Genomic DNA, 57,671 nt, shown 5'->3' on the forward strand with positions numbered 1-57,671 from the left:
GGCGAAACCGAGACTGTTCACGTCGACGAGGTCGTCGTGGGCGACCACGGACACCGTCACCGACGCCGTCACCGCGGGATCGAGGTCGATGTGTCCGTCGCGGGGGAGCTTCCGGATCTGCCGCCCGGTGCCGAGGTCGACCCCCACCGTCGTGGGTCGGGCGGGGTAGCGGCCCTCCGGCACGGTGACGGTCAACCCGGTGACGCGGCGCGCGGTGGGCAGGGTGATGCGGACCGACGGTGTCGCGGCACCCGGGCGTGTCGACTCGTCGGGCGCGACCCAGGTGGTGCCGGGATCACCGTCGACGACGGCCGACGCCGACGCCCGCGGATCGGTGATCGACGCCGAGCCCGTCGCGCTGACGTACCGGGGGTCGCGCACGAGGTCGTCGAGGGCGGTACCCGGTGTGGAGCGCAGCCACACCCGCGGGACGACCGTCGTCGCCGTCGGCACCGAGATCACCCGGTCGAACAGGCCGGGTTCCTCCGGGGCGAGGCCGAGACCCTCCGAACACCGGGTGATGTCGGGCCCGACAGCGCAGTCGGTGCGGGACCCGTCCTGGCCGAGCGACCACCCCGAGACCGGTTGTCCGGCATCGAGTTCGGGCAGGACGGTGCGGTGGCTGATGGAGAGATCGCGGCCGACGTCGTTGTCGCGGACACGGAGTTCGGCGATCGCGAACTGGCTGCCGGCCCGACCGGTCGCGGTCGAGATGGCGCGCACCTGCAGGTACGTGGTGGGCCCGCTCGGCGCGACGACCGTGACCGGCTGTCCCGGCGTGATCCCCTGCGCGACGGTCGTCCCCGCCGCGGTCGAGACCAGCAGCCCGGTGACCGCCGGACCGAGGGACCGGCCGGGGGTCACGGTCACCGCGAGATCGCTGCGGGGCCGGGCGAAGTCGACCTGGAGCCACTGGCCCACCGCCGCGTCGAGATCGCGGCTGATCCAGGAGGTGTTCGGGTCACCGTCGAAGGCCGCGGCAGGGGAGTTCGACGGGGACGTCTGACCCAACTGCGTCGCGTCGGAGGCCGATCCCGACGCCGACACCGACACCTCGTCGGGTCGGCCGTCGAGCAGCCACTGACCGCGGACCAGCCCGGCACCATCGACGGGGTAGTCGGGGACGGCGTTCTGAGTCGAGCGCCGATCGTCGGGCGCGCGCACGGCCGAGCTGTGGTCGTCGACGCGACCGAAGTCGGTCTCGCGGTCGACGGGGGTGTCGGTGACGACGGCGGGACGCTCGGGCAGACCGGCCCGGCGGGCGTCGGTGTCGAGCAGGGTGGGTCCGAGCGGGGGTGCCCCCGCACGGGCGGCCTGGTCCTGCAGGCGCGCCACCGCCTCGGGTCCGCCGATCACCCGGGGCATGGCGTTCAGGTCGACCAGCGACGGCCCGGTCCCGTCGAAGCGCCCGGCGCCGCTCGGTGGTGTGACGGCGTAGATCTCGATGGCCCGCATGCGCGGTGCGAGGCCGTCGTCGCCGACGACCCCCCGGATGTCGCGCGGGCCGACCTCCGGTCCGAACTGCGCCACCTCGCGCAGTCCCGGGGATCCGGTGAGCGCCTGTCGGGCCACGATCGGGCGCGCCGAGCGCGACGTCGTCGGGGCCAGGTCGGACCGCAGCACGACGTAGTCGATCCCCTGTCCGGCGAGCGTCGCCGCGAGGCCGGGAGACGGCCTGCCCGAGGCGATCTGGCGTTGTACCGAGTCCATCGCCCGGATGGCGCCGGGTGGGACGAGGGGGATGGCGTCGCGGACGGCCCAGGGCGTGTCGGCGAGGGGTTGCAGCGGCTCGTCGCGGGTGAAACCCCATGTCTGATAGGCGAAGGGAGCTCCGGGCACCACCAGGGCGCGTGACGGGGTCGACGACGGCCCGGCGTGATCGCGCAGCCATGTCGCCGCGGCGGGCCAGTACCCGGGGATGGACGAGAACGCCCCCCGTGGTGCCAGTGCGCCGGTCCAGACGACCGACCCCGCGCCGACGAGGACGACGAGGAACGCGATGGTCGCCGACACCGCCCGCGACCGTTCGGGACGGGAGAACGCGCGCCCGGCCGATCGCAGATCGACGGTGCCCGGCAACGGCATCCGCGCCAGCAGGTGGGCGATGCCCAGCACCAGCGGCAGCCGGATCATCGGGTCGAACTTGTGGATGTTGCGCAGGGGGGCGCCGGGGCCGTCGAGGAAGCCGCGGACCTGCTCGGCGACAGGCGAACCGATCTGGCCCTCGAACCCGGCGCAGAGCACGATGATGCCGACGGCCGCGACGGCGACCAGGCGACCCCGCGCGGGCATCGAGCGCATCGCGAGACCGGCCAGCCCGGCAGCCGCCACCGCGCCGGTGACGAGCACGGCGACGGGTGACGAGACGAGGACCGCGCCGGCCACGCGGTCGGGGGAGACGAACGGGGTCCACGAGCTGGTCCCGCGGATCACCTCGACCAGGGAGGTCCAGCGCGTGGTTACCCGGGAGGACTCGATGAAGTCCAGGAACGGAGGGCTCACCCGCGACAGGATCATCAGCGGGACGACCCACCAGGTGCACGCCAGCACGGCGCCGAGCGCCCACCACGCGGTGAACCGCCGCCACCGCGACGCACCGGGACCGCGGATCGTCGTGTGACACAACCACCAGACGACCGCCGCGGCGCACGCCGCCGCGGTCGCGACCGCGTTGACCGCACCCATCAGGGCGACGGCACAGGCGGATCCGAGAGCCAACCGGCGGACCGAGTGCGGTGGGTCGTCGCGGTTCAGGGCGAGGACCACCGGCAGGAGCACCCACGGCGCCAGCATCATCGGCAGCGTCTCCGAGGAGATGGATCCCAGGGTGGTGAGGACGCGGGGACTGATGACGAAGGCGATCGCGGCGACGATGCGTGACCCGGGGGATCCGATCCGTAGCGCCTCGGCGAGGCGCACCACCCCGACCACGCCGACGGTGACCAGCACCGCCCACCACAGCCGCTGTGTCACCCAGGCGGGCAGCCCGACGAGGTCACCGGCGAGGAAGAACGCGCCGTGGGGGAAGAAGTAGCCGTACGCCTGGTTCTGGACCTGACCCATCGGGGCCTGCGTCGACCAGAGATGCAGGGCACGGGAGAGGAATCCGCTCGGATCGATCGCGAGGTCGAGCTTGGTGTCGGCGGCGATGCGGCCCGGCGCCTGCAGCAGACACAGGACGACCGAGATGATCGCGATGAGGCCGATCCCGCGGCGGGAGAGGCGTGATGCGGTGGCGCGCGCCACCGGCGTGTCGGTCGAGCGTTCCGCCACCGAGGTGGCAGAGGTCAGTTCCGCACTCCGGCGTTGTCGCGGGTGCCGTAGTCGACCGAGCCCTTCACGAATCCGTTGTCGGCGTTGAAGCTGTTGACCGAGGTCGACGGGGTGTCGTCGGAGGCGAGGAACCCGCCCAGGAAGACGACGGCGATGGCGACGATGACGCCCATGATCCCGGCGACGGCTCCGGCGATGAGGCGGTTGTCGGTCATGGGGTCAAGCTACCATCCGCGCCTGCGTCGACCGGCCGTCGTCGCTCGGCGCATCGGGCGGGTACCACCAGCACCGGTCGGCTGCAGTGACGCAGGACGGCCTCGGCGACACTGCTGTGCAGCAGTGCCCGGATCCCCGACGCGCCGCGGGTGCCCGTGACGAGGACGTCGACGTCGAGATCGTCGGCGGCCTCGACCAGTGCGCCCCACACGGTGCCGGTCACCTCGACCAGATGGGGGATCGCGTCCAGGCCGCCGCTGCGGGCGCGGGCGACCCCGGCCTCCGCGATGGAGTGGGCCTCCTCGCGGAGCAGGTCGTCGACCTGGGTGTCGACGCCGGGGGTGAACAGCGGCTGCATCCCGGCTGCGCTCGACAGCCGCGCCGACTGGTGGGTCCCGGTCTCCCACGCGGTGACGACCGCGGCGCGGCGACCGGCGAGGTAGCGGGCGGCGTGATCGATGGCGCGGTCGGCGTTCTCCGACCCGTCGTAGGCGATCATGATCAGGTCCGACGTGGGATCGACGCTGCTGGTCATGGCGGCAACTCCTCTCGACCCCCGCGCGCCAGGATAGTCCGGTTCGCCCCGCGTACAGGCGGTTGCGCGACGGCGCGTGGAAGACTCCCCGGCATGTTCTCGGGGACCCGTTCGCGTGCCGGCACCGTCCTGCTCGCCGTCGTGGCGATCGGCGCCACCGCCTGTTCGACGACGCAGCCCGCAGGGGTCGAGGCGACCCCTTCCGCGGTCGGGACCTCCTCCGCGGTCGTCCCGGTGTCCTCGGCGCCGTCGTCGTCGGCCGCCGTCCCCGGGTTCACGGGTCGATGCGCGTCGACGATCGCGGCGATGTCGTTGCGCGACAAGCTCGCCTCGTTGCTCGTCGTCGGCGTGACCGGCCCCGCGGACGCGCAGCGCGTCATCCGCGACCAGCATGTCGGGGGCATCTTCCTGCAGAGCACCACCGACGCGTCGATCTACGAGGGGGGCCGGCTGCGGTCGATCGCACGGTCGGGTCCCCGCCCGGTGCTGGTCACCATCGACCAGGAGGGCGGGCGGGTCTCGCGCCTGGCGTCCCTCGGCATCGACAACCCGTCGGCGCGCGAACTGGCACGCACGTCCACGCCGGCGCAGGTGCGGGCCGTCGCCCGCCGCACGGGGGAGGGCATGGCGAAGCTGGGCATCACCGTGGACTTCGCCCCGGACGCCGACGTCAGCGACGAGTCCGACGACGAGGTGATCGGTGACCGGTCGTTCTCCGACGACTCCGCGACGGTCGCGCGGTACGCGGGGGCGTTCGCCGACGGACTGCGCGACGCCGGGATCATGCCGGTGTTCAAGCACTTCCCGGGTCACGGGCACGGTTCCGGTGACTCCCACACGGGCACGGTGCGCACGCCACCGCTGTCGCAGCTGCGCACCGACGACCTCGTCCCCTACCGCACCCTGCTGCCGGGCCCGTCGGGACCGCCGGCGACCGGGGTCATGGTCGGCCACCTCATCGTCCCGGGGCTCACCGGCGACGAGCTGCCGGCAAGCATCTCGCCCGCGGCGATGCGGTTGCTGCGCACGGGAACCGGGTACGGCGGCAGGCCGTTCGACGGGCCGGTGTTCACCGACGACCTGAGCGGGATGGCCGCGATCTCCGCGCGCTACGGCATCACCGAGGCGGTGGTGCGGGCGATCGAGGCGGGCGCGGACCTGGCGCTGTGGTTGTCGACATCGGCGGTGCCGGAGGTCATCACGGCCCTGACCACCGCCGTCCGGACCGGACGGTTGAGCAGCGATCGGATCGACGAGTCGGTGCAGCGAGTGCTGCGTGCGAGCGGCGGGTGCTGATGCCCGCGCAGGCGTGGCCCGCGCGGGCACTACGCGATGTGCAGCAATCTCCGTGCTGCCCGACGAACGGCATACCCCACGTAAAAACCGTTCGTCAGTCGCGTAGTGCCCGCGTCTGTGCGGGCGCCAGATCGAAAGGCAGAGGCCAGTCGATCTGGTCTCCCGCGACGTCGGGATCCCCCCCCGGGTCCCGAAGTCGCGAGATGACGAGGAGCGTGATCGCACTGATGGACGTCAACACCGCGATCGTCACGATGATCAACACCCACAGCACGGCCTCACCCATCGGACTCCCCCATCCGATCGAGGGCGCAGCGCCCCCCGAGACAGGTGACCCCCCGCGCTGCTACTCTCGTCCTCATGCCGCGTTACGTTACAGTCTGTAATGTTTGATGGTCAACACCGGCAGGCCACGAGATTCGTCGATCGACGACGCAATCCTCGACGAGGCGGCACGGATGGTCGTCGAGAACGGCTATGGGGCCACCACCATCGACGCGGTCGCACGAGCGGCGGGCACCACCCGACCTGCGGTGTACCGGCGATATGCATCTCTGGCACAGATCGTCTCCGCGGCGATGAGTTCGCGGCTCGTGTTCGACCCGCTGCTCGATTCCGGCCATCTGCCGACGGATCTCACCCGCATCCAGCAGGCGCAGGTCGCCTTCTTCACCGACCCGCTGGTGGTCAAGGCGATGCCGGGCCTCATCGAGGAGAGTTCTCGTAACGAGACCCTGCGCAACCGACTCCTCGACGACGTCATGGCGCCGCGGCGGGCGGCGGTGCGTGTCGCGCTCGAGCAGGCGATCACCCGCGGTGACATCGAGGTGGGCCACGACGTCGAGCAGATCGCCGATCTCCTGACCGGTCCTCTTCTTCTCCGCACCCTGCTGCCGGCGCTCGGGGACGTGAGCGACGCTCTGGTGGCGTCGACGGTCGCGGCCGCGCTGAACGCCGTGCACTTCGGCGACGCCGGTCTCGCGCGCGACGCCGGGGTCACCTCGAACGACTGACGGCCCGGGCGGCAACGTCGGACGCCGCCGTAACTTACTGCCTGGTAAGTTGTAGGCCACGACCCGGTGTGCAGGGTCGATGATCTGCGGAGGGCGGTGGGACGATGCCGGGTGGGACCAAACGGCTACCCCGGGCCGTGCGCGAGCAACAGATGATCGACGCGGCGGTGAAGGTGTTCGCGGAGAAGGGTTTCCGCGAGACGTCGATGGACGCGATCGCGGCCGCGGCCGACATCAGCAAGCCGATGCTCTACCTTTATCACGGGTCGAAGGACGAACTCTTCGCCGCATGTCTCAACCGCGAGGGTGCCCGGTTCATCGAGGCGATGACGACCGGCTTCGACCCTCGGCTGCGTCAGCGTGATCAGGCGCGCACCGTCATCTACGAGTTCCTGCGGTTCGTCGACGCCAACCGTGACTCGTGGCGCGTGCTGTACCGCGTCGCCACCGGTCAGGCTGCGTTCGCCGGGCTGGTCGACGCCAGTCGTGCGCGACTCATCGAGATGATCGCCGACCTGCTGCGGCGGGGAACGACCGTCGAACGCGCCACCGACCGCGAGTTCGAGCTGATGGCCGTCGCCCTCGTCGGCGCCGGCGAGGCTGTCGCCGACCGCATCTCCGAGGGCGACATCGACCTCGACACCGCGGCCGACCTCATGGTGCAGATGGGGTGGCACGGTCTGGCCGGCGGCAAGCGGATCGACGAGCACGTCTTCGACTGATGTCGCGGCGGGTCAGAGGTCGGGCAGGCCCATGTCCATGTTCGGCTTGATCAGTCCGCCGTCGATCTCCAGGATCTTGCCGGTCGAGTAGGCGCCGGCGTCGGACGCGAGATACAGCGCGGCCGCGGCGATCTCGTCGGGGTCACCGATGCGGCCGAGCGGGGTGGCACCCTCGAGCGCGGTCCGCATGGCGTCGTCGCCGGTGACGATCTCCAAGGCTGACGTCGCGATGGACCCCGGCGCGATCGCGTTGACCCGGATCCGTGGGGACAGGTCCTCCGCGGCGAGCCGCGTGTAGTGCGCGAGAGCGGCCTTCGCCGTGCCGTAGGCGACGAACCCCCGGCCGGGGAGGCGACCCATCGTGGACGTGATGTTGATGATCGAGCCGCCGGTGTCGTTGCGCAGCATCAGCGGGACCGCCGCGCAGGTGAGGGCATGGGCGGTGGCCACGTTGAACCGGAACGCCTTCTCCAGCGAGGACACCGACGTGTCGAGCAGGGCGTTCGGGAAGGTGCCGCCGACGTTGTTCACCACGACGTCGAGCCGACCGAACTCGGCCTCGGCGGTGGCGGCGAGTCCCGCGGTCACATCCGGGTCGCTGAGGTCGGCGGCGACCGTGACGGCTCGTCGCCCCGTGGCGCGGATCTGCTCGGCGACCTCGTCGAGCTGCTCGGCCGTGCGGGAGGAGATGACGACGTCGGCACCGGCGTCGGCGAACGCCACCGCGATCGCCGCACCGAGACCACGGCCGGCGCCGGTCACCACCGCCACCTTCCCGTCGAGCCGGAAGCGGTCAAGGATGGTAGAACGTGTTCTCGTTTCGCTCATGGGCGTCAGCGTAGCGAGGCGCGCTCCCGCGGGGGAGCGGGCCACCAGATCCGTTCACCGACGAGCGTGAACACCGCCGGGACCATGACGGTCCGGACGAGGAACGTGTCGAGGAGGATGCCCAGCCCGACGATGATGCCGAGCTGCGTGAGCGTGATGAGCGGCAGCACGCCGAGGACGGCGAACACCGCCGCGAGCACGATCCCGGCGCTGGTGATGACCCCGCCGGTCGCCGAGACGGCCCTCGTCATCGCCTCCGGCACCCGATGCTGTGCGCTCTCCTCCCGGGCTCGGGTGACCAGGAAGATCGTGTAGTCGACGCCGAGCGCGACGAGGAAGAGGACCGAGAACAGCACAGTGTTGTTGTCGAGCGCGGGGAACCCGAAGACGTGCACGCCGACGAAGGTCCCCAGGCCGATCGCCGCCACGGTGGACAGGACGGTCGCGAGGACCAGCAGGATCGGCGCCAGGGCCGATCGGAGCAGCGCGAACAGCACCAGCAGCACCACCGCCAGGATCAGCGGGATGACGAGCAACCGGTCGTCGGCGGCGGCGTCCCGCGTGTCGAGGGCCCGGGCGTCACTCCCGCCCACCAGTGCCTCGGCCCGGGGTGTGTCGGCGAGGCGGTCGCGCATGGCGGAGATCGAGTCGAAGGCACCGCTCGACGCCGGTGCCGAGGTGAGGACGACGCTGAAGCGGCTCAGCCCGTCGGGTGAGGTGCCCGTCTGTGTCACCGCCTGCACGCCGGGTGTGCCGCGCAGCGCCGACTCGACCTGACCTGCGGCGGCCGAGCGCGCCACCACGGTCGTCGGGTCCGACTGACCGGCGGGGAAGTGTTCGTCGACGACGTCGAACCCGGTCACCGAGTCCGCGGTCACGCGGAACTGCTGGGTCTGGCTCAGGCCGATCGAGGTGCCGAGAAAGCCGAGGGCGCAGACGACGAGGACGACGACCGCCGTCGACAGCGAGCGCGTCGGGTGGGCGACGACCGCGGACGCGACACGATGCCACGCCCCGGTGGCGTGGAGGTCGGCGTCGTCGGCGGTCAACGACTCGTCGACGCGGGGGACGAACGGCCAGAACAACTTCCGTCCGAACAGGCTCAGAGCCGGGGGGAGGACCAGCAGTGCGAACACCATCGCCAGCAGCAGGCCCGACGCGGCCGCGGCACCCAGGCTCCGGGTGCTCGGCAGCGCCGCGAACAGCAGGGTGAGCAGAGCGAGCACCACGGTGACGTTGCTCGCGAGCACCGCGGGTCCGGCGCGACGGACCGCATGACGCAGCGCCTCGCGGTGGTCGGTGCGACGACGCAGTTCCTCGCGGTAGCGGGAGATGACCAGCAGCGCGTAGTTCGTGCCGGTGCCGAAGACCAGCACGCTGGTGATGCCCGACGTCGACCCGTCGAACGCGAGGCCGGTCGCCTCGGCCACTGCGCCGCCCACCGTCGACGCCACGCGGTCGGCGACCGCCACGACGATCAGCGGCACCAGCCACAGCACGGGCGAGCGATAGGTCGCGATCAACAGCAGCGCCACGACCAGCGCGGTCACGGCCAGCAGGGTCACGTTCGCGCCGGAGAACGAGTTCGCGATGTCGGCGGCGAACGCCGGCCCGCCGGTGACGTGGGCTGTGAGATCGGCGGGCAGTCCGGAGTCCGCGGCGGTGCGCAGTGCGTCGACGGTGTCGCGCAGGGTGAACCCGCTGATCTCCGACGACACCGGGACGGTCGCGATCGCCGCCTTGCCGTCGGGCGAGACGACGAGGGGCGGGCCCGACGCGTCGGCCTGCGTCGCGCGGTCGGTGGCCAGCATCCGCTCGCGGGCCTGCGTCACGGCCGCGCGATCGGACTCGGTGAGGGACGTGCCGTCGGTGCGGTCCACGACCAGGATCGCTGCGGCCACCTTCGCGTCGGGGAAGCGTGCCAGGTAGTCGTCGATGCGCGCCGACTGCGCGGAGTCCGGCAGGGAGTTCGGGGAGTCGTCGGATGACGAGCCGCTCCCCAGACCGGTCATGACGCCGATGCCGACCAGGAGGACGACGAGCCCGACGATCCATGAACGTCGTCCGGTGACGAGCGCGGCGAAACGGTCCCATGCGGCAGCCATGACACCGACAATCTCAGAAATTGAACCTTTCAGCAACTGAGATATCTGCTCCGGCGACGTAAGCTGATCGTCGTGGACAGGGCGGAGCTGGAGTCGGCGATGGCGTCGGACATGCGCGCCCTCTCGGCGGCGTCGGAGCAGATCGGTCGGGCGTTCGCGGCACGGCACGACCTGTCGGCCAACGACTTCCAGGCGTTGCTGCGCATCATGGTCGCCGACGTCGACGGCGAGCCGCTCACCGTCGGTCGGCTCGGCGCGTCGCTCGGGATGTCGTCCGCGGCCATGACCTACCTCGTGGAGCGCATGATCGCGTCGGGCCACATCCGTCGCGAGCCCGATCCCGACGACCGTCGGAGGGTGATCCTGCGCTACGACGAGCACGGCATGGAGGTTGCCCGCGGGTTCTTCGGTCCGCTGGTGTCGCTCACGCGGTCGGCGCTCACCGACATCGCCGACGACGACCTCGCGACGGCGCATCGTGTCTTCTCCGTGCTCATCGACGCGATCCGTGCCTACGGGACCGAGCTCGCCGCGAAGTAGGACACCGGCCGGGCTCCCGGGCGGTCAGACGGTGGATGCCGCCGAGATGCGCACGGTGGTCCCGGACGGGTCGCGGAACGCGCAGTCGCGCGGGCCCCAGGGTTGATCCATCGGTTCCTGCAGGACCTCCGCGCCCGAGGCGACGACGCGATCGAAGAGGCCGTCGAGATCGTTAGTGCTGAGGCCGATCATGGGCAGCGACCCCTTGGCCAGCAGGTCCTCCAGCGCGGCGGCGTCGTCGGCTCCGCGACCGGACTGCGGTGTGGACAACACGATCGCGACACCGGGCTGGGCGTCCGACGCGATGGTGACCCACCGACCGCCTCCTCCGGAGACGTCGTTGTGGACCGTCAGGCCGAGGGCGTCCCGGTAGAACGACAGCGCGGCGTCGACGTCGTGGACGGTGAGGTGTGTGAAGGCGAGAGTGACTGTCATGCAGGAGAAGCTACGGAACTCCTCACCCGCGCACTTCTCCGAAGCTGCTCGACGCGGAGACCGCGGGGCGGCGCGTCGGTGACGGGCGGCTCGCGAGTCGCACGATGCACCCGGGCATCGCGGCCAGCGCGGAGTGGTCGCGGGCGCGGTAGGCGCTCGGCGTCTCCCCGGTGAGGGCGTGGAATCGGGTGCTGAAGGAACCGAGCGACGTGCAGCCCACCGCCATGCAGGTGTCCGTCACGCTCCACCCGGCTCGCAGCAGCGCCATCGCACGCTCGATGCGTCGCGTCATGAGATAGCTGTAGGGCGTCTCGCCGTAGGCGGCCGCGAAACGACGGGAGAAGTGCGCCGGCGACATGTACGCGTGGGCCGCCACCGTCGCCACGTCGAGGGGCTGTGCGTAGTCCCTGTCCATCGCGTCACGCGCTCGACGCAGGAGCGTCAGGGTGCGCACATCGTCGGTCATGACCACAGATCATGCCCGTCCGGGAGCGCAGCGGCGACCCCATCGAGGTCAGCGCGAGCCGTACCACCCGTCGAGGCGCTTGCCGAGTCCGCCGGCGGTGACCCGCAGCGAGATGCGTTCGGGCAGGGGGAAGCTCGCCGCCGCCTCCGCAGTGCGCCGGATGACCTCACGCGCATCGTCGACCTGGGCCGGTGTCGCCCCCGGGCCGCAGAGGGCCGGATAGGCGTCGAGTTCGGATCCGAGCACCTGCGCGCAGAGCGCACGGTGGACGGCGCCGGTCGCCGAGTCGACCCGGAGCGCCGCCTTCCAGTCCTCCTGGGCGGACATCTGACCCGGCGATCGTCGGTACAGGACGCCGGGCACCGACTGTCGTCGCATCCGTACCCCGCGCAGTGCGAGGCGCAGGAACAGATCCCAGTCCTCCGCGGGAACCGCGCGATACCCGCCGACCTCGATCAGTGCTTCACGCCGTGCCGCCAGCGTGGACTGGATGAACGGACAGTTCAGCAGGAGCTCGTGGGCAGTCGAACCGGGATCGGCGGAGAGCAGGGGGATGGGCTCGACGGCGAACCGGGACGGTCCGTAGAACCAGGCCCCGGTGAACACGACGTCGGTGTCGCCGCGATGGAGCGCACGGAGCTGGCGGGAGAGACGCCACGGGAGGGAGACGTCGTCGGCGTCGATGCGTGCGACCCACCGGGTGTCGACCTGCTCGAGCAGGGTGTTCGCGGCCATGGCCACGCCCAGCGGCGCATCGGAGTTGGTGATGACCCGCACCCGGGGGTCGCGGCGTGCCTCGGCGCGCAGGACATCAGCGGTGCCGTCGGTGCTCGCGTCGTCGAGGACGACGATGCGTCCGTCGTCGGGAAGTGAACGGGCCGTGGACCGGATCGCGGTGGCGACGGTCCCCTCGGCGTTGTGCGCGGGGATCGTCACCGTCAATGTGTCGTCCATCGTTACCCGACCTTAGGACCAAGGACGGCCGACCGCAGGACGACTGTGCCCGGTCACCGCGCGAGCGCGCGACGACCGGGCACAGGTGGTGTCGGAATCAGCTGGTGTCAGCGACGACGCGCGACCACGATCGCGATGACCGCGACGATCGCCGCGACGACGGCACCGATCACGGCGGGGTTCTGCGCCGCCTTCTGCACGTCGCGCGAGTCGATGTCCTCGACGGTGCTGCGGATCTGGGAGACCGTCTGCTTCGCCTCCTCCTTGGCGCCCTCGGCGACGTCCTTCGCCTGCTCCTTGGCGTCGGCGACGGCGCCCTTGGTCGTGTCCGCGACCTCCTTGGCCTGGTCGGCGAGGGATCCCGCGGCCTCCTTGGCCTGGTCGACGACCTCGTCGGCGGCGTCGGCAGCCTTGCCGGCCGCCTGCTTCGCCTCGGACTTCGCCTTGTCGGCGGACCCCTCCGCCTTGAGCTCGGAGTCACCGGTCGCCTCGCCGGCGGCCTTCTTGGCCGACCCGGCGGCGCTGTCGGCCTTGTCCTTCGCGGTGTCCGCGACGTCCTGCGCCGTGTCCTTGGCGGTGTCGGCGGCGTCCGAGACGGCATCCTTCGCCTTGTCCACCAGGTTCTCGGCCTTGTCGGCAGCGTCTGCCATGGCGTTCTCCTCTCGCCTCGAGACGAGTCGATCTCGCCTCCGGTGTCGTCCTGTGTAGTCGATACGGACGGGCGGGTTGCACGGGTTCCGGGGGGTGACGCACATCACTGTCCCGACAACGACATCGGCCGCCCCGCTCGCGAGGAGCGGGACGGCCGATGTGGTCGTGCGTCGGATCAGGCGCCGCGCAGCGTCCCCGTCAGATGCGGGTAACCCTTGGTGCGGTTGAGGACCGAGACGTCCCACCCCCCGTCGACCGTGTCGACGTAGGCGTTGACCTTGGCGGGCAGCAGGATCGGCTTGCCGAACTTCGCCACGTAGGTGACGTCGTCGGGCAGATGCGGCTCGACGTTCGCGAGCGCCGCGGCCGCGGTCCACATCCCGTGCGCGATGGCGCGGGGGAACCCGAACGCCTTCGCGGTCAGGTTGGCCATGTGGATCGGGTTCCGATCGCCGCTGGCGGCCGCGTAGGCGCGGATCCGGCCGAGATCGACCGCGAGGGTCGCGTCGGGCGCGGGCGGACGGTGGTCGCGCGGCGGGGCCGACTTCGGCCCGCCCGACAGGCTGGTCCGCTGCTGCTTGAGCAGCGTCGCCGTCTGCTCCGTCACCAGCTCGCCGCCCACCCGGATCTCGCTGACGATGTCCACGAGGATCCCCTTGCGGTGCTCGCGGAGGTTCTCCGGTCGCGTCGCGATCGACAGCGGCTCACCGAGCTCGATCGGCCGGACCCGGTGGATCCGGTTCTCGAGGTGGACCGAGCCGACGGCGCCGAACGGGAACGCGCGGGCGACCATCGTCTGCATCATCAGCGGGAACTGCGCGACGAACGGGAACGTCACCGGCAGGTACCGCCCGAACTGCATCCCGGTGGCGAGGCAGTACTCGCGCACCTTCTCGGGATCGGGGCGCAGGTTCGACACCGTGTAGGTGGTGTCGGGCAGTCGCGCATCCGCGGACACCGACCCCGCCTTGCCGATCCCGGGGAGCATCCCGATGACGGCACTGCGGTAGACGTCGGTCGTCGCGGGCAGCGACTTCAGTGCGACGGTGGCCACGTCACGCCCCCAGCATGGCCTGGCCGCACACGCGGACCACGTTGCCGGTGACCGCGGACGACGCGGGTTTGGCGAAGTAGGCGACGGTCTCGGCGACGTCCACCGTCTGCCCGCCCTGCTGCAGCGTGCTCAGCAGGCGGCCGCCCTCACGGGTGGCGAGCGGGATCGCGGCGGTCATCTGCGTCTCGATGAAACCGGGCGCCACCGCGTTGATGGTGATGCCCTTCTCGCCGAGGATCGGTGCGTACGTGTCGACGAGGCCGATGACGCCGGCCTTCGAGGCGCCGTAGTTGGTCTGGCCGCGGTTGCCCGCGATGCCCGCGATCGACGACACGTCGATGACCGCGCCACCCGACCTGAGGGCGTCGGCCGCGACGAGGTCGTCGACGAGCTTCTGCGGCGCGATCAGGTTCACGGCGATCACCGAGTTCCAGCGCCCCGCGTCCATGTTCGCGAGCAGCTTGTCGCGGGTGATGCCGGCGTTGTTGACGATGATGTCGAGTCCGCCGTGACGCTCCTTGACGTGCTCGGCGAGCTTGGTGCCGGCGTCGGGCGCGGTCACGTCGATCGGGAACGCGGTGCCGTTGACCTTGTTGGCCGTGGCGGACAGTGCCTCGCCGGCGGCCGGGATGTCGGCCACGATCACGTGGGCCCCGTCGCGGGCCAGCACCTCGGCGATGGTGGCGCCGATGCCGCGGGCGGCACCGGTCACGACGGCGACCTTGCCCTCGAGCGGCTTGTCCCAGTTCGCGGGGGCGGTGGCGTCACCGGTCCCGACGCGGATCACCTGTGCGTCGACGAACGCGGACTTGGCCGAGAGGACGAAGCGCACCGTCGACTCGAGCCCGGCCAGGCCGGTCGGGGCGTCCGGGGCGACGTAGACGAGCTGTGCCGTTGCGCCACGCTGGGCCTCCTTGGCCAGCGAGCGCGTGAAGCCCTCCAGGGCGCGCTGCGCGACGTGCTCGCACGGGTCCTTCACCAGCTCCGGGGTGGTGCCGATGACGAGGAACCGGGCGCTCGGCGCGACCGACCGCATGACCGGGTTGAAGAACTCGAACAGCTGCTCCAGTTCCGCCGGCTCGGTGATGCCGGTGGCGTCGAAGACGATGCCACCGAGCTTGTCGGCGCCACGGCCGGTGGTGTTGTTGGCGATCAGCTCGTAGTCGGGCGTCGAGAGGATCTCGCGGAGGGGCTCGACGAGACGGCCCTTACCGCCGAGCAGCACCGGACCGGGCAGCGGGGGCTCGGACGGCTTGTAGCGACGGAGGGTGGGCGGTACGGGCAGTCCGGCCTGCTTGGCGATGAACGAGCCGGGCAGAGAGTGGACGAACTGCGAGTACAGACCTGCATTGGCTGACACGGGAGGTGCTCCTTTACCGGATTGACCCGCACCGGAGGTTCGCGCATGGCACCGAGTGCGAGGCGTACGAGGTTCGACAAGTAACTTACTCGTGAGTAAGAATACTCCATACGGTCCGAACGACTCCTGGGGAGATCCGCAGTGGCAACCACATCCAACGCCCGTTCCACGACCACCGCGTCGAAGTCGCGCTCGTCGGCGTCGACGGCATCCGCGAAAGGATCGGCGAAGTCGCTGCGCCCGGTCGCGATCGTCGGTGGCAATCGAATCCCGTTCGCGCGCCAGGACAAGGCGTATGCGAAGGCCAGCAACCAGGACATGTTCACCGCCGCGCTCGACGGGCTGGTGAGCCGGTTCGGGCTGCAGGACGAGCGGCTCGGCCTCGTCGCCGGCGGTGCCGTCCTCAAGCACTCGCGGGACTTCAACCTGATCCGTGAGTCGGTCCTCGGCTCGGCGCTCTCGCCCTACACCCCGGCCATCGACATCCAGCACGCCTGTGGCACCGGCCTGTCGGCCGTGTCGCTCGTGGCCGACGGCATCGCCACCGGCAAGTTCGACGCCGGCATCGGCGGCGGCGTCGACACCACCTCCGACGCCCCCATCGGTGTCTCCGAGCCGCTGCGTCGCGCGCTGCTCGAGGTGAACCGCGCCAAGTCGACCGCGGACCGCGTCAAGGGTGTCCTCGCCCTGCTGCCCAAGCTCGGCATCGACATCCCCAAGAACGGCGAGCCGCGCACCGGCATGTCGATGGGTGAGCACGCCGCCATCACCGCCAAGGAGTTCGGGATCGCCCGCGCTGACCAGGACGCCCTGGCCGCCGCGAGCCACCAGAACATGGCCAAGGCCTACGACGAGGGCTTCTTCGACGACCTCATCACCCCGTTCCTCGGTCTGACCCGCGACGAGAACCTGCGTCCGGACAGCTCGGTGGAGAAGCTGGCCAAGCTCAAGCCCGTCTTCGGTGTGGGTCTCGGCGACGCCACCATGACCGCCGGCAACTCGACACCGCTCACCGACGGTGCGTCGACCGTGCTGCTCGCGAGCGACGAGTGGGCCGCCGAGAAGAAGCTGCCGGTCCTCGCGCATCTCGTCGACGTCGAGACCGCCGCGGTCGACTACGTCAACGGGCCCGACGGCCTGCTGATGGCGCCGACCTACGCGATCCCGCGTCTGCTGGAGCGCAACGGCCTGTCGCTGCAGGACTTCGACTTCTACGAGATCCACGAGGCGTTCGCGTCCGTCGTGCTGTGCACGCTGGCGGCGTTCGAGTCCGAGGACTACTGCAAGGGCCGCCTCGGCCTCGACTCCGCGCTGGGGTCGATCGACCGCAGCAAGCTGAACGTGAAGGGGTCGTCACTCGCGGCGGGCCACCCGTTCGCCGCCACCGGTGGTCGGATCGTCGCGCAGACCGCGAAGCTCCTCCACGAGAACGGCGGCGGCCGCGCACTGGTCTCGATCTGCGCGGCCGGTGGCCAGGGCGTCACCGCGATCATCGAGGCGTGACCCCTCGGGGGCGCATCGGTGCAGGTGGAGGACTCGCGAAATTGTTTGTCCACTGCATGTAACGCCTGACGCGCCCCCGGCGATATCCCGTATGGCTCCGGCCGAACTGCCAGACCCCCGACCCGGCAGTTCGGCCGGAGTCACTTCTCGTGGCCCGCCCACCTCTCCGGCTTCGGTTTGGTTAGGGTAGCCTTCGTTCACATGGGAACCGTGTTCGGCGCCGTGGTCGCCGTGACCGATCTGTCCCCGCGTCTGCGCCGCATCGTCTTCGACGTCCCGAAGATCGACGAACTGCACCTGCCTGATCGTGGAGACGACGCCGTCGGCATCTACTTCCCGGACGAGCCGCACACCGCTCCGCGCGCGATGGACCAGCGCGACGGTGTCTGGGCCTACCACGACCCCGACACGATGCCCGTCGGCCGCAACTACACCGTGCGGATGCGGGGCCCGGGCCCCCGACAGATCACCGTCGACTTCGTCCTGCACGACCACGGCCCCGCGACCATCTGGGCCCGCGACGTCCGCATCGGCGACCAGGTCGTGCTGGCACACGCCCGCAGTTGGTATCGGCCGGACCCCGGGACCGAGTGGCACCTGCTCGTGGCGGACCTCGCCGGACTCCCCGCCCTCGCCCGCATCGTCGAGGAACTGCCCGTGGGTGCCCGGGCGACGGCCATCGTCGAGGTCCTGCACCCCGGGGATCTCGACTGCCTCCCCGCCCGCGACGACGTCGTCGTCGTCCCGGTCGTCGGATCGGGGAACGGGCGCTGTGCGAGCGAACTGCCCCGGCGGGTCCGCGCGTTCCACCATCCCGACGGCAGGGGCTACTGCTGGTACGCGGGCGAGTGCGGCGCGACGCGGGAGGTCCGCAAGCACCTCCGCGCCGACCACGGGTTCACCGCGGCGCAGTTCGACATCGTCGGTTATTGGCGCGTCGACTCCGAGAGCTGGGACCGGCGGTTCGCCGAGATCGGCGAGGAACTCGTCGCCGTCTACACCCAGGCGTTGGCCGACGGGAAGGGCGACAAGATCGCCTCGGAGGAGTTCGACCTCGCGCTCGAGCGCGCCGGACTGTAGCCCCCGCCGTGACCCTGTCCGCACCGCCGCCGGAGGTGGCCGACGCCGAGGCGCCGTGGCGCCCGACCGACGCCACGACCCGCGCTCGCCGTCGACGCGCACTCGGTGCCGTCGTGCTGGCGGTGGCCCTCGTCGCGGTGACGGTAGCCAGTCTCGCCGTCGGCACGCAGAGCGTGGGAGTGACGACGGTGTGGCGTGCCCTGGTCGACCACACCGGCACCGGCGATCAGTGGATCGTCACCGACCTGCGGGTCCCGCGGACCCTGCTGGGCCTCGTCGTCGGTGTCGCGCTGGGACTGTGCGGCGCGGTGATCCAGGGGCTCACCCGGAACCCGTTGGCGGACACACAGATCCTGGGCGTGAACTCCGGTGCCGGTCTGTTCGTGGTGTCGGCCGTGGCGTTCGGAGGTGTCCGATCGGTGACGGGCTACATCTGGTTCGCGTTCGCCGGCGCACTGGTCGCGATGGTGGTGGTGCACTTCGTCGGGATGTCGGGACGCTCGGCGGCCACGCCGGTGCGACTGCTCCTCGCCGGGGTCGCCATCGGTGCTGTTCTCGACGGCGTCGGCTACGTGGTCCGGCTGCGCAACCCGCGGGCCTTCGACTCGATGCGGTTCTGGGACGCGGGCGCGCTGGACGGACGCGACCTCGAGGTGGTCGCGACCATCACCCCGTTCGTGATCGTCGGCGCCGCACTGTGTGTCTGGGTCGGGCGGTCGTTGAACGCCGTCGCCCTCGGCGACGACCTCGCCGCCGCGATGGGACAGGACGTCGGGCGGACGCGGCTCGTCGGGCTTGTCGCCGTCACCCTGCTGGCCGGGTCGGCTGTCGCGGCGGCCGGGCCCATCGGCTTCGTCGGTCTGATGGTCCCGCACGCGGTCCGGTGGTTCACCGGTCCGGACTGGCGGTGGATCTGCGGGTACAGCGCGCTGGCGGCGCCCGTGTTGCTGCTCGCCGCCGACGTGGTCGGTCGCGTCGTGATCGCCCCGGCCGAACTGCCCGCCGGCATCGTCACGGCCTTCCTCGGTGCGCCGGTGCTCATCTGGCTGATCCGTCGCGTCGGGACGGCGCGGTGATGACCGTCCTCGACCGCGCACGCTCGCTGGGGTCGTCACCGGCGGAGCGCCCGGTGGACGGTCCCCGCACGCTCGTCGTGCGACACGGCACGTGGCTGTCGATGCGGGTGCGGTCGCGCACGGTCGTCGTGGTCGCCGTCCTCGGTGTGCTCGCCGTCGTGTCGGCGGTGTTCGCCCTCGGTGTGGGGGAGTACCGCGTCGACCCCGCGACGGTCGTGTCCGTACTGACCGGGCAGAACACGGGATTCGACTCCGTCGTGGTCCTCGAGTGGCGGATGCCGCGGATCCTGCTCGCACTGGTCATCGGTGCGGTGCTGGGGATCTCGGGTGCGATCTTCCAGGCGTTGACGCGGAATCCGTTGGGCAGCCCCGACATCATCGGGTTCGGGATCGGCGCCTACACCGGTGCCCTGATCGCCCTCGCCGCGTTCGGCGGCGGGTACTACCTCATGGCCGGTGGTGCGATCGTGGGTGGCCTCGTCGCGGCCGTCGCCGTGTACGCCCTCGCGTACCGGTCGGGCGTGGCCGGGTTCCGGCTCATCGTCGTCGGCATCGCGGTGAGCGCGGTGCTCAACTCGATCAACCAGTGGATCGTCATCAAGATCGACCTGAAGCAGGCCATCACCGCGTCGGTCTGGTCGCAGGGGACCCTCTCGGGTGTCGAGTGGGCGCAGCTCGTCCCGGTCGCCGTGTGCAGCGCGGTCGCGATCGCGGCGGTGTGCGCCCTCGGCCGGCAGCTCGGGGTCCTGCAGATGGGCGACGACGCCGCCGGCGCGCTCGGTGTCCGGGTGGAGCGGGTGCGGCTGGCCTATCTGGTGGTCGGCGTCGTGCTCGTCGCGGTGGCGACCGCCGCCGCGGGTCCCATCTCGTTCGTCGCCCTGGCCGCACCGCAACTGGCACGGCGACTGTCGGGGGCGGCAGGGGTGGGCCTGGTCGGGTCGGCGGCGATGGGTGCGGTCCTGCTCCTGGTGAGCGACCTCGTCGCGCAGACGGTCTTCGCGCCGACGCAACTGCCCGTCGGTGCCGTGACGGTCTGCGTCGGGGGCGTCTATCTGGTGTATCTCCTGGTCACCCAGGTGCGGAAGGGGCGAGGATGACCGACGGGACGCTTGAGCTCGGGGCGCGCGATCTGCGTCTCGGCTACGGGGGACGGGTGATCGTCGACGGCCTGTCCGTGGACATCGCGCCCGGCGCGGTCACCGCCGTCGTGGGACCGAACGCCTGCGGCAAGTCGACTCTGCTGCGCGGACTGTCGCGGCTGCTGTCGCCGACGCACGGCCAGGTCGTCCTCGACGGCCGTGACATCTCGGCGATGAGGACCAAGGACGTCGCGCGCAGGCTGGGACTGCTGCCGCAGACGTCCATCGCCCCCGAGGGGATCACCGTCGCGGACCTGGTCGCGCGCGGGCGCTTCCCGCACCAGCGGGTGCTCCGGCAGTTCTCCCGCGACGACGAGCGTGCGGTCACCGACGCCATGGCCGCGACCGGCGTCGACGCCCTGGCGGGACGGCCGGTCGACGAGCTGTCGGGCGGTCAGCGACAACGGGTCTGGGTCGCGATGGTGCTGGCCCAGCAGACGCCCGTGATCCTCCTGGACGAACCGACCACGTTCCTCGACATCGCCCACCAGATCGAGCTCCTCGACCTCTTCACGCGGCTGAACCGGACGCAGGGGTCGACGATCGTGGCCGTCCTGCACGACCTGAACCACGCGTGCCGGTTCGCCGACGTCGTCATCGCGATGCGGGACGGCGCGATCGTCGCGCAGGGCGCCCCCGCCGAGGTGATCACCGCAGAACTCGTCGAGGACGTGTACGGGTTGCCGTGCCGCATCATCGACGATCCCGAGAGCCACACCCCGCTGGTGATCCCCCGCGTCTCCCGCTGATGTCGTGGGCGCGCAGTACGGTGCGCCGATGGATTCCGAGATCGTGCGCGGGTGGCTCGTCGCCGAGCGCGACGAGGCGACACGACTCATCACGTCGATGCGCGCGCGGCTGACCGCGGTGGTCGACGCCGCGGTCGACGAACACGCCGACGACGAACACGACCCGGAGGGGTCGACCCTCGCGTTCGAGCGGGGGCAGCTCGTCTCCCAGATCGAGCGGTCGTCGGAGCGCATCGGTGAGGTCGACGCGGCCCTCGCCCGTCTCGACGACGGGACCTACGGACGGTGCCTGAGCTGTGGGGGCGAGATCTCGGAGGTGAGGCTCGAGGCGCTCCCGGCGACCGCGGTCTGCATCACCTGCGCCGGCCGACGCCACCGAGCGCGATGGTGACGTGGCACGTCCCCCGCTGATGTCACACTTCCGGTGACGTGTCTCGTCCTCCCTGTGTAGGTGAGAACACCGCGTAGGTGGACGAGACGACGAGATGAGGATCGACATGCGGATCGCAGTCGCCGGTGGGACCGGGCTGATCGGACGGATGGTGTGCGACGAGGTCGCCGCGGCAAGGGACGAGGCGGTGGTGCTCGCGCGGTCCGTCGGGGTCGACGTCGTGACCGGGGACGGCCTCGACGCGGCGTTGGCCGGGGTCGGCGCGGTGATCGACGTGACCAACGTGACGACGCTCAAGCGGTCGGAGTCCCTCGCGTTCTTCGAGACGGCGACGACGAATCTGCTCGCCGCCGAGCAGCGTGCCGGTGTGGCACACCATGTCCTGCTGTCGATCGTCGGCGTCGACCGCGTGGACTGGGGCTACTACGCCGGCAAGGTGCGCCAGGAGGAGCTGTGCGCCGCGTCGGACGTGCCGACGACCGTTCTGCGCGCGACGCAGTTCCACGAGTTCGCCGACCAGATGCTCGCGCGCGGAGGGCCTGTCGCGCTCGTGCCCCGGATGCGGAGTCAGCCCGTGGCGGCACGGGAGGTCGCCGCGGAACTGGTGCGACTGGCCCACGGGGAGGCCCGGGGTCTCGTCCCCGAGATGGCCGGCCCCGACGTCCTCGAGATGCCGGACATGGTCCGTCGTCTCCTGCGCGCCCGTGGCCGCCGCACCCCCGTCATCGGCCTGCGTCTTCCCGGCGCCGCCGGCAGCGGCATGGCCAACGGCGGTCTGCTCCCGCAGGAAGACGGGCCGCGGGGTCGGGAGACGTTCGCGCAGTGGCTGACCGCCGCGGCACGGTGACCGACCGTCAGCAGGAACTCGCGTCGGTCTACGACGCCGTCCGGCCGCGCCTGATCCGGATCGCCTACGCGATCCTCGGCAGCCACGCCGAGGCGGAGGACGTCGTGGCGGACTGCTGGATCCGACTGGTCGCCGCCGACGACCGCGACCCCGTCGCCGACGTCGAGGCATGGTCGACCGTCGTGGTGTCCCGAGCGGCGTTGGACGCGTTGCGTTCTGCCCGCAGTCGCCGGGAACAGTACGTCGGCCCGTGGTTGCCGGAGCCGGTGGTCGGCCCCGCCGCAGAGGCCGACCCGGCGGACCGGGTGACCCTCGACGACCAGGTGAGCTACGCGCTGCTCGTCGTGCTCGAGACGCTCACCCCGGCCGAGCGGACCGTGTGGGTGCTGCACGACCTGTTCGGGATGCCGTTCACCGAGATCGCCGAGACGGTCGGGCGGACACCTGCCGCCGTGCGGCAACTCGCGTCGCGTGCCCGCGCGCATGTCGCGGCGGGCGCGCCCCGTGTCACGGTCACCCCCGCCCAGCACGACTCCGCGGTCCGCGGGTTCCTCGCCGCGGCGCTCGACGGGGACATGCAGGCATGTCTCGCAGCGCTCGACCCGGACGTGGTGCTGACCAGCGACGGTGGCGGCAAGGTCAGTGCCGCCCGCCGGCCGGTCGTCGGTGCGGACAAGGTCGTGCGGTTCCTGTTCGGGATCCTCGCGACGCGGGTCGCCGCGGCGGAACTGACACCGATCTCGGTGAACGGGCGGCTCGCTGTCGCCGCGGTGCGCGACGGCCGGGTCGACAGCGTGATCGCGCTGACGCTCGACGGCGAGCGCATCACCCGCGTCGACATCGTCCGGACGCCCGACAAACTGCCCGCGCCGTGACCCTCGGTCACTCGGTCAGCGCAGGCTCCGCGGCCGGGGCCGAGGCGGCGCCGACCTTGTTCACGCGGATGAGCGCCAACGATGCGATCAGGGCCAGGGCGGTCACCACAATCGCCGCCTGGAACGCGTGTTGCTGTCCGGCGACGAATATCTCGGCCTGGCCGGCTGCCGTGCGTGCGGCGGGGCCCAGGTCGGCGCCGCGAGATGCCGCGGCGTGCGCGAAGACGGTCCCGAACACGGCGAGGCCGATCGCACCGCCGACCTGTTGGCCGGTGTTGAGCAGTGCCGAGGCCAGGCCGGTCTCGTGCGGGGCGACGCCGTTGACCGCGGTCATGGTCAGCGGGACGAAGCTGCAGCCCATGCCCACGCCGAGCAGCAGCAGGCAGCCGAGGAACGGCCAGTAGCTGCTGTTCACGCCGAGTTGGGTGAAGGAGACCATCGCGGCGATGGCCAGGATCGGCCCGATCGTCAGGAACGGACGGACGCCGATGCGGGGGATGAGCCGTCGCACCACCACGATCGACATGAACATGATCGTCGACGGCATGGGCAGGAACCCGAGCCCGGTCTCGAACGGGGTCCACCCGTGCACGTTCTGCAGATACTGCGCCATGAAGTAGAACGTCGTGAACAACGCCGACGCGAGGAACAGCATGATGAGGTACGACCCCGTGCGGTTCCGGTCGGCGAAGATGTGGAACGGCATCAGCGGGTGACTCGTCCGGTGCTCGACGAGGACGAAGGTCGCGAGCAGCGCCGCGGCGATCACGAGGGTGACGACGGTGGTCGTCGATCCCCAGCCGTCGTCGGCGGCCTTGGTCAGGCCGTAGACGAGGATCGACATCCCGGCGGTGACCGAGATCGCCCCGGGCAGATCGAGTTTCGTCCCCGAACCCTGTGACTCGGCGAGCACTCGCGGCGCCAGGACGAGCACGAGCAGACCGATCGGTGCGTTGATGAACAGTGCCCATCGCCAGCTGGCGTAGTCGGTCAACACGCCGCCGAGCAGCAGGCCGAGAGCGCCGCCGGATGCGGCCATGGCCGCGAACACCCCGAACGCGCGTGCGCGCGCCTGCGGTTCGGTGAACGTGGTGGCGAGAAGCGCGAGCGCGGTGGGTGCCGCGATGGCGCCGCCGGCACCCTGGGCCGCGCGGGCGATGATCAGCATGGCCTCGCCGGTGGCGAACCCGCCCACGAGCGATGCGCCCGCGAAGAGCCCGACGCCGATCATGAACATCTTCCGGCGCCCGTAGAGGTCGCCGATGCGGCCGCCGAAGAGCAGCAGTCCGCCGAACGCCAGTGAGTAGGCGGTCACGACCCAGGTGAGGTTCGCTGTCGAGAAGTTCAGGTCGTCGCGAATCCGCGGCAACGCGACGTTGACCACGGTGGCGTCGAGCACCACCATCAGTTGCGCGACGCAGATGACGGCGAGGGCGACCCCGCCGTTCCTGCTCGAAGAGGTGTCTGTCGGCTCAGTCATCGGTGTCTTTCGGGTGTGGGGTCGAGGGGCGCGCGGGGAGTCCGAGCACCGGTCGCAGGACGGTGGTGACGATCTGTTCGGCGTAGGCGCGGCCGGCGGGTCGTCCGGTCGTGAGCGCGCGGTGCAGCATCAGCGACGGCAGCAGGCTCGCCGCCATGGCCACGTCGATGTGGGGGTCGAGTTCGCCCCGGCGTCGGGCCCGCTCGAGGATCTCGGTCAGGCGCGCGATGCGGGGCTCGGTGAACCGGGTGCGGAACGCCTCGAGCAGATCGGGCTCGCGGGACAGCGCGGAGCACACGCTGGCCATCACCTGGAGCAGCCGTTGCGACTGCGGGCTGCAGGACAGGGCCGCCATCTGCTCGATGTCCTCGTCGAGACTGCCGGTGTCGATGGTGCCGCCGACGGGCTTGAGCGTCGCCATCGCGTCGATGACGAGTTCGGCCTTGCTGGCCCACCGGCGATAGACGGTCGCCTTCCCGACGCCTGCCTCGGCGGCGACACCTTCGATGGTCAGACGGTCGTAGCCGGTCTGGATGAGGAGTTCGATCGCCGCATCCGTGATCGCCGCATCGCGGCTCGGATCCCGGGGGCGGCCTCGTGGGAGTTCCGTCGAGGCGGGGGAGATGGGTGGCACGTGAGGACAGTACATGAAACGAGACGGGCTCGTATCGAATGTGGTCGCCGCGCGGTGGGACGCCGTGTGCGACGAACCGACCGCCCCGTGCCACCGCGGTTAGCGTGGAGGGCGTGCCGTATCTGGGTCTGATCACCGTCCTCGTGATGATCGTCGCGCTGGTGGACATCGTCGGCGGTGACGAGTCCGCGATCCGTGGCCTCCCGAGGTCGGCGTGGATCCTGCTGGTCGTCGCGGTCCCGCTCGTCGGGTCCGTGGTGTGGGTGATCGCCGGGCGCCCTCGCGCGGCGTTCTCGGGCCGCGTCGGGGGAGGCGTCGCCGATCATCCGGCCACCGAGAAGTCCGACGGCCCGGACCCGGTGGACGAGGCCGAGTTCCGGCGTCAGGTCCGCGAGCGGGCCGAGGAACAGCGTCGCCGCGCCGAGACCGACCGGCGCGACCAGGAGTCCTGAGCCGGACGATCAGGCCTCGTCCGCTCGGACTGCGCCGGCCATCCGGTCCCACGGCCGAACGCTCCGGCCCCAGGGCACACCCCGTGTGGACGCTCCACTTGTTCGAGGACGCTCCGCCTGCAGGCGGAGCGTCCTCGAAAACTGGAGCGGGAACCCTGGGACCGGAGCGGGAACACCGGAACTGGAGCGGGCGGCGATGTCGTCGAATCGACGACGGGGTGACCCATTCTCGTACGCATGAACAACGACCGGGTTATCCTTTCCGTCGCATTCGTCCGACTGAGGGGAACCCGTGCCGTACTTCGGTCTCATCGTCCTGGTCATCATGATCGCTGCGCTCGTCGACATCGTGAGCAGCGACGACGCGCTCGTCCGCGGCCTCCCGCGGTGGGTGTGGCTCCTGTTGGTGATCGTGCTCCCGCTCGTCGGGTCGATCGTGTGGTTCGTCGCGGGTCGACCCGTCGCCGCGTTCTCCGGTCGGGTCGGCCGCGACCGTCCCGGTCAGGCGTCGGCGATGGGGTTCCCGGAGTACGACCACCCCGGTCGTTTCGTGCCGCAGGACCCCGAGGCGGACGCGGCGTTCCTGCGCCAGGTGCGCGAACGCGCCGAGGAGCAACGCAAGCAGGGTGAGATCGAGCGTCGACGCCGCGAACAGGGGCAGTGATCGCGCGAGCCGCATGGGGCGTCCTCTCGCTGGTCGGCGCGGTCCTCGTCGTCGAGGCGTCGATGGCCACGGTCGGGTCCACGAACCTGTCGTGCTCGAAGACGGGCAGCACCGGGTTCGACGAGTACTCGTGTTCGGACCCGATCACGACCCAGACCGGGGTGTGGCCGTTCGTCGTGATGGCGTGCGCTCTCGCCGGTCCATCCCTCGTCGCAGGTGTCGCCGGGAGGACATGGGTGTCCTGGTCGGCCACGGCCGTCCTCGCGGCGGTCGGTGTGTGGGGCGTCGGTCAATGGGCGTCGGAGTGGGTGACGCTGATCCTCGGCATCCCGCTCGCGATCGTGGGCGTTGTCATCGCCGCCGTGCAGTGGGTCCGTGGCCGTCAGGGCGTGGCGGTCAGGTAGCCGCCGCCGCGGCCGAACCACTCGAGCGCCTTGTGTTCCTGGCCGTCGTCGGTGCGGATGACGTCGAGGACGAGACCGGGAGAGGTTCCGCGGTAGGCGTCCGCTCCGGCGACGATCACCATCCCCCCGTCCTCGGCGATGAACACACGGCCCGGTGTCCCGCCGTAGACGCTGCGGGACACGTGGGCCTCGACGATGCGGAGCCGCTCACCGCGAAAGAACGTGTAGGCGTTCGGGTACGGGTCCTGCAGCGCCCGCACCAGGCGTTCGATCTCCTCGGCGGGCAGTCGCCAGTCGACGAGGCCGTCCTCCTCGGAACGCTTGTGGAAGAAGGTGCGCGCGGCCAGGTCCTGCGGAGTCGGTGACGCGGAACCCGACTCGAGTCGGTCGAGGGCGTCGAGCAGGACCTCGGGGATGAGATCGATGGTCGCCCGCACGAGCTCGGGGCCGGTCGACGTCGCGGTGATCGGTACGGCGCGCTGGGAGATGATCCCGCCGGTGTCGAGGTCGTCGTCCATCATGTGCGCGGTCAACCCGGTCTCCGACGCCCCGCTGATCAGTGCCCAGATGACCGGTGAGAACCCGGTGAACCGGGGGAGCAGGGAGTCGTGCAGGTTCAGGGTCCCGTGGGTGGGCAGGGTGAACAGTTCCGGCGGCAGCCAGGTCCGCCAGTTGTTCGCGACCATCACGTCGGGGGCGAGCTCGGCGACCCGTGCGATCAGGCTCTCGTCGGGACGCTTCGCGAGGTGCACGTCGACGCCGGCGTCGCGGGCGAGATCCTGGACGGAATCCGCCCAGATCGACTCGTACGCATGCTCACTCGGTGGATGGGTCACCACCAAGACCACCTCGTGGCGGGACGCGAGCAGCGCCTCGAGGGTCTTGTGACCCCAGGTCTGGTAGCCGAGCATGACGACGCGCATGTGTCCCTCCGAGCCCGGGGGCCCGCGACCCGGAATATTGGTTAGGCTTACCTTTGATACCATCGCCGAGTTCGAGGTACAACCGCGCCCGTCCCCGGTGCGCTCCGTCGCGAGAGAGGAAAAACCGATGTCGGGCAATCCCTTCGACGATGCTGACGGCACATTCGTCGTCCTGGTCAACGACGAGGGGCAGCACTCGCTGTGGCCCACCTTCGCGGAGATCCCCGCCGGGTGGACCACCGTGTTCGGGGGTTCCGACGGCACCTCGCGGGACGCCTGCCTCGAGTACGTGACCACCGCCTGGACCGATCTGCGCCCCCGCTCGCTGGTCGAGCAGATGGCCGAGTGACCTCCCGCGTCCTGTCGCCGGCCGGGCCGCCGATCACGGGCGGGTGGGTCCTGCGCCGGACGGTCCGCCGCACCGCACGATGGCTGGTGCCGGGCTCGGTGCTGATCGCCGCGCATCAGATGTGCGAGGTCGCGGTCCCGATCCTCATCGGCATCATCGTCGACCGCGCCGTCACGTCCGGGTCGTACTCCTCGATCGTCACGTGGATCGCCGTCCTGGCCGGCGTCTTCGTCGTGCTCACCACGGTCTACCGGCTCGGTGCCCGTCTGCTGATGACGGGTATCGCGCAGGAATCGCACTGGCTCCGAGACGAATTGAGCGCCCGGGCGCTCGACCCCCGCGGCCTGCCGTCCGCGACGACGACGGGTACGCCGTACAGCGCTGGGGAGTTGCTCTCCATCTCCACGACCGACGCCGACAACACCTCCTATGTCATCGACTACGTCCCCCGCGTCACCGGCGCGGTGGTCGCGACCGTCGCGTGCGGGGTCGTGTTGCTCACCATCGACATCCCGCTGGGTGCGATGGTCCTGGTCGGCATCCCGCTGGTGGTGGCGGGCCTACAGCTCACCGCCCCGATGATCGCGCGTCGCGTCGAGGTCCAGCAGGAGACGGTCGGCGCCACCTCGGGACTCGCGACCGACCTCGTCAGCGGGCTGCGACCCCTGCAGGGACTCGGCGCGACGGGAGCGGCGTCGGCCCGATACCGCCGTTCGTCGCGGACCGCACTGGCGGCGGCCCTGCGCGCAGCGCGGATCCAGAGCGTGCACACGGGATTGTCCGCCGCGGCCGGGGCTCTCGCCGCGATTGCCGTGGCCGTCGTCGCGGTGTTCGTCGCGATCGACGGCGACGCGACCATCGGTGAACTCATCACGGTGATCGGGCTCGCGCAGTTCCTCATCGAGCCGTTCTCCCTGCTCGCCATCGTCCCGAGCTGGGTCGCCGAGGCCCGGGCGAGTGCGAACCGCGTCGCCCAGGTGCTCGACGGCGAGGCGCCCTCGGCACCGACAGCGGCTGCGGCGCCGGCGGTCCCGGCACCGCACAGCGGGCTGTCCGTCCGCATCGACGACCCCGCCCGCAAGATCACGATCGCCCTCGATGCGGCGCCGGGCGAACTGCTGGGCGTTCTCGCCCCATCCGCGCGGGACGCGGTGGCACTGGTCGACGCGCTGTCGGAGCGATCGGGTCCGGGGCGCACCGTCGAGGTCGGTGGTGTCCCCACGGCGTCGATGTCGGTGGGGGAGCGAAGTCGTCGGTTGGTCGTGGCGCCGCACGACGCCCACGTCTTCACCGGCACCCTCGGGTCGAACATCGAGTGGACGCACCGAGATCTCGACGCACCGGGCCTCGACGAGGTCCTCACGGCGTCCGCGACCGACGACGTCATCGCGATCCACCCCGGCGGGCTCACCCACCCGGTGGCCGAGCGGGGGGCCAGCCTGTCCGGCGGGCAGCGACAGCGTCTCGCGCTGGCCCGCGCGCTCCACGCCGCGCCCGACGTCCTCGTGTTGCACGACCCGACGACAGCGGTCGACGCCGTCACCGAACACGCCATCGCGCAGGGGATCCGGGAGATCCGCTCCGGTGGGCGGGCGACGACCGTCGTCATCGCGAGCTCGCCGGCGCTCCTGGCTGCGGCCGATCGCGTCGTCCTGGTGGTCGACGGCGCTGTGGTGGCGTCCGCGACGCACTCCGAGCTCTCCGCGACCGACACCCGGTACCGCGAGGCGGTGGCACGGTGACGGTTCCCGACGTGACGCCCGTCCTGCCCGTCGCGGACTGGCGGCGGACCCTGCGGTGGTTCACCGGGGATCTCCGGCGGCGGCCGGGGCTGCTCGCCGCCACCGTCGTGGTCGGCCTGGTCGCCGCGGGACTGTCGGTCGTCCCGGTCTACGTCCTCGGTGTCCTCGTCGACCGGGTCCGCGACGGGGCGTCGTCCGGTGAGATCGTGGGCCCCGCGGTGCTGATCGCGGTCACGGCACTCCTCGGTGGACTCGGCACGGGGGTCTCGGGTTACCTCGTGCAGCGGCTCGGCGAGCAGACGCTCGCCGACCTGCGCGAGGCGGTGCTCGACAGGACGCTGCGACTGCCGATCGGGGTCGTCGACGCGGCCGGTCGCGGTGACCTGCTGTCGCGGGTGGGTGCGGACGTCGGGGCGGTGACCCGGGCGGTCTCACAGGTGCTGCCGACGATGATCACGGCGTTCTTCCTCGGTGTGCTGACGCTGGTCTCGATGACGGGGATCGACTGGCGCCTCGGTCTCGCCGGCGCGCTGAGCATCCCGGCCTACGTCCTCGCCCTGCGGTGGTACCTGCCCCGGTCCGCCCCGATGTACCGCGACGAGCGGCTGGCCATCGCGGCCCGCGCGCAGTCCATGGTCGAGGCGCTGCAGGGACTGCCGACCATCGCCGCCTACGAGCGGCACGACCACCACCGCGAGCTGATCCACACGTCGTCCGCCCGGGCCCGCGACATCTCCATCAGCGTGTTCCGACAGTTCACGCGCTTCGTCGGACGCGTCAACCGGGCCGAGTTCATCGGGCTCGCCGCGATTCTCGTCGTCGGGTTCGTACTGGTCCGCGAGGACGCGGTGACGGTGGGTGCGGTCACCGCGGCGGCGCTGCTGTTCCACCGGCTGTTCAACCCGATCGGCAGCCTGATGTTCGACTTCGACGAGATCCAGGCGGCCGCGGCGAGCCTCGCGCGTCTCGTGGGGGTGTGCGACATCCCGGAGGCGGCCACCGCACAGGCCGGGGAACCCGCCGACGCGGGTGTCGTGGTCGACGCGGTCGGTCACTCCTATGTGCACGGTCGACTTGTGTTGCAGGACATCTCGCTGACGCTGGAGCCGGGGACCCGGACCGCGCTGGTCGGGTCGACCGGTGCGGGCAAGACCACCCTCGCCGCGATCATCGCGGGGACCCTGCGTCCGTCATCGGGCACGGTCCGTGTCGGCGGCGTCGCGCCGGCTGACCTCCCGTCGGACACCGTCGGGCGGCACGTGGTGACGGTGACCCAGGAGGTCCACGTCTTCGCGGGGCCACTCATCGACGACCTGCTGCTCGCCGCCCCGGACGCCGACCGGGAGGCCGTGAACCGTGCCCTCGACGTGGTCGGCGCCCGGGAATGGGTGACGGCGCTCCCCGAGGGGCTCGACACGCTCGTCGGTGAGGGTGGACTGGCGCTCACCGCGGCGCAGAGTCAGCACATCGCGCTGGCCCGCGTCGTGCTCGCCGACCCGTCGGTGGTCGTCCTCGACGAGGCGACCGCGGAGGCGGGCAGTGCCAGCGCCCGGGATCTCGAGGACGCGGCGCTCGCCGCCACCGAGGGACGCACGACGCTCGTGGTCGCCCACCGCCTCACCCAGGCCGCCCGCGCAGACGCGATCGTGGTGATGGAGAACGGCCGCATCGTCGAGTCGGGTACGCACGCCGACCTCGCCGGGCGGGACGGCGGACGCTACGCGCAACTGTGGGCGGCGTGGACGGACAACGGGGTCGCTGCGCGCTGATAAGGCTAGGCTACCCTTAGCCAATGCAGATCGCGGATGTGCTCGGCCGTCTCGACGAGTGGAACGACCGGTCGGAGCCGGCGACGCGATCGACCGTCCCCGAACTCCTCCGGCGGCAGATCGCCGCCACCCCCGACGCCGTCGCGCTCGTCACCGACGACCTCACCCTCACCTACGCCGAACTCGGCGACCGCGTCGAGGATCTCGCGGCGCACCTGCGCGCAGCGGGTGTCGGTGCCGAGGACGTCGTCGCGATCGGCATGCGGCGCAGCGCGGAGATGGTGGTCTCCGTCCTCGCGACCATGGTCGCCGGCGGTGCCTTCGTGCCGATCGACGCGAGCTGGCCCCGACGGCGCCGTGAACGGACCGCGGGCGACGCCCGCATCGTCCATGCGCTCGTCGCACGGGACGACGACGGCGACTGGGACGTCCCGACGACGGCTGTCGACCTGGAGGACTGGTCGATCGCGGAGCGGCCGGTCAACGACGCGCCAGTCGTCGTCGACGGTGCCCGGTTGGCCTACATCGTGTTCACGTCGGGGTCCACCGGTACCCCGAAGGGCTCGATGATCCGCCACGAGGCGATCTGCGAACGACTGCGCTGGCAGCGCGACGAGATCCTGCACTTCGGCCCCGACGACGCCTCGCTGTTCAAGGCCCCGTTGGCCTTCGACATCGCGATCAACGAGATCCTGCTTCCGCTGGTGTCCGGCGGACGGGTCGTGGTGGCGCGCCCCGACGGCGAACGCGACCCCGAGTACCTGCTCGCCACGATCGCCCGCCACGACGTCACGTTCGTCTACCTCGTGTCGTCGATGCTCGATGCGCTCCTCGAACTCGACGGTCCCGCGGGGGACACGTCGTCGCTCCGCGGTCTGCGCCATGTGTGGTGCGGGGGCGAGGTCCTCACCCCGGACCTGTTCCGGCGCTTCCGCGCACATCTCGACACGACGCTCTACCACGGGTACGGGCCCGCCGAGGCGACCATCGGTGTGTCGCATGTGATCTACCGTGATGTCGCCGAACGGATCGCGACGTCGATCGGCTCGCCCAACCCGCACACGCAGCTCTACGTCCTCGACGACGACCTCCGTCCCGTGGGACCCGGGGTGGGCGGCGAGCTCTACGCGGCGGGCTTCCTGCTGGGCCGCGGCTATGTGGGCGCACCGGGACTCACCGCGTCGCGGTTCGTCGCGAACCCGTTCGACGACAACGGCTCCCGGATGTACCGCACCGGCGACCTCGCCCGCTGGGCCGAGGACGGGGCACTGGAGTTCCTCGGTCGCGCCGACAACCAGGTCAAGATCCGGGGTCGACGGATCGAACTCGAGGAGATCGAATCGGCCCTCGCCGACCACCCGCAGGTGCGCTCCGCCGCGGTGGTCGTGCGCGAGTCGACCCTCGTCGCCTTCACCACGACCACCGGCGCGGCACCGGACACCGCCGACCTCGCCGGGTGGGCGGCCGACCGCCTGCCCGAGTACATGGTGCCCGGCGAGATCCACCTGCTGGACACGATGCCGACCACCGCCAACGGCAAGGTCGACCGCGCCGCGCTGACCACCCGTGCGACGGAATCCGCCCGAGCGCGGACCACGCCGGTCGTCGCACCGTCGACGGTGCGGGAGTCGTTGTTGTGCAGCGTGTTCGCCGACGTCCTCGACGAGGCGGAGATCGGTGTCGACGACGACTTCTTCGCCGCGGGCGGTGACAGCATCGTCGCGATCCGGGTGGTCGGTCGGCTGCGGACGCAGGGGTACGCACTGCGTCCCCGCGAGATGTTCGCGCATCGCACGCCGCGGGCACTCGCGCCCCTGCTCGTCGAGCTCGACGCCGCCTCCACCCGCGTCGCCGTGCCCCAGACGGGTCCCGTCGGGCCGACGCCGATCACCGCGTGGCTCGACGAGACCGCCGACGGCGCCGACGTGCTGTCGGGGTTCGCCCAAGGGGTCGTCCTGACCGCGCCGGACGGGCTCACCGAGACCGATCTGCAGGCAGTCGTCGCAGCTGTCGTCGACCGCCACGGCATGCTGCGAGCGCGGACCGACGGGCCCGCGGCGGCGCTGGTGGTGCCCGACTCCGCAGGTGCACAGGAGGTTCTGGTCCACCCGGTGTCCGGTGACCGTGTCCCCGACGTCCGGACCGCGTGGGAGGGCGCGCGCGCACGTCTCGACCCGACCGACGGTCGCATGCTGGTGGTCACGTGGCTGCCTGAACACCGGCTGATCCTGGTCGTGGCACACCACGTCGTCGTCGACGGCGTCGCGCTGCGGGTCATCGCCGAGGACCTCGCGGCCGCACACGCGTCTCTAGTCGCCACCGGGTCCGCCGTGGTCGACGAGGTGCCCGTCTCCTTCCGCGACTGGGCCGAGCGCGTCCGGACCGCCGCCGCCGACGGGGTGTTCGCGTCGGAGGCAGCGCACTGGGAGGGGGTCTCCCGGGGGACGGAACCGCATCTGGGCGACCGGCCGCTCGACCCTGCCGTCGACACCGTCGCGACAGAACGTCGACGGGTGATCGAGCTGGATCCGGCAACCACCGATCGACTGCTGTCGGTCGTCCCGGAGGCGATCCACGGCCGCGCCGACGACGCGATGGTCGCCGCGCTCGCCATGGCCGTGACGCGGTGGCGATCGGAGAGAGGGCTCGACGCCGACGATCCCGGCGTGCTGCTGGAGCTCGAAGGCCACGGTCGAGAGGCCGACGCCGTGGACCCGGACGGCCTGTCGGGACCGGCCGACCTCTCGCGGACCGTCGGATGGTTCACCACCCTCTACCCGGCGCGGATCACGGTCGACCCAAGGGCCGCGATCGGCACCGTCGTGCGGTCGGTGAAGGAACAGCTCCGTCGGACGCCGTCTCACGGCGTCGGCTACGGCGTGCTGCGGTATCTCGCCGATGCCGGTCGTGCCGCGTCGGACATCGCGTGCACCCCGCAGGTGCTGTTCAACTACCTCGGCCGCTTCTCGCTCGACGCGTCGGGCCCGTCGCCGTGGTCCATCGCGTCGGTCGACGGTCGGGCGGTGTGGGAGGACCGTGCCGCGACGATGCCGCTGCCCCGACTCGTCGAGGTCAACGCCGAGACCGTGGAATCCGATGCCGGGGCACGTCTGCGCGCCGTGATCAGTTGGCCCGCAGGCGCGGTGGACGCCGCGGCCGTCGACCGTCTCGCCGAGCTGTGGGTGGAGGCCCTGCGCGCGATCGCCGCCGACCCGTCGGTGACGGGACACACGTCGTCGGACTTCCCCCTCGTCGCGCTCACCGACGACGACATCCGCGACATCGAGATCCGCTTTCCCGCGGTCGAGACGGTGCTGCCGCTGACGCCGGTGCAGCAGGGCATCTGGTTCCGGTCGCGCTACGAGGCCGGCCACGATCCCTATGTCGTGCAACAGATCGTCGAGGTCCTCGGGGACGTCGACCGCCGGCGCTTCACCGCAGCGGTCGACGCCGTCATGCGACGTCACCAGGCGTTGTCGACGGCTGTCGTCGCGATCGGCGACGGCACGCCGGTGGCCGTCATCGTGCCCGTCCCACCCACCGACGTGCGCTGGATCGACGACGCCGACGTCGACGTCGACACCGTCGCGGCCGACGAACGCGACCGCGGATTCGCGCTGGACCGGGCGCCGCTCATGCGTTTCGCGATGGTCGAGCACTCGCCCGACCGCCCCGGCCCCGCTCGACACACCCTCGTGCAGACGGTGCATCACATCGTGGCCGACGGATGGTCGGTGCCGATCGTCCTCGACGACATCGCGGTCGCCTACCGGGACGGGGGCGTCGGTGTCTTCCCGGCACGCATCGATCGACACCTGGAGTGGCTCGGTCGTCGGGACGCACCCGCGGATCACGCGGCCTGGACGCACTACCTGCGTGGGCTGGACGCCCCCACCCGCGTCGCCGCGGCCGACGGGCCCGGCGGTGTGGTGCGCCCGGCCGAGGACCGTCACGGCCGTCGGACGACCCGCTTCGACGGGGACATGACAGGGGCCGCGCGGTCGATCGGTGTCACGCCGAGCGCGGTCGCCACGGCTGCCTGGGCGATCGTCCTGGGCCGGGTCACCGGTACCTCCGATGTCACCTTCGCGTCGGCGGTGTCGGGTCGCGGCGGTGACCTCCCCGGCGTCGACGACATCGTCGGGATGCTCGTGAGCACCGTCGTCACCCGCGTCCGGGTCGACGCGGGCGCGACCGTCGCCGCCACCGCCCGCGACCACGCGGCGGCTGAGCTGACCGTCCTCGACCACCAGCACATCCCCCTGACCGAGGTGGCCGAGATCGTCGGCGGCCACGGCGATCTCGTGGACACCCTCCTGGTCATCGAGAACCTCGGTCCGCACGAAGTGCGCGCCGTCGATGGGGGCGACGTCGGTTTCGGAGAGGTGCGGGTCGTCGAGGCGCCCCACTATCCGCTCACCGTGATGGTGTCGGTGCACACCGACATCCGCGTGACCGTCACCAACGACCGGACAGTCGTCTCCGACGCAGTCGCCGACCACGTCGCCTCGGCGATGGTCGAGGTCCTGGCCGCGACGGTTGCCGACCCGGAGACCACTGTCGCCGCGATCCAGACCTGTCGCGCGCCCGCGGTCGAGGTTGTCGCGCCCGTCCACGCACCGCTGCTGCCCCAGGTGCTGGCGGACACCGCTGCCGCGCATGCCGACTCGCTCGCAGTCGTGGGGGGAGACGTGCGGTGGACCCACGCCGAGCTCGCCGAGCACACCGGGGAGATCGTGTCCGCGCTCCGCTCCGCGGGTGTCGGTCGCGGGTCGGTGGTCGCGCTGATGCTGCCGCGGACCCCGGTGGCGGTCGCCGCGTTCCTCGCCGTGACGACCGTGGGTGCGGCGGTCATGCCGGTGGACATCTCCTACCCGGCGGACCGGATCCGGCTCATGGTCGACGTCGTCGCGCCGCAGGTCGTCCTCACGGATTCGTCGGTGCGCGTGCCGGACTCGTCGGCGGAGATGGTCGATGTCACCGCGATCGACGATCGGTCTGCGGATGTCGCTGTGACCACCGAGGTCTCGCGCGACGACGCGGCACTCGTCGTCTTCACGTCGGGATCGACAGGGACACCGCGAGCGGTCGTCCTCTCGCACGGGGCACTCGCCGACCGGCTCGCCTGGGCACGGCGACGGTGGACCGCCGCGACGTGGTTGGCGAAGAGTTCCTGGGCGTTCATCGACGGCACCACCGAACTCCTCACGCCGCTCACCGCCGGGGCCGCCGTCGTCCTCGCCGACGACGACGAGCGGCGCGACGGGTCCGCTCTCGCGCGTCTCGCCGACGAGCACGGCGTCGAGCAGATCGTCGCCGTCGGATCGCTGGCGCGGGTGATGGCAGGGGAGTTCGGCGACCACCTCGCGTCCGTGCGTCGGTGGATCCTCAGCGGTGAGGCATTGGAGCCCTCCACCGTCGCGGCGATCAGGACGGGTACACCCGCGGCGACGATCGTGAACTCGTACGGCTCGTCGGAGATCGCCGGCGACGTGCTCAACACCGGCGTGGACAGTCCCGACACCATCACGCTGGGCACCCCGGTACCGGGCAGCGATGTCGCCGTCCTCGACCACATGCTGACGGAGACACCGCACGGCGTCATCGGCGACATCGTCGTCGGCGGCGGACAACTCGCCCGCGGTTACCACGGTGACCCCGCCGCCACCGCGACCCGCTTCGTCGCCGACCCCCGCCCGGGCGCGGCGCCCGGGGCACGCCTCTACCGCACCGGCGACCGCGGATGGATGGACTCCGCGGGTCGCATCCACTTCAGCGGCCGGGACGACGACCAGATCTCGGTCCGTGGTGCCCGTGTCGAGCCGCGGGAGGTCGAGGCCGCGCTGTGCCGCGTCGACGGAGTCACCGATGCCGTCGTGCTCGCGACCCCGGCCCTCGAGGCCGTGGTCGTCGGCGACCCGGATCTGCGTCCGACGGCCGTCCGCGCTGTCGTCGCAGCGACGCTGCCATCGCATGCCGTGCCGTCACGCGTGGTCCGTGTCGAGTCGATCCCGCTGCTGCCGAACGGGAAACGAGATCGTGCGGCCCTGATGACCCTGCTCGACGGTGATCGTGACGTGCGGTCGGCCGGTGAGGTCGTCGCACCGACGACCGCGGCGGAAGCCGACGTCGCCGAGGTCGTCGCCGACGTCCTCGGTCTGCCGTCGGTCTCGACCACCGACGAGTTCCTCGAGCTCGGCGGCGACAGCATCGTCGCGGTCCGGGTGATCGGACATCTGACCCGGCGGGGGTGGGCCGTGACGGGGGAGGACGTCTTCCGTGGACGCACCGTCGCGGGCATCGCTGCCCGCCTGACCCGCACCGACGACCGCCACTCGCAGGACGACGTACCGCCGTTCGCCACCGTGACCCTGTCCGAGGCCGACCGTGATCGGGTGATCGCCACGGTCGGGTCCGATGTGGAGGACATCTGGTCCCTGACGCCGCTGCAGCGAGGCGTGTACACGGAATGCGCTGCGGCCGGCCCCCGGGACACGACCTACCTGACGCAGAACGTCTTCACCCTCGACCGCCGGGTCGATGTCAGCGCATTCCGAACGGCGTTGGCCGGCATGGTCGAGGCACTCCCGCAGCTGCGTGTGTCGTTCCACCCGACCCGCTCCGAGGACCCGGCGGCGACACCCGTCGTCGCTGTCGTCGCCGGCCGCGTCGACGTGGAGGTCGTCGAGCACGATCTCACCGACCGCGACATCGCGTCCGCGCATGCCGCGGCGGCCGACGTCGTCGAGGCGGATCGGACCCGGCCGTTCGCGCTGGACGCGCCCCCGCTGATCCGGGCCGCCGTCGTCGCACTCCCCGACGGCACGGACCGCCTGCTGCTCACATACCACTTCCTCCTGTTCGACGGTTGGTCGCGGGAACTGGTGCTACGGGACCTGTTCTCCCGGTACGACTCCGAGCTCAGTGGTGAGCCAACCGCGCAGGCGCCGTCGGTGGCGCCGTTCCCACACCACCTGCGATGGCTGCAGCAGACCGACGACGACGCCGCCCGTGCAGCATGGCGATCACTCCTGGCGACCGTCGAGGAACCGACCCTCGCCGCGCACGACGGCGCTCGGTCCGGCGCCGGCGTCACCGCACCCGTGCAGGTCTTCGACTCCGTCTCCGCCGAGGTGTCGCGGGCGGTCACCGCCACCGCGCGTCGCCTCGGGGTGACCGAGAACGCCGTCCTGACCGCGGCTCTCGCCACCGTCACCGGCGTGCACGCGGGGACGACCGACGTGGTCATCGGCGTCACGGTCGCGGGTCGGCCGGGGGACATCGCCGATGTCGAGAACACGGTCGGGCCGTTCCTCACCACCGTGCCTGCGCGCCTCGACCTTCGGCCTGGACGCAGCGTCGCCCAGGTCGTGACCGACGCCGCCGACCAGCGCGTCGCCATGATGGCGCACGACCACATCGGTCTCGCCGAGATCACCCGCGCCGCCCGGGGGGATGCCGGGACAACGCTGTTCGACTCGCTGTTCGTGCTGCAGAACTTCCTCGGCGACGACACGTTCACCGATCTGGAGTCACGCCACGGCATCGTCGACGTCGAGTACCGCGACACCACGGCGTTCCCGATCACCTGGGTGCTCACCCCGGGCCGGAGGATCGGCATCAAGCTGGAGTACCGGCCCGACGCGGTCACCGAGGACACGGCGGCGACGATGGTGCGCGGCTTGCACCGCGCGCTGGAGCAGATCACCGCGGACACCGACGGGCCGATCGGTGCCCTGCGACTGCACGACGAGGACGGTGTGCAGCCGGGACAGCATCCGATCGAGCCGGTGACGATCGCCGAGATGCTCTCCGCCCGAGCAACCCTCGTCCCCGACGTGACCGCCCTGGTCGCCGGCAGCGACCGCATCGACTACCGCGAGCTGGACACGCGGGTCACGCGGATGGCGCGGATGCTGCTCACCCACGGCGCCGGACCCGAGGTGGTCGTCGCCCTCGACCTCCCCCGCACCACCGACATGGTGGTCGCGTTGTTCGCGGTCCTGCGGACCGGTGCGGCCTACCTCCCGCTCGACCGCGACCACCCTGTCGCTCGACTGCACGCGATCGTCGACGACGCCGCGCCCACGATCCTCGTGACCGACTCCGCGGAGCGACCCATCGCCGCAGCCGCCGCCGAGTCCGGCAGCCACGTCGTCGATCTCGGGGACGACGACACCACGACGACACTCGCAGAAACAGACGCGTCGCCGATCCGGGCCGGGGAGCTCGGGGCGTTCGCATCCGGCCGGGACCGCCTCGACCACCCCGCGTACCTGATCTACACGTCCGGATCGACGGGAACGCCGAAGGGTGTGGTGACCCCGTACGTCGGCCTGACGAACATGTACGCGAACCACGATGCGGCGATCTTCACCCCGACCGTGGCACGAGCGGACCGCGACGTGCTCGCGGTCGCCCACACGGTGTCGTTCTCGTTCGACATGTCGTGGGAGGAGCTGTTCTGGCTCGTGGCGGGCCACACCGTCCACATCTGCGACGAGGAGCTCCGTCGCGACGCCCCCGCGCTGGTGGGGTACTGCACCGACCACACCATCGACGTCATCAACGTGACCCCCACCTACGCGCACCACCTCATCGAGGAGGGGTTGCTGACCGGTGAGCACGTGCCTGCGCTGGTGCTGCTGGGCGGCGAGGCCGTCACCGACGTCCTGTGGGATGCGCTGCGCAGCACCGACGGCACGGTCGGCTACAACCTCTACGGCCCGACCGAGTACACGATCAACACCCTCGGGGCGGGGACGGACGAGAGCGTCACGCCCACGGTGGGGCGGCCCATCCTCAACACGGCGGCGCGCGTCCTCGACACGGCACTGCGGCCCGTCCCCGACGGCGTCGTCGGCGAGCTGTACATCGCCGGGGCCGGACTGGCACGCGGGTACCACCGACGGCCGGACCTGACCGCGGCGGCGATGGTCGCGGACCCCCAGGGGTCCGGCACGCGCATGTATCGGACCGGGGACCTCGTCCGTCGCCGACCCGACGGCATCCTCGACTACCTCGGCCGCGCCGACGACCAGATCAAGATCCGGGGATACCGAGTGGAACTCGGGGAGATCGAGTCGGTCATCACGTCCCTCGACGGCGTGCGACGCTGTGCCGTCGTCGCCCGTGCCGACAGCGAGGTACCCGGCCGCAAGACCGTGGTCGCGTACGTCGTCGTGGGCGACCCGGCGGACACCCGCGACGACGGCGAGGTGATCTCGGGCGTCCGCGATGCGGTGGCGGCGACGCTGCCGTCTTACATGGTGCCCGCGCGCTATGGGATCGTCGACGACCTCCCGCTGACCGTCAACGGCAAGCTCGACGTCGCGGCGCTGCCGGAGCCCGTCGCCGCGGTGCGGGGAGATCTCCGACCACCCCGCACCGACGCCGAACGTGTCGTCGCCGAGGTCGTGTCCCAGGTACTCGGGATCGGTCCGGTGGGACTCGACGACGACTTCTTCGCGCTCGGCGGCGACAGCATCTCGTCGATCACTCTGGCCAGCCGGGCGGCGGCGCGGGGTGCGCGCATCACCCCGCGGGAGATCTTCCGTCGGCGCACGGTGGTGGCGATCGCGGCCGCGTCGGTGTCCGACGCGCCCGTCGCCGCGGTCGACGATCCGGGCACCGGGACCGTGCCGCCGACACCCATGCTCGCCGAGACGGTGCGTGCCGGCACAGTTCTCGACGCGTTCTACCAGTCGATGGTGCTCCGGACGCCGGTCGGCATGACCCACGACGACCTGGTCGCGGTGCTCGGGGCGCTGCGCGACCGTCACCCGCTGCTGCGCGCACGTGTCGTCGGTGGGGACGACTGGGGTCTCGTCGTCGACGAGAACCCGGACTCGGAACTATCCGTCGATCTCAGGACCGTCGATCTCAGGACCGTCGGCGAGGACTTCGGCGGTGGCCGGCTCGACGCGGCCGTCGCGGAGCGCGCTGCCGCACTGGACTGCCGGGCCGGGCGCATGGTGACCGCGGCGTGGTCGCCCTCCACGGCCACCGCACCCGGTCAACTGCTCCTGGTCGTCCACCATGTCGTGGTCGACGGGGTCTCCTGGCGGATCATCGTCGAGCACCTGGCCCGCGCGTGGGCGTCCCGGAAGGCCTCCGGTGATGCACGTCTGGAGGCGGGCGGGACCTCCTTTCGTCGCTGGGCGGAACTGCTGACCGACGCCCTCACACCCGACGCCCTCGCCGAGGAGGTCGAGGAGTGGCAGCGTGCGCTGACGCCGGGCGAACCGCTCGGCGACCGACCACTGAATCCCGCGCGGGACACGATCGCGACGACGCGCACCGTCCGCGTCGACCTCGACAGCGCCACGACCGGTGAACTCGTCGGACGCGTCGCCGCATCGGTCAACGGCACCGTCGACGACCTCCTGCTGGCCTCGCTCTCCATCGCGGTCCGCGAGTGGCGCGCGCGGCGCCGTCCCGGTCGGGACTCCGACGGGCACCTGCTCGTCAACCTCGAGGGACACGGGCGACGTCCGGAGGTGTTGGGCGACAGGGGTGTCGGTGTCGACCTCGCGGAGACGATCGGGTGGTTCACTGCCATCCATCCTGTGGCCGTGGACGCCGGCCCGGTCGACTGGCAGTCGGTCCTCGACGCCGACACGTCCCTCGACCGTGCGGTGAAGGCCGTGAAGGAGCAGGTGCGCGCGATGCCCCGGCGACATGCCGGCCTGAGCTACGGCATGCTCCGTCACGTCCACCGTCATCCCGCCGTGCAGGGACCGTCCCCGGAGATCCTGCTGAACTACCTCGGTCGGCTCGACGGGCGGGGCGGCGCGGACGGCGACTGGGCCCCGGTCCCGGAGATCGGTGCACTGCGTGAGGGCGTCGACCCGTCGAACCCCGCAGCGGCACTGGAGGTCACGGCGCAGATCGGTGCGGATGGTCGGTTGATCGTCGACCTCATGTGGCCCGAGGGGATCCTCGACGACGGACCGACCGCGATGACCGACCTCGCGGACCGCTGGATGGTCGCACTGCGGGCCCTTACGCAGGCCCCCATCGGGGGTGCGACGCCGTCGGACTTCCCGCTGGTGTCGTTGACCGAGCAGGACCTGTCGACCCTCGCGGGTGATCGAGGCGAGCCGGTGGCGGTCCTGCCGATGCTGCCGCTGCAGGCGGGGATGGTCGCGCACTCGATCCTGCTCTCCGCGGGGACGACCGCCACGACGCCGGGCGACCCCTATGTCGTCCAGCAGTCCGCGCAGGTCGTGGGCGCGGTGGACGTGCCGCGTCTGCACCGCGCCCTGGCCGCGGTCGTCGCGCGGCACGACGCCCTGCGTACCCGGTTCGTCGCGACCGGTCATGGCGCCGTCGTGCAGGTGGTCGATCCTGCGGGCCCGGTGGACCTCGCGCACCATGACCTCCGCGGGGCCGCGGACCCTGCGTCGGACGCCGACACCGCTGCGGCGCAGCTGCTGCACCGCCCGCTCGACCTGGCCGGGCGGCCGCCCGTGCGGTTCGCCCTGATGTCCCTCACCGACACGGACCACCGGCTCGTCCAGACGATGCACCACGCGCTGGCGGACGGGTGGTCGTACCCGCTGGTCTTCGCCGACCTGCTCGAGGCCTACCGCAGCGATGCGCCGTTGCCCCGGCCCGCGATCGGATGGGCCGACCACGTCGAGACCGTCGTCGCCGGCAACCCGGACCGCGCCTGCGAGACCTGGCGCGACGTCCTCGTCGACGTCCTCGGTCCACAGATCACACCGACCCTCCTGGCCCCGGCGCTTCCCCGCCCGACAGGCGCGGACACCGGGTACCGCACCGTCACGACGACGTCGTCGGCGTCCGACACCGCCGCGCTCGCGGGCGCGGCACGCTCCCGCGGCGTCACCCTCGGTGCCGTGGCCCATGCCGCCTGGGCCGGGGTGCTCGGGCGTCTCACGGGGCAGGACGCCGTCGTCTTCGGGTCGACGGTCTCGGGTCGGGCGGGGACGGCACTCGACGTGACCGGTGTCGTCGGCCTGCTCATCAACACCAATCCGCTTCCCGTGGCGGTCCCGCCCACAGCGCGTCTCGGGGAAGTCGTGCACGCGGTCGCCGACGTCACCACCGAGGTGATGGACGCCCAGCAGATCGGGCTCGCCGACATCGGCCGATCGGTGGGCGCGGCGACGCTCTTCGACTCGATCGTGGTCGTCGAGAACTTCCCCGACGTCCCCGCATCCGACGGCGGTACCGACGGCCTCTCCGTCACCGGGTTCACCGGTGTCGACACCCCGCACTACCCGGTGTCGCTGGTCGTCTTCCCCGGCGAGACCACGGTGTACGAGATCAAGTACGACGCCGCCCTCGTGGCGGAGTCGACGGCGCGATCGCTCGTCGAGGCGACGCGCGTCGTCATCGACGAGTGGATCGCCGATCCGGAGCTGCGGCTCGCCGATGTCGCACTGACACGGCATGACCCGCCGGTGACGGGCGGCACGGCCCCGCATGGCCCGTCGTCGACGGTCGTCGATGCGTTCCTGGCCGGCGTGGAGGCTGTTCCCGATTCCGTGGCGGTCGCCGACGGGTCCGAGTCGGTCACCTACCGCGAACTCGAGAGACGCAGTGCAGCAATCGCGTCCGACCTGCGATCAGCGGGTGCCCGACCGGGCGGGCGGGTCGCCGTCGCGATGCCACGCGGCGTCGACCTCGTGACCGTGATGCTCGCCGTCGCCCGCAGTGGTGCGGCGGCGGTTCCCCTCGACGTCGAGGCGCCCGCCGAACGGCTGCGCTTCATCGTCGGCGACGCCGCACCGGATGTCCTCGTGGTCACCGAGGAGACCCGGTCGACGGTGCCGGTGCCCGCGGACGTGTCCGTGTACGTGGTGGGCTCCGAGGCTGCCCGTCCGGTGAGTCCGCCGGTGCTGCCTGACGCAGCGTCGCCGGCGTATCTCATCTACACCTCGGGATCGACAGGGGCGCCGAAGGCCGTCGAGATGGCGCACTCCTCGGTGACGGCGATGTTCGCGGCCGCCGCCGACCATCTCGACCTCGACGACCAGGTGTGGACGCTGTTCCACAGCATCGCGTTCGACTTCTCCGTCTGGGAGATGTGGGGCGCTCTCGCGCACCGCGGACGGCTCGTCGTCGTCGACGGCGACGCCCGTCGCGATCCGCAACGCCTCGCCGATCTCATCCGTGTGCAGCGCGTGACGCTGCTCAGCCAGACCCCGTCCGCCTTCTACGCGCTGACCGGATCGGTCGACGTCGCAGCACTTCCCCTGCGCTCCGTCGTGTTCGGCGGTGAGGCCCTGGACGTCCGCCGCGTGCCGGAGCTCCCAGCGATCCGGTTGATCAACATGTACGGCATCACCGAGACCTGCGTGCACGTCACGGCCCATCGGGTGACCGCCGACTCGGTGGGGGTGATCGGACGTCCGCTCGCCGGACTGACCGTCGCTCTCCTCGACCGGTTCCTGCGGCCCGTCCCGGACGGCGTCGTCGGTGAGATGTACGTCGCCGGAGTCCAACTGGCCCTCGGTTACGCCGGCCGCCCCGCGCTGACGGCCCTGCGCTTCGTCGCGACCGCGACCGGCGAACGGATGTACCGCAGCGGCGACCTGGCGTACCGCGACGCCGACGGTGACCTGGTGTACGTGGGTCGCGCCGATCAGCAGGTCTCGGTGCGCGGGTATCGCGTGGAGCTCGGCGAGGTCGACCACGCACTCCGGTCGGTCGACGGAGTCACGGACGCCGCAGCGGCCGTGGGTCCCGACGCGACGGGGCGGGAGTTGCTGGTCGCCGCGGTGGTGACGCGGCGTGCGGTGACCGACGACGAGATCCGCGACGCAGCAGGCCGTCTCGTCCCGGGGTACATGATCCCGGCGCGGTTGGTGCGGGTGGAGTCGACACCGGTTACCGTCAACGGAAAGGTCGATCGCGCAGCGGTTCTGACGGCAGCGTTCGACACACCCCCGGTGAACTCGGTGACACGGGAAGCCCCGTCGACGGTCGACGACCCGGTGTCTGCACTGGTCGCGATCGTGTCGGAGGTCCTCGGGCGCACGGACGTCGGCCCCGACGACGACTTCTTCTCGCTCGGCGGGGACAGCATCGTCGCCATCTCGCTGGTCAACCGGGCCAAGGCGGTCGGCGTCGCGATCACCCCGAAGGACGTGTTCCGCCTGCGCACCGCCCGTGCGTTGGCGGGACAGCCGTCCGAGATCGTCACCGCGTCACCGTCATCGACGACCGACACGGTGGCGTCGTCGGACCCGGGCGAGGTCCTGCTCACGCCGATCGTCCACCGTCTGTCCGAACTCGGCGGGGATGTCCGTCGGTTCTGCCAGGCGGTCGTCGTGCAGACCCCGGCGGGTGCCGATGCACATCGGGTGCGTGCAGCCGTCGCGGGCCTCGTGCGTCGCCACGACGCACTGCGCCAGCGGTTGCACCGGCCGAACGCCTTCCTGTGGTCGCTGGAGGTGATGCCGCCGCAGGGCGACGACGAGACGCGCGAGGCCCTCCCGTGGACGGTGGTCACACCGGAAGCGCACCGGTGGACCGACCAGGCTCGGGAGCTCGCCGTGGCCGAGGCGTCGGACACAGCCGCCGACGCCCTGGATCCCGATGCGGGCGTCATGGTGGCCGGGGTGTTCCTCGACGCCGGTGACGAACCGGGCCGCCTCGTGCTCGCCGTGCACCACCTGGCCGTCGACGCCGTCACCTGGCGAATCCTGCTCGACGATCTCCACGACACGTGGGTGGGTGCGACACCGCCTCCGGCGACGACGTCCCTGCGCCGATATGCGGCGGCGCTCACCGAACAGTCGGCGAGCCCTGCCCGACTCGCCGAGTTCGATCACTGGACCGAACAGGTCGCACCCGGCGCCGAGCTCGTCCCCGGTGCCACGACGGTCGGTCTGACGCTCGGGGACACCGTCGAGCACGAGGTCGTCCTCGACGTCGAGAGCACCGAGCGGTTCCTCACGACGACGACCGCCGCCCTCGACGTGGACGTCACCGAGCTGCTCGTCGCGTCCGTCGGGCTCGCCGCGGCGCGGGTCCGCGGTTCCGGGGATCTGTCGATCGACGTCGAGCGCCACGGGCGCGATCTCGACGGAGTCGACCCGGGACGCGCAGTCGGAATCGACCTGAGCCGAACCGCGGGGTGGTGCACGGCCATCGCTCCGGTGCGTCTGCCGGGTGCGGCGCTCGCGGCGGGGGGCGTCTCCTCGGTTCGCGACATCGCCCGTGCCCTGCGTGCCGTGCCCGCCGACGGTCTCGGATACGGCTTGCTGCGGTACTGCAACCCGCGGACCGCCGGGGTCCTGGCGCGCGGGTCGGCGCCGCAGGTGATCGTGAACTACCTCGGCCGCGGACACGCCGCGACCGATCGAGACTGGTCGCCCACAGACGAGACGCTGCGTGCCGACCCGGATCCCGGCCTGGGCACGCCGTACCTGCTGGAGGTCAACGCCTGGTGCCGGCCGCATACGGACGGCACCCGACTGCACATCGCGATCCGCGTGCCCCGACCCGGCACCGTCCGCGGTGGCTGGGACGCCGACGTCGTCGACGGGTTCGACGCCGCCCTGACCTCCATCGTCGAGGACGTCGCGGCTGCGGCGGCGCGGACGCGGCGCACGCAGGCGGAGGTGTCGGGCGCCGACCTCGATGCGCTCACGGCGGCCTACGCCGACGACCTGCTCGACGTGTGGGACCTGTCGCCGCTGCAGCAGGGGCTGTGGTTTCAGGCGACGGCGAACACGGCCGACGTCTACGTGGCGGCGAACGCGTTCGACCTCGACCGTCGCCTGGACGCGGCCGCACTGGGTGGCGCGATCGGTGACGTCATGGAGGTTCACCCGGCGATGCGGGTCGGGGTCACGACGCTGCCGTCCGCCGACCGGCAGGTGGCGGTCGTCCTCGACAGGTCCGTCCCCGTCACCGAGGTCGACCTGACGACCATCCCGCAGGACGCACTCGACGAGCGATTGCGGGCGCTGGGCGATGCCGACCGCACCACGCCGTTCGACCTCACACAGCCGCCTCTGATCCGGTTGACGCTCATCCACCTCCCGGGTGGGCGTGACCGGTTGCTGTTCACCTATCACCTGCTGCTCTGGGACGGGTGGTCGCGAGAGCTGGTGCTGACCGCCCTCTTCGACGCCTACACCCGTCGGATCGGGGGAGCGGCGCCCGCGATCTCCCGGCCTGCGGCGAGCGTGCCGGACCACCTCCGGTGGCTGGCCGCGCAGGACACAACCGCGTCGGAGGCGGTGTGGCGCGGTCTGTTCGCCGATCTCGAGGAACCCTCTCTGCTGTACCCCGACGCCGCGGGCAGCGACCCTGTCCTGGCGAGACGCGTCGACGTCGAGCTCGACGAGGGCGAGACCGCGGCCCTGACCCGGGGCGCCCGGGAGGCCGGTGTCACGCTGCACGCTCTGATCAGCACCGCACTCGCCGTGGTCCTCGGTCGGCGCCTCGGTCGTGACGACGTGGTGCTCGGGACCACCGTCGCCGGGCGTCCGACCGAGATCGACGGCATCGACGAGGTCGTCGGCGTCTTCCTCAACACCGTGCCGTCCCGGGTGCGACTGGCCCCCGGCGCCACCGCCGCCGACGTGATGCGCGCCGTCACCGACGACCGCGTGATCACGATGGACCACGAGTACCTCGGGCTCGGCGACATCCAGCGCGCCGTGGGGCGGGGCCCGCTCTTCGACAGCCTGTACGTGCTGCAGAACTTCCTCGACGACGACACCTTCACCGATCTCGAAGCACGCCAGGGCATCACGGCGGTCGACGCCGTCGACGCGACCCACTACCCGCTCACCTGGGTGGTCATGCCCGGGACGCGCCTGTGGTGCAAACTCGAGTACCGGCCCGACGTCGTCGATCCCGACGACGCCCGGACACTGCTGGACGACCTGCGCGCGACGCTCCTGGCGATCGCGGCGGCACCCCGGCGACCGTTGGCCGCATCCGCGGGCGCGGCGATCGTTCCGTCGCGCATCGCCGGCGACCGGGTCGACATCGGCGACGACACCATCTCCGAACTGCTGTTCGCGCAGGCCCGTCGGACACCGCACCTGCCCGCACTCACCTGTGCCGACACGACCATCACCTACGCCGAGCTGGCGCAACGCATCTCCGACGCTGCCGCCCAGCTCGCCGCGGCCGGGGCCGGTCCCGAACGGATCGTCGGGCTGGCGCTGCCGCGGTCGACCGAGATGGTGGTCGCACTGTTCGCCGTGCTGGCGACGGGAGCGGCCTACCTCCCGCTCGACCTCGCCGTCCCCGACGACCGCATCGCCGACATCGTCGCCGATGCCGCACCGACGATCATCGTGGTCGACGGCAGCTCCCGGGACCGGATGGCGCCCACCGGAACGCCTCTGGTGACCATCGGGTCCGCAGTGGTCGACGGAGAGCCCGTCGCGCCGGTGCGATCCCTGGACCACCCCGCCTACGTCATCTACACCTCCGGATCCACCGGCCGACCCAAAGGTGTCGTCACGCCGTACCGCGGTCTGACGAACATGCAGATCAACCACCGCCGCGCCATCTTCGACCCGGTCGTGGCGCGCCTGCGCGAACAGCACGGACCGGACGCCACGCTGACGGTCGCGCACACCGTCTCCTTCGCGTTCGACATGAGCTGGGAGGAGTTGCTCTGGCTCGTCGAGGGACACCACGTCCACATCTGCGACGAGGACCTGCGACGCGACGCCACCGAACTGGTCCGCTACTGCACCGAGCAGGCCGTCGACGTGATCAACGTGACCCCGACCTACGCCACACACCTCGTCGACGAGGGGCTGCTGCGCGGACCCCACGTCCCGCGCCTGGTGCTGCTCGGTGGCGAGGCCGTCACGAACCGTCTGTGGGAGGCGTTCCGCGCCACACCGGATCTGCTGGCCTACAACCTGTACGGGCCCACCGAGTACACGATCAACACCCTCGGCATCGGCACCGACGACACCGATCGCGCGGCGGTCGGCAGGCCGATCACCAACACCGAGTGCCTCGTCCTCGACACCTGGCTGCGGCCGGTGCCGCGGGGCGTAGCCGGGGAGCTCTACATCCGTGGCGTCGGACTCGCCCGGGGTTACCACCGTCGCCCGGATCTGACGGCCTCGTCCTTCGTGGCCGACGTCGACGGATCAGGCGGCCGGCTCTACCGCACCGGTGACCTCGTCCGGCAGCGCGCCGACGGTGTGCTCGACTACCTCGGCCGCACCGACGACCAGGTGAAGATCCGCGGGCACCGCGTCGAGCCGGCGGAGGTCACCGCTGCGCTCCTCGACGTCCCCGGTGTCCGCGGGGGTGCGGTGATCGCCGTCGACGGTGAGCAACCCGGCCAGGGGAAGCGACTGGCGGCGTTCGTGATCCCGGAGGACAACCAGGACGACGGTGTCCTCGGAGCGGTCCGGTCGTCCCTCGTCGACCGACTGCCCGGGTACCTGGTGCCGGCGGTCTACGCCCTCGTCGACGCGCTGCCGCTGACCGTGAACGGCAAACTCGACGTCCGGTCGTTGCCGGAACCACGACCGGTGTCCGGCGCCTCACGCGCAGCGGCGTCGGAGACCGAGCGACAGCTGTGCGACGTGTTCACCGCGGCGCTGGGCATCGACGAGCCCGTCGGACCCGAGGACGACTTCTTCGCCCTCGGAGGACACTCGCTGCTCGCCACCCGCCTACTCGGGCTCGTCGCGGACCGATTCGGCACACGGCTACGACTGCGTGACCTGTTCGACGCACCCACGCCGGAACGCTTGTCCCGCAGGCTCTCCGAGGTGCAGTCGGCGGACGATGTCGACACACCCGCGAGCACGCCCACGGAGCTCGTGCACCGGGCGGACCTCGACGAACACCCCCTGTCACCGGCGCAACGCCAGCTGTGGCTGAGTTGGCGACTCGACCCGGCGGACACCGCCTACCTCTATCCGATCGCGCTACGGGTGGAGTGCCGCCTCGACCCCGACGCCCTGCGGCGCGCGGTGATCGCAGTGATGACCCGGCATGCTCCGCTGCGCAGTGTCGTGGTCGATCGTGCCGGGACAGCGGTTGTCGTCCCCCTCGACCCCGAAGACGCCGCCGCCCGCGTCGAGGTCCGGGTCGTCGAGACGGAAAACGTCACGTCGGTCGTCGACGCCGATCTCGCCCGCCCGTTCGATCTCACCGCCGACATCCCTCTGCGGGTGACCCAGATCGACTGCGGCACCGCATCGGTTCTTCTGCTGACCCTGCATCACATCGTTGCCGACGAGTGGTCGGACGCGGTCCTTTTGCGCGACCTGGAGCGTGCGTATCGCGGCGAGACCCTGGACCCGCTTCCCCTGACCTACGCCGACTGGGCGCACTGGGCCACCCGCGCACTCGAGAGCCCCGTCGGAGACGGCACCCGCGCGGACGAGCAGATCGCCTGGTGGCGTGAGCACCTCGGCGGAGTTCCCGACGAGGTCACCGTGGTCCCGGATCTGGTCGGCGGGGGAGACGGGTCACGGCCCGCGGCGACGGTGTCGACCCGTCTCGCCGCCGCGCCGGCCGATGCGCTGCGTGCCATCGGGACCGACAGGTCGGCGACCACCGGCATGGTGCTGCACGCGGCTCTCGCCGTGGTGCTGCGCGCGTTCGGGGCCGGCGACGACATCGTGATCGGCACCCCCCGCTCGGGCCGCACCGACGACCGTCTCGTCGACGTCGTGGGGTACTTTGCCTCGACCCTCGTCACGCGGGTGGGTCTGGGCGATCGTCCATCCGTCGAGGATCTCGTCGATCGTGTCCGGGACGTCGACCTCGCAGCCCATGACCACGCCGACATCCCGTTCGCGGACGTCGTGGCCGCGATCAACCCCGGTCGCGTCGCGGGCCGGACACCGCTGTTCTCGGTGATGCTCGGGTACTTTCGGTCGACGTCCCGCGCCACCTCGGGGGACATGATGTTCGGCGCCCCGGTGACCGATGTCGACGCCGGCCCGCGCGAGGCCAAGGTCGACGTGAACGTCACCTGCATCGATCACGGTCCGGCCGACGGCATCGACGTGCTGGTGGAGTACGACGCGACCCGCTACTCGGTGGCGCTGATGGAGGCGTTCGCGTCGGCGATCACCCGTGTCGCCACGTCGATGCCGGACACCCCGCAGGCGTCGATCGCCACGGTCGACGTCGTGGAACGTCCCGCCTCGCAGGCACCCGTGGTCGGTGAGGGTACGTCGCGATGGGTCGACGACCTCGCCGCAGTCGCTGCCCGGCACCCGCAGTCCGCCGCGATCGAGGTCGCCGACCAGGTCGTCACGTACGGCGAGTTGTCCGGCCGCATCGACGAACTCGCCGATCGTCTCACCGGCCTCGGGGTCGCACCGGGCGACGTCGTGGCGGTCGCTGTCGGCCGCGGTGTGGATCTCGTCGTCGCCCTCGCCGCCACGAACCGTGTCGGCGCGGCCTACCTGCCGCTCGACACCGCGGTCCCTGCGGATCGTCTGACCTACATCGTCGACGACGCCCGACCGGCGGTCGTCCTCGCCGACAGCGAGGCGACCTGGTCGTCGGCGCCGGTCCGCCGGCTCGGTGACGCGCGGTGCGATCCACTCCCGCTGACGGACAGTGGTGCTCGCGCACGGACCGACGCTGCCTACCTCATCTACACCTCGGGGTCGACGGGACGTCCCAAGGGTGTCGTGATCTCCCACCGCGCCCTCGACGCGTTCCGCGACGGTGTGGCCGTCCGGTTCCCGATCCGCGCCGACGATCGGGTCCTCGCGACCACGACGATCTCCTTCGACATCGCCGTCCTCGAGATCCTCGTGCCGCTGAGCGTCGGGGCGACGGTGGTGATGGCGCGCCGCGACGAGGTCGTCGACCCCGCGCTGCTGGCCGAGGTGATCCGACGGGGCCGGGCCACCGTCGCGCAGGCGACACCGTCGCTGTGGTCGTCGGTCACGCGCTTCCGTGATCATCACGGTGACGGCGTCGACCTGTCGGCGATCCGGGTCGCCGTCGGCGGGGAGGCACTCCCGTCCGACCTCGCGGTCGATCTCGCCGCACGCACCGAGAAGGTCGTGAACATGTACGGGCCCACCGAGGCCACCGTGTGGGCGACCTCCGCCGATCTCACGGCGTCGGCGCCGGGGGACGTCTCGATCGGGACCGGGTGGGACACGGTCACGGCGGTCGTCCTCGACGACGATCTCCGACCGGTGCCCGCCGGAATCGTCGGCGAGCTGTACCTGGGCGGTCCGCAACTCGCGGACGGCTACCACCGTCGGCCGGACCTCACCGCCGCACGGTTCGTGGCGCATCCACTCGCCGGCCCCGGGGGGCGCCTGTACCGCACCGGGGACGTGGTGCGGCAACGGACGGACGGGTCGCTGGACTACCGCGGACGGTCCGACCACCAGGTGAAGATCCGTGGACACCGGGTGGAGCCCGACGAGATCGCCGCCGCGCTGAGACGTCTCGACGGCATCGACGACGCGGTCGTCGTGTCCAGTGACGATCCCGACGGCACCCGGCTCCACGCCTACGTCGTCGGCGCCGAGACCACGCGGGTCCGTGAGCGTCTGGGCGACGTGCTCCCGTCGTACATGATCCCGTCGACGGTCACCCTGCTCGACGGCCTTCCCCTCACCCCGAACGGCAAGACCGACCGTGCCGCACTACCCGAGCCGGACACGGGAGTCGGCGTCGGCGAGACGGCTGCATTCTCGGGAACCGCGCGGGATGTGGCCGATGCGATCGCGTCGGTGGTGGGCGTCGAACCGAGGTCGCCTTCTGACGACTTCTTCGCGCTCGGAGGGCATTCGTTGCTGCTCGTGCGTCTGCACGAGCGGCTGCGCGATGTGCTCGGAGTCGACGTCGCCGTACGAACGCTCCTCGCATCACCCAGGGTCGCCGACATCGCCGTCGCGGTCGACGCCGCCCGCGGGGGAGCCGCGGTCGACACGGCCGACGCCCTCGCTCCTGTGGTGCGCTGGAACACCGACGGGACGGCCACGCCCGTCGTGTGTCTCCCGCCCGCGAGCGGGATGTGTTGGGAGTACGGCGCCCTCGCGCGAGCACTCGGCCCGGAGGTGCCGGTGATCGGTCTGCAGTCGACCGGCCTCAGCGACAGGGCCGCGCTCGGCAGGGATGTCGGTGCCGTGGTGTCCGAGACGGTGGATCGCCTCGACGGGTCTGTGGGCGACGGACCGGTCGTCCTGGTGGGCTGGTCGTTCGGCGGTGCCCTGGTGCCCGCCGTGGCCGCGGAGTGTCTCCGGAGGGGACGCGTCGTGGAGAGGGCGGTGATCCTCGACGCCTACGCACCGGGCGAACCCGCTCCCACGACCGTGGCGGACGACCCTCTCGCCGTCCTGCTCGGTGAGCTCGGTGTGATGCTGCCGCAGACAGGGGAGGCCCTCACCATCGACGAGGCGGTGCGACGTCTCTCGGACCACGACGATGTGCTGCGCGCGTTCGGCGACGAGGCGGTCGCCGCGGTGATCCGCACCTACCTCGACAGCGACCGGCTGATCGCACAAATCCCTGTGCCATCGGTCGACATCCCGGTCGACCTCCTCGAGGCGGCAGTGGTCGAACCGGGGTTCGCCGGCGACGCCGCGCACGGTTGGCGAGAGCTGTTGCCGCACATGCGGGTCACCGTCGTTCCCGAGGGACACTCGAGGATGCTTGCCGGCGCAGCGCTCGACCGGCTGGTCACGCTGCTGACCGGGTGAGACGCGACAGGGGCGCCGGTGATCGTCCGATCGACCGGCGCCCCTGCGCGGTTGTGGGTGGTGGGAGTCAGGCCATCGCGAGGTCTGCCACGGGCCGACCGGACAGTGCGTTCGACAGCTGCGGGACGAGGACGTCGAGCGCGTACATCAGCGCGTTCGGCCCGGTGTAGGCCAACGCGCCCGAGAGCGGCGAGTCGAATGTCGTGTACAGCGTGCGGTTCTCCCGCACCACCGCGAGACGACCGAACGCCGGCGACGCGAGCATCTGCTGCTTCGTCGCGCCGTTCACGAACAGCACGTCGCGGTCGAGCAGGGAGAGCTTCTCCTCCGACAGGTCGCCGACGGTGTCCTGGGCGCGGAAGCCCAACGCGTCGAACAGGGTTCGACGAGGATCGTTCGCGCCGATGAGGTAGTGGCCGCCGTTCTCCGGACCGAAGTCCTCCACGAGGGTCTTGCCGGCGAACTCGGGATGCGCCGCCTTCGCGGCGTCGATCTTGCCGCGCACCTGCGCGACCAGCGCCTGGGCCTGAGTGTCCTTGCCCAACGCCTTGCCGGTCAGGAGAAGCTGGGCGTCCCAGGGGGTCTCCTCGTCCTTGTACTGACCCGGCTGCACGACGGTGGGGGCGATCTGCGAGAGGCGGTCGTAGGTCTTGCGGTCGACCGTGTCGTAGATGTCGAGGATGAGGTCGGGCTTGGCGGCCGCGATCGCCTCGAAGTCGGCGCTGTCGCCCTGCATGGACGCCACACCCTTGCCGTTCGTCGCCGCCTTCACCCACGGCATGGAGTTGTAGGAGTCGTACCACGCGCGGGTGGTCACCGGTACCACGCCGAGTGCCAGCGCGAAGTCCTGGTCGTTGTAGCCGACCGTGACAACGCGTTTCGGGTTCTCGGGAACTGCGGTGCTGCCGAACTTGTGGTCGACGGTGACGGTCGGACCCGACGCCGAGCCGGCGGAATCCGACCCGCAGGCGGCGACGAGACCGACGCCGAGTGCGGCGACCGCGGCGACGACGCCGAGACGGAGCAGGCGGGGTGATCGGCGTCGACGTGAGGCCGACCGAGATGAGGCCAGGGGGTGTGACATGCGGGTTAGGGTACCATTACCTAATACGGACAACATAGGTTAGCCTGAGCTCAGTTCTGGACGTCCGCGTCCGCGGCGTCACGCGAATACGGAATGAGGGCTTCATGCGCCGAACCATGTTGGGCGGGAAGATACATCGGGCCACGGTGACCCAGGCCGACCTGCACTACGTCGGGTCGATCACCGTCGACACCGACCTGATGCAGGCCGCCGACATCGTCGACGGAGAGCAGGTCCAGGTCGTCGACATCAGCAACGGAGCCCGGCTGACGACCTACGTCATCCCCGGACCGTCGGGGTCCGGTGTCATCGGGATCAACGGCGCAGCAGCCCATCTCGTCGAACCGGGCGACCTCGTCATCATCATGTCGTTCCGGGAGGTCGAGGACACCGAACTCGCCGATCACGAGGCCCGCGTCGTGCACGTCGACGCGGACAACGCCATCGTGGCGCTCGGCACCGATCCCGCCGAGCCGGTCCCCGGATCGACGGACCAGTGGAGGTCCGACGTGGACCGTGTCGAGATGGCCGGACAGGCGGGCGTCCGATGACCCTCACCGACGACGAGATCGCCACCCGCCGGTCCCGGGACGACGAAGCCCTGCTGGACGTCGTGGGCGTGGGCTTCGGCCCGTCGAACCTGGGTCTGGCGATTGCCATCGAGGAGTACAACGCCGATCGTGACCCCGCGGCCCGCATCGACGCGGCGTTCGTCGAGTCGCAGGAGCAGTTCGGGTGGCACACCGGGATGCTCATCCCCGGGACCACGATGCAGATCTCGTTCCTCAAGGACCTCGCGACACAGCGCAACGTCCGCAGCCGCTACAGCTTCCTCAACTACCTGACCGCGCGGGGACGGCTGACCGAGTTCATCAACCACCAGACCTTCTTCCCCACCCGACTCGAGTTCCACGACTACCTCGCGTGGGCGGCGCACACCGTGGAGGCGCGCGTCGACTACGGCACACGGGCGGTCGCGATCCGCGAAGAGGGGGACCACCTCGTCGTGGAGACCGAGCAGCGTGGGCGTCGGTCGGCGCTGCGGGCCCGGTCGGTGGTCCTCGCCGGCGGGCTGCACCCCCACCTGCCCGCGGGGGTCGTCGAATCCCCCCGGCAGTTCCACAACCACCGACTGCTGGACCGCCTCACGCGACTACCCGAGCCGACCCACCAACGGTTCGTGGTGGTGGGGGCGGGCCAGAGTGCCGCCGAGGTGGTGGACCACCTGCACACCACCTTCCCTGCCGCGGAGGTGCACGGGGTGTTCGCGAAGTACGGGTACAGCCCCGCCGACGACAGCCCGTATGCCAACCGGGTCTTCGACCCGACGGCGGTCGACGACTTCTATGTCGCCGAGCCGGCCGTGCGTCGGCAACTGCTCGACTACCACCGGGGCACCAACTACTCGTGCGTCGACCTCCCCCTGATCGAGGAGCTCTACGCCCGGGAGTACGCCGAGCGCGTCGCCGATCGGCGACGACTGTTCTTCCGCGGCGCGTCCAGCGTCCGTGATGCCGAGGAGTTCGGCGACGCCCGGACCGGGGGAGTGCGCGTGTCGGTGGAGCACCACCCGACCCGCACCGTCGAGGAGCTGACCTGCGATGCCGTCGTCTACGCGACCGGGTTCACGCCGATGCCGCTCGACATCCTCGGCGACCTCGCCGCCGACGTCATCCGGGAGGTGCCCGGCTCGGAACGCCCCGCCGTCTCGCGTGACTACCGCCTGCGGACCCGACGCCCGCTGAGCGGTCCGGTGTTCCTCCAGGGCGGGGGCACCGAACACACCCATGGCCTCACCTCGTCGCTGCTGAGCAACATCGCCATCCGCAGCGGGGAGATCGTCGAGTCCATCGCGCGGGAGGTCGGCGTCCGGGCGGCCTGAGCGGGGACGCCGGGTCAGCGACGCGGTGCCGTGCGATCGCGCTCGACGGTCGTGAACCCCTCGACGGGGCGACCCTCGCGACGGGAGGCCCGGTTGCGCGTCTGCAGGTCGGACACGGCCGTACGCGTGACGGACCTGCTCCGCTTCGGCGGCGTAAGTCAGCGAGCGATCCGCCGAGAAACCCATGCTGGTGCCCACGTCGACCGCGTCCATGTTGGCGCCGAGGAAGACGAAGGTCCACCCGTACTGCTCCTCCTGCTGCCGGATGAGCGTGCGCACCGCCTCGACGGTCCACTCGCGACTGGAGTTCTCCATGCCGTCGGTCATCACCAGAACGGTGACCGCACCGGGCCGCTCGTCCTCGGGGCGAGCGGCGAGATCCGCGCCGATGTCCGTCACGAACCGGCCGATCGCGTCGAGCAGGGCGGTCATCCCGCGCGGCTCGAGCGACAGCGGTGGAACCTCGGCGATCGGCCGGTGCGTGTAGACCGACTCGTACTCGGTGTCGAACTGCGCCAA

At 71.2% G+C, this 57,671-nt stretch carries 37 protein-coding genes (1 of these 37 running past the window's edge); 21 read left to right on the forward strand and 16 right to left on the reverse strand.

Going from position 1 to position 57,671, the window contains the following annotated elements; translation table 11 throughout:
• The 3 genes in view from LX14_RS09035 to LX14_RS09045 are tightly spaced (at most 41 nt apart) and all read right to left on the reverse strand, a layout consistent with a single transcriptional unit that may run on beyond the window.
• Window positions 1–3,246, reverse strand: the 5' portion of a protein-coding gene (locus LX14_RS09035; protein WP_253646883.1) for an alpha-(1->3)-arabinofuranosyltransferase domain-containing protein. Its footprint begins 1,032 nt before the window's first position; only the first 3,246 of its 4,278 coding nucleotides appear in the window; the start codon lies at window positions 3,244–3,246; its stop codon lies off the left edge, out of view.
• Between the two features lie 41 nt (window positions 3,247–3,287).
• Entirely contained in the window at window positions 3,288–3,488 is a 201-nt protein-coding gene (locus LX14_RS09040; RefSeq protein WP_253646884.1) for a DUF2613 domain-containing protein, read from the reverse strand.
• A complete protein-coding gene (locus tag LX14_RS09045) occupies window positions 3,485–4,024 on the reverse strand; it encodes a universal stress protein (protein WP_253646885.1) in 540 nt (179 codons plus the stop codon). The genes LX14_RS09040 and LX14_RS09045 overlap by 4 nt, the downstream gene beginning before the upstream one ends.
• 93 nt (window positions 4,025–4,117) lie before the next feature.
• On the opposite strand from LX14_RS09045, the gene LX14_RS09050 reads away from it, so the two are divergent.
• Window positions 4,118–5,320 (forward strand): glycoside hydrolase family 3 N-terminal domain-containing protein, encoded by a 1,203-nt coding sequence (locus tag LX14_RS09050; RefSeq protein WP_253646886.1) that lies wholly within the window; start codon window positions 4,118–4,120, stop codon window positions 5,318–5,320.
• 94 nt (window positions 5,321–5,414) lie between these two features.
• Here LX14_RS09050 and LX14_RS09055 read toward each other — a convergent pair whose 3' ends face one another.
• A complete protein-coding gene (locus LX14_RS09055; RefSeq protein ID WP_253646887.1) occupies window positions 5,415–5,606 on the reverse strand; it encodes a hypothetical protein in 192 nt (63 codons plus the stop codon).
• A 106-nt stretch (window positions 5,607–5,712) separates the two neighbouring features.
• Between LX14_RS09055 and LX14_RS09060 the strand changes: the two genes are divergently transcribed.
• Both LX14_RS09060 and LX14_RS09065 read left to right on the forward strand, forming a co-directional pair.
• A complete protein-coding gene (locus tag LX14_RS09060; RefSeq protein ID WP_253646888.1) occupies window positions 5,713–6,333 on the forward strand; it encodes a TetR/AcrR family transcriptional regulator in 621 nt (206 codons plus the stop codon).
• A 104-nt stretch (window positions 6,334–6,437) separates the two neighbouring features.
• Window positions 6,438–7,055 (forward strand): TetR/AcrR family transcriptional regulator, encoded by a 618-nt coding sequence (locus LX14_RS09065; RefSeq protein WP_253646889.1) that lies wholly within the window; start codon window positions 6,438–6,440, stop codon window positions 7,053–7,055.
• A 12-nt stretch (window positions 7,056–7,067) separates the two neighbouring features.
• Here LX14_RS09065 and LX14_RS09070 read toward each other — a convergent pair whose 3' ends face one another.
• Entirely contained in the window at window positions 7,068–7,883 is an 816-nt protein-coding gene (locus tag LX14_RS09070) for an SDR family oxidoreductase (protein ID WP_253646890.1), read from the reverse strand.
• A 5-nt stretch (window positions 7,884–7,888) separates the two neighbouring features.
• Complete coding sequence (locus LX14_RS09075; protein WP_253646891.1) at window positions 7,889–9,988, reverse strand: MMPL family transporter; 2,100 nt, start codon at window positions 9,986–9,988, stop codon at window positions 7,889–7,891.
• A gap of 99 nt (window positions 9,989–10,087) precedes the next feature.
• On the opposite strand from LX14_RS09075, the gene LX14_RS09080 reads away from it, so the two are divergent.
• Complete coding sequence (locus LX14_RS09080) at window positions 10,088–10,528, forward strand: MarR family winged helix-turn-helix transcriptional regulator (RefSeq protein WP_372505371.1); 441 nt, start codon at window positions 10,088–10,090, stop codon at window positions 10,526–10,528.
• A 24-nt stretch (window positions 10,529–10,552) separates the two neighbouring features.
• Here the strand turns inward: LX14_RS09080 and LX14_RS09085 are convergent, their stop codons facing one another.
• The 6 genes from LX14_RS09085 to LX14_RS09110 form a co-directional block, all read right to left on the reverse strand.
• Complete coding sequence (locus LX14_RS09085) at window positions 10,553–10,963, reverse strand: VOC family protein (RefSeq protein WP_253646892.1); 411 nt, start codon at window positions 10,961–10,963, stop codon at window positions 10,553–10,555.
• A gap of 22 nt (window positions 10,964–10,985) precedes the next feature.
• Entirely contained in the window at window positions 10,986–11,429 is a 444-nt protein-coding gene (locus LX14_RS09090; RefSeq protein ID WP_253646893.1) for a helix-turn-helix transcriptional regulator, read from the reverse strand.
• Window positions 11,430–11,477: 48 nt separating this feature from the next.
• Window positions 11,478–12,383, reverse strand: coding sequence for a glycosyltransferase family 2 protein (locus tag LX14_RS09095; RefSeq protein ID WP_253646894.1), 906 nt, complete (start codon window positions 12,381–12,383; stop codon window positions 11,478–11,480).
• Window positions 12,384–12,490: 107 nt separating this feature from the next.
• Window positions 12,491–13,033: a CsbD family protein gene (locus LX14_RS09100; RefSeq protein WP_253646895.1), complete on the reverse strand. Its 543-nt coding sequence runs from the start codon at window positions 13,031–13,033 to the stop codon at window positions 12,491–12,493.
• Between the two features lie 176 nt (window positions 13,034–13,209).
• On the reverse strand, window positions 13,210–14,088 hold the full coding sequence (locus LX14_RS09105; RefSeq protein ID WP_253646896.1) for a MaoC/PaaZ C-terminal domain-containing protein: 879 nt from the start codon (window positions 14,086–14,088) through the stop codon (window positions 13,210–13,212).
• A 1-nt stretch (window position 14,089) separates the two neighbouring features.
• Window positions 14,090–15,448 (reverse strand): 3-oxoacyl-ACP reductase, encoded by a 1,359-nt coding sequence (locus tag LX14_RS09110; RefSeq protein ID WP_253646897.1) that lies wholly within the window; start codon window positions 15,446–15,448, stop codon window positions 14,090–14,092.
• A gap of 234 nt (window positions 15,449–15,682) precedes the next feature.
• Between LX14_RS09110 and LX14_RS09115 the strand changes: the two genes are divergently transcribed.
• The 8 genes from LX14_RS09115 (at window position 15,683) to sigJ (ending at window position 23,108) form a co-directional block, all read left to right on the forward strand.
• Entirely contained in the window at window positions 15,683–16,951 is a 1,269-nt protein-coding gene (locus LX14_RS09115; protein WP_253647953.1) for an acetyl-CoA C-acetyltransferase, read from the forward strand.
• A gap of 201 nt (window positions 16,952–17,152) precedes the next feature.
• A complete protein-coding gene (locus LX14_RS09120; protein ID WP_253646898.1) occupies window positions 17,153–18,031 on the forward strand; it encodes a siderophore-interacting protein in 879 nt (292 codons plus the stop codon).
• 8 nt (window positions 18,032–18,039) lie between these two features.
• On the forward strand, window positions 18,040–19,107 hold the full coding sequence (locus tag LX14_RS09125) for a FecCD family ABC transporter permease (protein WP_253646899.1): 1,068 nt from the start codon (window positions 18,040–18,042) through the stop codon (window positions 19,105–19,107).
• On the forward strand, window positions 19,107–20,204 hold the full coding sequence (locus tag LX14_RS09130) for a FecCD family ABC transporter permease (RefSeq protein ID WP_372505293.1): 1,098 nt from the start codon (window positions 19,107–19,109) through the stop codon (window positions 20,202–20,204). The genes LX14_RS09125 and LX14_RS09130 overlap by 1 nt, the downstream gene beginning before the upstream one ends.
• Window positions 20,201–20,995, forward strand: coding sequence for an ABC transporter ATP-binding protein (locus tag LX14_RS09135; protein WP_253646900.1), 795 nt, complete (start codon window positions 20,201–20,203; stop codon window positions 20,993–20,995). The genes LX14_RS09130 and LX14_RS09135 overlap by 4 nt, the downstream gene beginning before the upstream one ends.
• A gap of 28 nt (window positions 20,996–21,023) precedes the next feature.
• Window positions 21,024–21,386 carry a TraR/DksA family transcriptional regulator gene (locus LX14_RS09140; protein ID WP_253646901.1) on the forward strand — a complete coding sequence of 121 codons (363 nt, stop codon included), beginning with the start codon at window positions 21,024–21,026 and terminating at the stop codon, window positions 21,384–21,386.
• A 106-nt stretch (window positions 21,387–21,492) separates the two neighbouring features.
• A complete protein-coding gene (locus tag LX14_RS09145; protein ID WP_253646902.1) occupies window positions 21,493–22,233 on the forward strand; it encodes an SDR family oxidoreductase in 741 nt (246 codons plus the stop codon).
• The gene (gene sigJ, locus LX14_RS09150) at window positions 22,209–23,108 is read left to right on the forward strand and encodes an RNA polymerase sigma factor SigJ (protein WP_253646903.1); all 900 of its coding nucleotides are present in this window, start codon (window positions 22,209–22,211) and stop codon (window positions 23,106–23,108) included. Before LX14_RS09145 ends, sigJ begins: the two co-directional genes overlap by 25 nt.
• 7 nt (window positions 23,109–23,115) lie before the next feature.
• On the opposite strand, the gene LX14_RS09155 is transcribed toward sigJ, so the two are convergent.
• Together LX14_RS09155 and LX14_RS09160 are read right to left on the reverse strand one after the other, a co-directional pair.
• Window positions 23,116–24,588 carry an MFS transporter gene (locus tag LX14_RS09155; protein WP_253646904.1) on the reverse strand — a complete coding sequence of 491 codons (1,473 nt, stop codon included), beginning with the start codon at window positions 24,586–24,588 and terminating at the stop codon, window positions 23,116–23,118.
• Window positions 24,581–25,222 (reverse strand): TetR/AcrR family transcriptional regulator, encoded by a 642-nt coding sequence (locus LX14_RS09160; RefSeq protein WP_253646905.1) that lies wholly within the window; start codon window positions 25,220–25,222, stop codon window positions 24,581–24,583. The genes LX14_RS09155 and LX14_RS09160 overlap by 8 nt, the downstream gene beginning before the upstream one ends.
• 113 nt (window positions 25,223–25,335) lie before the next feature.
• On the opposite strand from LX14_RS09160, the gene LX14_RS09165 reads away from it, so the two are divergent.
• From LX14_RS09165 to LX14_RS09175, 3 genes are all read left to right on the forward strand, one after another.
• The gene (locus tag LX14_RS09165; protein WP_253646906.1) at window positions 25,336–25,674 is read left to right on the forward strand and encodes a PLDc N-terminal domain-containing protein; all 339 of its coding nucleotides are present in this window, start codon (window positions 25,336–25,338) and stop codon (window positions 25,672–25,674) included.
• Window positions 25,675–25,966: 292 nt separating this feature from the next.
• Window positions 25,967–26,338 (forward strand): PLDc N-terminal domain-containing protein, encoded by a 372-nt coding sequence (locus tag LX14_RS09170; RefSeq protein ID WP_253646907.1) that lies wholly within the window; start codon window positions 25,967–25,969, stop codon window positions 26,336–26,338.
• Window positions 26,335–26,742 carry an ABC transporter permease gene (locus tag LX14_RS09175; RefSeq protein ID WP_253646908.1) on the forward strand — a complete coding sequence of 136 codons (408 nt, stop codon included), beginning with the start codon at window positions 26,335–26,337 and terminating at the stop codon, window positions 26,740–26,742. Before LX14_RS09170 ends, LX14_RS09175 begins: the two co-directional genes overlap by 4 nt.
• Here LX14_RS09175 and LX14_RS09180 read toward each other — a convergent pair.
• A complete protein-coding gene (locus LX14_RS09180) occupies window positions 26,721–27,665 on the reverse strand; it encodes a methionyl-tRNA formyltransferase (protein ID WP_253646909.1) in 945 nt (314 codons plus the stop codon). The genes LX14_RS09175 and LX14_RS09180 overlap by 22 nt on opposite strands.
• Window positions 27,666–27,792: 127 nt before the next feature.
• Here LX14_RS09180 and LX14_RS09185 point away from each other — a divergent pair, with 127 nt between their 5' ends.
• The 4 genes from LX14_RS09185 to LX14_RS09200 are packed head-to-tail and all read left to right on the forward strand — an operon-like array spanning window position 27,793 to window position 54,186.
• Entirely contained in the window at window positions 27,793–28,014 is a 222-nt protein-coding gene (locus tag LX14_RS09185; RefSeq protein WP_253646910.1) for an MbtH family protein, read from the forward strand.
• The gene (locus LX14_RS09190; protein WP_253646911.1) at window positions 28,011–29,756 is read left to right on the forward strand and encodes an ABC transporter transmembrane domain-containing protein; all 1,746 of its coding nucleotides are present in this window, start codon (window positions 28,011–28,013) and stop codon (window positions 29,754–29,756) included. Before LX14_RS09185 ends, LX14_RS09190 begins: the two co-directional genes overlap by 4 nt.
• The gene (locus LX14_RS09195) at window positions 29,753–31,525 is read left to right on the forward strand and encodes an ABC transporter ATP-binding protein (protein WP_253646912.1); all 1,773 of its coding nucleotides are present in this window, start codon (window positions 29,753–29,755) and stop codon (window positions 31,523–31,525) included. Before LX14_RS09190 ends, LX14_RS09195 begins: the two co-directional genes overlap by 4 nt.
• Before the next feature lie 23 nt (window positions 31,526–31,548).
• Window positions 31,549–54,186, forward strand: a complete 22,638-nt coding sequence (locus LX14_RS09200; RefSeq protein WP_253646913.1) for a non-ribosomal peptide synthetase — start codon at window positions 31,549–31,551, stop codon at window positions 54,184–54,186.
• Window positions 54,187–54,253: 67 nt separating this feature from the next.
• Here the strand turns inward: LX14_RS09200 and LX14_RS09205 are convergent, their stop codons facing one another.
• The gene (locus tag LX14_RS09205; protein WP_253646914.1) at window positions 54,254–55,270 is read right to left on the reverse strand and encodes an ABC transporter substrate-binding protein; all 1,017 of its coding nucleotides are present in this window, start codon (window positions 55,268–55,270) and stop codon (window positions 54,254–54,256) included.
• A 104-nt stretch (window positions 55,271–55,374) separates the two neighbouring features.
• Here LX14_RS09205 and panD point away from each other — a divergent pair, with 104 nt between their 5' ends.
• Window positions 55,375–55,821 (forward strand): aspartate 1-decarboxylase, encoded by a 447-nt coding sequence (panD, locus tag LX14_RS09210; RefSeq protein ID WP_253646915.1) that lies wholly within the window; start codon window positions 55,375–55,377, stop codon window positions 55,819–55,821.
• Window positions 55,818–57,152 carry a lysine N(6)-hydroxylase/L-ornithine N(5)-oxygenase family protein gene (locus LX14_RS09215; protein WP_253646916.1) on the forward strand — a complete coding sequence of 445 codons (1,335 nt, stop codon included), beginning with the start codon at window positions 55,818–55,820 and terminating at the stop codon, window positions 57,150–57,152. Before panD ends, LX14_RS09215 begins: the two co-directional genes overlap by 4 nt.
• Window positions 57,153–57,671 lie beyond the last annotated feature (519 nt).

The organism is Williamsia deligens (assembly GCF_024171765.1).
Lineage (GTDB): Bacteria > Actinomycetota > Actinomycetes > Mycobacteriales > Mycobacteriaceae > Williamsia_A > Williamsia_A deligens.

Bases quoted from the DNA above. Each gene is read 5' to 3' on its own strand.
- LX14_RS09040 (WP_253646884.1), bottom strand. From the start codon at position 3,488: ATGACCGACAACCGCCTCATCGCCGGAGCCGTCGCCGGGATCATGGGC.
- LX14_RS09045 (WP_253646885.1), bottom strand. From the start codon at position 4,024: ATGACCAGCAGCGTCGATCCCACGTCGGACCTGATCATGATCGCCTAC.
- LX14_RS09050 (WP_253646886.1), top strand. From the start codon at position 4,118: ATGTTCTCGGGGACCCGTTCGCGTGCCGGCACCGTCCTGCTCGCCGTC.
- LX14_RS09055 (WP_253646887.1), bottom strand. From the start codon at position 5,606: ATGGGTGAGGCCGTGCTGTGGGTGTTGATCATCGTGACGATCGCGGTG.
- LX14_RS09060 (WP_253646888.1), top strand. From the start codon at position 5,713: ATGGTCAACACCGGCAGGCCACGAGATTCGTCGATCGACGACGCAATC.
- LX14_RS09065 (WP_253646889.1), top strand. From the start codon at position 6,438: ATGCCGGGTGGGACCAAACGGCTACCCCGGGCCGTGCGCGAGCAACAG.
- LX14_RS09070 (WP_253646890.1), bottom strand. From the start codon at position 7,883: ATGAGCGAAACGAGAACACGTTCTACCATCCTTGACCGCTTCCGGCTC.
- LX14_RS09075 (WP_253646891.1), bottom strand. From the start codon at position 9,988: ATGGCTGCCGCATGGGACCGTTTCGCCGCGCTCGTCACCGGACGACGT.
- LX14_RS09080 (WP_372505371.1), top strand. From the start codon at position 10,088: ATGGCGTCGGACATGCGCGCCCTCTCGGCGGCGTCGGAGCAGATCGGT.
- LX14_RS09085 (WP_253646892.1), bottom strand. From the start codon at position 10,963: ATGACAGTCACTCTCGCCTTCACACACCTCACCGTCCACGACGTCGAC.
- LX14_RS09090 (WP_253646893.1), bottom strand. From the start codon at position 11,429: ATGACCGACGATGTGCGCACCCTGACGCTCCTGCGTCGAGCGCGTGAC.
- LX14_RS09095 (WP_253646894.1), bottom strand. From the start codon at position 12,383: ATGGACGACACATTGACGGTGACGATCCCCGCGCACAACGCCGAGGGG.
- LX14_RS09100 (WP_253646895.1), bottom strand. From the start codon at position 13,033: ATGGCAGACGCTGCCGACAAGGCCGAGAACCTGGTGGACAAGGCGAAG.
- LX14_RS09120 (WP_253646898.1), top strand. From the start codon at position 17,153: ATGGGAACCGTGTTCGGCGCCGTGGTCGCCGTGACCGATCTGTCCCCG.
- LX14_RS09130 (WP_372505293.1), top strand. From the start codon at position 19,107: ATGACCGTCCTCGACCGCGCACGCTCGCTGGGGTCGTCACCGGCGGAG.
- LX14_RS09135 (WP_253646900.1), top strand. From the start codon at position 20,201: ATGACCGACGGGACGCTTGAGCTCGGGGCGCGCGATCTGCGTCTCGGC.
- LX14_RS09140 (WP_253646901.1), top strand. From the start codon at position 21,024: ATGGATTCCGAGATCGTGCGCGGGTGGCTCGTCGCCGAGCGCGACGAG.
- LX14_RS09145 (WP_253646902.1), top strand. From the start codon at position 21,493: ATGCGGATCGCAGTCGCCGGTGGGACCGGGCTGATCGGACGGATGGTG.
- LX14_RS09155 (WP_253646904.1), bottom strand. From the start codon at position 24,588: ATGACTGAGCCGACAGACACCTCTTCGAGCAGGAACGGCGGGGTCGCC.
- LX14_RS09180 (WP_253646909.1), bottom strand. From the start codon at position 27,665: ATGCGCGTCGTCATGCTCGGCTACCAGACCTGGGGTCACAAGACCCTC.
- LX14_RS09185 (WP_253646910.1), top strand. From the start codon at position 27,793: ATGTCGGGCAATCCCTTCGACGATGCTGACGGCACATTCGTCGTCCTG.
- LX14_RS09200 (WP_253646913.1), top strand. From the start codon at position 31,549: ATGCAGATCGCGGATGTGCTCGGCCGTCTCGACGAGTGGAACGACCGG.
- LX14_RS09205 (WP_253646914.1), bottom strand. From the start codon at position 55,270: ATGTCACACCCCCTGGCCTCATCTCGGTCGGCCTCACGTCGACGCCGA.
- panD (WP_253646915.1), top strand. From the start codon at position 55,375: ATGCGCCGAACCATGTTGGGCGGGAAGATACATCGGGCCACGGTGACC.
- LX14_RS09215 (WP_253646916.1), top strand. From the start codon at position 55,818: ATGACCCTCACCGACGACGAGATCGCCACCCGCCGGTCCCGGGACGAC.